Annotated in this window: 45 protein-coding genes, 2 tRNA genes and 1 other RNA gene (2 of these 48 cut by a window edge); 29 read left to right on the plus strand and 19 right to left on the minus strand. The window is 55.5% G+C overall.

The features are described 5' to 3' along the window. Positions 1–6,377, minus strand: the 5' portion of a protein-coding gene (locus HMPREF0576_RS01805; RefSeq protein ID WP_004010475.1) for a DUF5979 domain-containing protein. It extends 718 nt beyond the left edge of the window; the window shows 6,377 of its 7,095 coding nt (coding positions 1–6,377); the start codon lies at positions 6,375–6,377; its stop codon lies off the left edge, out of view. Between the two features lie 346 nt (positions 6,378–6,723). Here HMPREF0576_RS01805 and HMPREF0576_RS01810 point away from each other — a divergent pair, with 346 nt between their 5' ends. Genes HMPREF0576_RS01810 through HMPREF0576_RS01820 form a run of 3 tightly spaced genes read left to right on the plus strand, consistent with a single transcriptional unit; the run spans position 6,724 to position 9,974 of the window. Continuing rightward, a complete protein-coding gene (locus HMPREF0576_RS01810) occupies positions 6,724–8,127 on the plus strand; it encodes an ABC transporter permease (protein WP_004008110.1) in 1,404 nt (467 codons plus the stop codon). Then, positions 8,124–9,332, plus strand: a complete 1,209-nt coding sequence (locus HMPREF0576_RS01815; RefSeq protein WP_245527304.1) for an ABC transporter permease — start codon at positions 8,124–8,126, stop codon at positions 9,330–9,332. The genes HMPREF0576_RS01810 and HMPREF0576_RS01815 overlap by 4 nt, the downstream gene beginning before the upstream one ends. 9 nt (positions 9,333–9,341) lie before the next feature. After that, positions 9,342–9,974: an ABC transporter ATP-binding protein gene (locus HMPREF0576_RS01820; RefSeq protein WP_004008108.1), complete on the plus strand. Its 633-nt coding sequence runs from the start codon at positions 9,342–9,344 to the stop codon at positions 9,972–9,974. Positions 9,975–10,018: 44 nt separating this feature from the next. Here HMPREF0576_RS01820 and HMPREF0576_RS01825 read toward each other — a convergent pair whose 3' ends face one another. Next, positions 10,019–11,458, minus strand: coding sequence for a sodium-dependent transporter (locus tag HMPREF0576_RS01825; protein WP_004010478.1), 1,440 nt, complete (start codon positions 11,456–11,458; stop codon positions 10,019–10,021). Positions 11,459–11,878: 420 nt separating this feature from the next. Here HMPREF0576_RS01825 and HMPREF0576_RS01830 point away from each other — a divergent pair, with 420 nt between their 5' ends. Both HMPREF0576_RS01830 and HMPREF0576_RS01835 read left to right on the plus strand, forming a co-directional pair. Beyond that, entirely contained in the window at positions 11,879–12,163 is a 285-nt protein-coding gene (locus HMPREF0576_RS01830) for an HU family DNA-binding protein (RefSeq protein ID WP_004008105.1), read from the plus strand. A gap of 128 nt (positions 12,164–12,291) precedes the next feature. Then, entirely contained in the window at positions 12,292–12,600 is a 309-nt protein-coding gene (locus tag HMPREF0576_RS01835; RefSeq protein ID WP_004008104.1) for a DUF3039 domain-containing protein, read from the plus strand. Here HMPREF0576_RS01835 and HMPREF0576_RS01840 read toward each other — a convergent pair. Next, the gene (locus HMPREF0576_RS01840) at positions 12,597–13,934 is read right to left on the minus strand and encodes a nicotinate phosphoribosyltransferase (protein ID WP_004010481.1); all 1,338 of its coding nucleotides are present in this window, start codon (positions 13,932–13,934) and stop codon (positions 12,597–12,599) included. The genes HMPREF0576_RS01835 and HMPREF0576_RS01840 overlap by 4 nt on opposite strands. Before the next feature lie 154 nt (positions 13,935–14,088). Between HMPREF0576_RS01840 and HMPREF0576_RS09365 the strand changes: the two genes are divergently transcribed. The 4 genes from HMPREF0576_RS09365 to murI all read left to right on the plus strand — a co-directional run bounded on the left by HMPREF0576_RS09365 (position 14,089) and on the right by murI (position 16,282). Next, on the plus strand, positions 14,089–14,238 hold the full coding sequence (locus HMPREF0576_RS09365) for a hypothetical protein (RefSeq protein WP_004008102.1): 150 nt from the start codon (positions 14,089–14,091) through the stop codon (positions 14,236–14,238). A gap of 73 nt (positions 14,239–14,311) precedes the next feature. Then, complete coding sequence (gene clpS, locus HMPREF0576_RS01845; protein WP_004008101.1) at positions 14,312–14,614, plus strand: ATP-dependent Clp protease adapter ClpS; 303 nt, start codon at positions 14,312–14,314, stop codon at positions 14,612–14,614. A gap of 15 nt (positions 14,615–14,629) precedes the next feature. Then, complete coding sequence (locus HMPREF0576_RS01850; RefSeq protein ID WP_004010482.1) at positions 14,630–15,454, plus strand: DUF2017 family protein; 825 nt, start codon at positions 14,630–14,632, stop codon at positions 15,452–15,454. An 18-nt stretch (positions 15,455–15,472) separates the two neighbouring features. Next, entirely contained in the window at positions 15,473–16,282 is an 810-nt protein-coding gene (gene murI / locus HMPREF0576_RS01855; protein WP_036324154.1) for a glutamate racemase, read from the plus strand. 18 nt (positions 16,283–16,300) lie between these two features. Here murI and HMPREF0576_RS09370 read toward each other — a convergent pair whose 3' ends face one another. From HMPREF0576_RS09370 to HMPREF0576_RS01875, 5 genes are all read right to left on the minus strand, one after another. Beyond that, positions 16,301–16,465, minus strand: a complete 165-nt coding sequence (locus tag HMPREF0576_RS09370) for a hypothetical protein (RefSeq protein WP_004008098.1) — start codon at positions 16,463–16,465, stop codon at positions 16,301–16,303. 34 nt (positions 16,466–16,499) lie between these two features. Beyond that, positions 16,500–16,769: a hypothetical protein gene (locus HMPREF0576_RS01860; protein WP_231294218.1), complete on the minus strand. Its 270-nt coding sequence runs from the start codon at positions 16,767–16,769 to the stop codon at positions 16,500–16,502. A gap of 223 nt (positions 16,770–16,992) precedes the next feature. Further along, on the minus strand, positions 16,993–17,688 hold the full coding sequence (rdgB, locus tag HMPREF0576_RS01865; protein ID WP_004010484.1) for an RdgB/HAM1 family non-canonical purine NTP pyrophosphatase: 696 nt from the start codon (positions 17,686–17,688) through the stop codon (positions 16,993–16,995). Continuing rightward, the gene (rph, locus tag HMPREF0576_RS01870) at positions 17,685–18,458 is read right to left on the minus strand and encodes a ribonuclease PH (protein ID WP_036324476.1); all 774 of its coding nucleotides are present in this window, start codon (positions 18,456–18,458) and stop codon (positions 17,685–17,687) included. Before rph ends, rdgB begins: the two co-directional genes overlap by 4 nt. A gap of 12 nt (positions 18,459–18,470) precedes the next feature. Next, positions 18,471–19,688, minus strand: a complete 1,218-nt coding sequence (locus HMPREF0576_RS01875; RefSeq protein WP_004010486.1) for a YlbL family protein — start codon at positions 19,686–19,688, stop codon at positions 18,471–18,473. A gap of 18 nt (positions 19,689–19,706) precedes the next feature. On the opposite strand from HMPREF0576_RS01875, the gene HMPREF0576_RS01880 reads away from it, so the two are divergent. After that, complete coding sequence (locus HMPREF0576_RS01880) at positions 19,707–21,221, plus strand: zinc-dependent metalloprotease (protein ID WP_004010487.1); 1,515 nt, start codon at positions 19,707–19,709, stop codon at positions 21,219–21,221. Here HMPREF0576_RS01880 and HMPREF0576_RS01885 read toward each other — a convergent pair whose 3' ends face one another. Next, on the minus strand, positions 21,222–22,238 hold the full coding sequence (locus HMPREF0576_RS01885; protein WP_004010488.1) for a hypothetical protein: 1,017 nt from the start codon (positions 22,236–22,238) through the stop codon (positions 21,222–21,224). A gap of 174 nt (positions 22,239–22,412) precedes the next feature. Between HMPREF0576_RS01885 and HMPREF0576_RS01890 the strand changes: the two genes are divergently transcribed. Then, on the plus strand, positions 22,413–23,972 hold the full coding sequence (locus tag HMPREF0576_RS01890; protein WP_004010489.1) for an ATP-dependent helicase: 1,560 nt from the start codon (positions 22,413–22,415) through the stop codon (positions 23,970–23,972). 27 nt (positions 23,973–23,999) lie between these two features. On the opposite strand, the gene HMPREF0576_RS01895 is transcribed toward HMPREF0576_RS01890, so the two are convergent. Then, positions 24,000–24,701 carry a hypothetical protein gene (locus HMPREF0576_RS01895; protein WP_236589574.1) on the minus strand — a complete coding sequence of 234 codons (702 nt, stop codon included), beginning with the start codon at positions 24,699–24,701 and terminating at the stop codon, positions 24,000–24,002. A gap of 312 nt (positions 24,702–25,013) precedes the next feature. Here HMPREF0576_RS01895 and HMPREF0576_RS01900 point away from each other — a divergent pair, with 312 nt between their 5' ends. Together HMPREF0576_RS01900 and HMPREF0576_RS01905 are read left to right on the plus strand one after the other, a co-directional pair. Next, positions 25,014–28,352 carry a UPF0182 family membrane protein gene (locus HMPREF0576_RS01900; RefSeq protein ID WP_004010491.1) on the plus strand — a complete coding sequence of 1,113 codons (3,339 nt, stop codon included), beginning with the start codon at positions 25,014–25,016 and terminating at the stop codon, positions 28,350–28,352. A gap of 96 nt (positions 28,353–28,448) precedes the next feature. Then, positions 28,449–28,522 (plus strand) — tRNA-Met (locus tag HMPREF0576_RS01905). A gap of 175 nt (positions 28,523–28,697) precedes the next feature. Here the strand turns inward: HMPREF0576_RS01905 and HMPREF0576_RS01910 are convergent. Then, the gene (locus tag HMPREF0576_RS01910; RefSeq protein WP_004010492.1) at positions 28,698–29,945 is read right to left on the minus strand and encodes a YibE/F family protein; all 1,248 of its coding nucleotides are present in this window, start codon (positions 29,943–29,945) and stop codon (positions 28,698–28,700) included. Positions 29,946–30,683: 738 nt separating this feature from the next. On the opposite strand from HMPREF0576_RS01910, the gene HMPREF0576_RS01920 reads away from it, so the two are divergent. Then, a tRNA-Val gene (locus HMPREF0576_RS01920) sits at positions 30,684–30,757 on the plus strand. A gap of 521 nt (positions 30,758–31,278) precedes the next feature. Here HMPREF0576_RS01920 and HMPREF0576_RS01930 read toward each other — a convergent pair. Both HMPREF0576_RS01930 and HMPREF0576_RS01935 read right to left on the minus strand, forming a co-directional pair. After that, complete coding sequence (locus tag HMPREF0576_RS01930; RefSeq protein WP_004010494.1) at positions 31,279–31,953, minus strand: response regulator transcription factor; 675 nt, start codon at positions 31,951–31,953, stop codon at positions 31,279–31,281. Between the two features lie 2 nt (positions 31,954–31,955). Beyond that, a complete protein-coding gene (locus HMPREF0576_RS01935) occupies positions 31,956–33,128 on the minus strand; it encodes a sensor histidine kinase (protein ID WP_004010495.1) in 1,173 nt (390 codons plus the stop codon). A gap of 254 nt (positions 33,129–33,382) precedes the next feature. Here HMPREF0576_RS01935 and HMPREF0576_RS01940 point away from each other — a divergent pair, with 254 nt between their 5' ends. The 5 genes from HMPREF0576_RS01940 to lipA all read left to right on the plus strand — a co-directional run bounded on the left by HMPREF0576_RS01940 (position 33,383) and on the right by lipA (position 40,173). Continuing rightward, complete coding sequence (locus HMPREF0576_RS01940) at positions 33,383–34,105, plus strand: ABC transporter ATP-binding protein (RefSeq protein ID WP_004010498.1); 723 nt, start codon at positions 33,383–33,385, stop codon at positions 34,103–34,105. Then, positions 34,098–35,969, plus strand: coding sequence for an FtsX-like permease family protein (locus tag HMPREF0576_RS01945; protein WP_004010499.1), 1,872 nt, complete (start codon positions 34,098–34,100; stop codon positions 35,967–35,969). Before HMPREF0576_RS01940 ends, HMPREF0576_RS01945 begins: the two co-directional genes overlap by 8 nt. Positions 35,970–36,432: 463 nt before the next feature. Further along, on the plus strand, positions 36,433–37,119 hold the full coding sequence (gene lipB / locus HMPREF0576_RS01950) for a lipoyl(octanoyl) transferase LipB (protein ID WP_004010500.1): 687 nt from the start codon (positions 36,433–36,435) through the stop codon (positions 37,117–37,119). A gap of 49 nt (positions 37,120–37,168) precedes the next feature. Then, the gene (locus HMPREF0576_RS01955; protein ID WP_004010501.1) at positions 37,169–38,977 is read left to right on the plus strand and encodes an FAD-dependent oxidoreductase; all 1,809 of its coding nucleotides are present in this window, start codon (positions 37,169–37,171) and stop codon (positions 38,975–38,977) included. Between the two features lie 161 nt (positions 38,978–39,138). Then, entirely contained in the window at positions 39,139–40,173 is a 1,035-nt protein-coding gene (gene lipA, locus HMPREF0576_RS01960) for a lipoyl synthase (protein WP_004008079.1), read from the plus strand. A 24-nt stretch (positions 40,174–40,197) separates the two neighbouring features. Here the strand turns inward: lipA and HMPREF0576_RS01965 are convergent, their stop codons facing one another. After that, positions 40,198–41,817 carry a class I adenylate-forming enzyme family protein gene (locus tag HMPREF0576_RS01965; protein WP_236585905.1) on the minus strand — a complete coding sequence of 540 codons (1,620 nt, stop codon included), beginning with the start codon at positions 41,815–41,817 and terminating at the stop codon, positions 40,198–40,200. A gap of 143 nt (positions 41,818–41,960) precedes the next feature. Between HMPREF0576_RS01965 and HMPREF0576_RS01970 the strand changes: the two genes are divergently transcribed. The 5 genes from HMPREF0576_RS01970 (at position 41,961) to rnpB (ending at position 45,795) form a co-directional block, all read left to right on the plus strand. Then, the gene (locus HMPREF0576_RS01970; RefSeq protein WP_245527306.1) at positions 41,961–42,698 is read left to right on the plus strand and encodes a S1 family peptidase; all 738 of its coding nucleotides are present in this window, start codon (positions 41,961–41,963) and stop codon (positions 42,696–42,698) included. 442 nt (positions 42,699–43,140) lie between these two features. After that, the gene (locus HMPREF0576_RS01975) at positions 43,141–43,665 is read left to right on the plus strand and encodes a hypothetical protein (RefSeq protein WP_236585903.1); all 525 of its coding nucleotides are present in this window, start codon (positions 43,141–43,143) and stop codon (positions 43,663–43,665) included. A gap of 64 nt (positions 43,666–43,729) precedes the next feature. Further along, complete coding sequence (locus HMPREF0576_RS01980; protein WP_004008075.1) at positions 43,730–44,620, plus strand: Nif3-like dinuclear metal center hexameric protein; 891 nt, start codon at positions 43,730–43,732, stop codon at positions 44,618–44,620. 54 nt (positions 44,621–44,674) lie between these two features. Then, positions 44,675–45,400 carry a zinc ribbon domain-containing protein gene (locus HMPREF0576_RS01985; protein WP_004008074.1) on the plus strand — a complete coding sequence of 242 codons (726 nt, stop codon included), beginning with the start codon at positions 44,675–44,677 and terminating at the stop codon, positions 45,398–45,400. Positions 45,401–45,417: 17 nt separating this feature from the next. Beyond that, an RNA gene (rnpB, locus tag HMPREF0576_RS09010) (RNase P RNA component class A) lies at positions 45,418–45,795 on the plus strand. 148 nt (positions 45,796–45,943) lie between these two features. On the opposite strand, the gene ppgK is transcribed toward rnpB, so the two are convergent. The 3 genes from ppgK to panB all read right to left on the minus strand — a co-directional run bounded on the left by ppgK (position 45,944) and on the right by panB (position 48,608). Then, entirely contained in the window at positions 45,944–46,687 is a 744-nt protein-coding gene (gene ppgK / locus HMPREF0576_RS01990) for a polyphosphate--glucose phosphotransferase (protein ID WP_004008073.1), read from the minus strand. A gap of 127 nt (positions 46,688–46,814) precedes the next feature. Next, the gene (gene map / locus HMPREF0576_RS01995) at positions 46,815–47,726 is read right to left on the minus strand and encodes a type I methionyl aminopeptidase (RefSeq protein WP_004008072.1); all 912 of its coding nucleotides are present in this window, start codon (positions 47,724–47,726) and stop codon (positions 46,815–46,817) included. A gap of 51 nt (positions 47,727–47,777) precedes the next feature. Then, positions 47,778–48,608, minus strand: a complete 831-nt coding sequence (panB, locus tag HMPREF0576_RS02000; RefSeq protein WP_004010504.1) for a 3-methyl-2-oxobutanoate hydroxymethyltransferase — start codon at positions 48,606–48,608, stop codon at positions 47,778–47,780. A gap of 163 nt (positions 48,609–48,771) precedes the next feature. On the opposite strand from panB, the gene HMPREF0576_RS02005 reads away from it, so the two are divergent. Together HMPREF0576_RS02005 and HMPREF0576_RS02010 are read left to right on the plus strand one after the other, a co-directional pair. Continuing rightward, on the plus strand, positions 48,772–50,325 hold the full coding sequence (locus HMPREF0576_RS02005; RefSeq protein WP_004010505.1) for a C69 family dipeptidase: 1,554 nt from the start codon (positions 48,772–48,774) through the stop codon (positions 50,323–50,325). 32 nt (positions 50,326–50,357) lie between these two features. After that, positions 50,358–51,287 carry a diacylglycerol/lipid kinase family protein gene (locus tag HMPREF0576_RS02010; RefSeq protein WP_004010506.1) on the plus strand — a complete coding sequence of 310 codons (930 nt, stop codon included), beginning with the start codon at positions 50,358–50,360 and terminating at the stop codon, positions 51,285–51,287. A 62-nt stretch (positions 51,288–51,349) separates the two neighbouring features. Here the strand turns inward: HMPREF0576_RS02010 and HMPREF0576_RS02015 are convergent, their stop codons facing one another. Next, positions 51,350–52,222: a YwiC-like family protein gene (locus tag HMPREF0576_RS02015; protein WP_004010507.1), complete on the minus strand. Its 873-nt coding sequence runs from the start codon at positions 52,220–52,222 to the stop codon at positions 51,350–51,352. A 54-nt stretch (positions 52,223–52,276) separates the two neighbouring features. Next, positions 52,277–53,335, minus strand: coding sequence for a methyl-accepting chemotaxis protein (locus HMPREF0576_RS02020; protein ID WP_004010508.1), 1,059 nt, complete (start codon positions 53,333–53,335; stop codon positions 52,277–52,279). Positions 53,336–53,575: 240 nt separating this feature from the next. On the opposite strand from HMPREF0576_RS02020, the gene pheS reads away from it, so the two are divergent. From pheS to HMPREF0576_RS02035, 3 genes are all read left to right on the plus strand, one after another. Continuing rightward, positions 53,576–54,655 carry a phenylalanine--tRNA ligase subunit alpha gene (pheS, locus tag HMPREF0576_RS02025; RefSeq protein WP_004010509.1) on the plus strand — a complete coding sequence of 360 codons (1,080 nt, stop codon included), beginning with the start codon at positions 53,576–53,578 and terminating at the stop codon, positions 54,653–54,655. 2 nt (positions 54,656–54,657) lie between these two features. Continuing rightward, entirely contained in the window at positions 54,658–57,276 is a 2,619-nt protein-coding gene (gene pheT, locus HMPREF0576_RS02030; RefSeq protein WP_004010510.1) for a phenylalanine--tRNA ligase subunit beta, read from the plus strand. 66 nt (positions 57,277–57,342) lie between these two features. After that, positions 57,343–57,671 carry the start of a DUF1287 domain-containing protein gene (locus HMPREF0576_RS02035; RefSeq protein WP_004010511.1) on the plus strand. It continues 376 nt past the right edge of the window, so the window shows 329 of its 705 coding nt (coding positions 1–329); the start codon lies at positions 57,343–57,345; its stop codon lies off the right edge, out of view.

The following is a 57,671-nucleotide window of genomic DNA, read 5'->3' on the forward strand; positions in this document are numbered from 1 at the left end:
TCTAGCAGCTGTTCCCGTGGCGGTGTCATCAGCGAGGTCAGGTGTGTCAGACCCTTATTTGTCAGGCTGCTCAAATCTGCCGAGGGCGGTTGGGGGACAATGGTGCATTTGGTGTCTACTGGCACGATTGCGCGAGCCAACTGGGCAGCCTTGGCGTCGCCTACCGCGACGGGGGAGGCGCTGGTGTATTCATACTGCAGACTTCCCGTTTCTGGATACGTGACCGGCAGCGTCGGATAGGTACAGCGGTAGGTATAGGGGTACTTTGTCGTGTCCTTTGCCAGCAGCCGCTCAGCGCGGTCGCCTTGCGGATACGCCACGACCCCAATATCGGCCTTTTGCACCAGGTAGGTGTTCGTAAAAGTGATGGTGGTCTGATTCTTGCCCGTCGGATCGAGGGTCACGCCTTTCGCGTGCTGATACTGGGTCAAATCAGATTTCTGGGTCGAGCATTGCTGATCCGGGTCAGTTTCAGTTGGGCAGGGGTATTTATCGTCCATGTATTCGGACTGGAATTGTTCCGCCGAGACTTTCTTCGTGCTGGGTGTCGGGTCACTGGTCACAGTGTCTTCGCGCCAGTCTGCGCCCAGCCGGTGACGTAAAGTCGGGTAGTTGGCTATCGGGTCGGTAGTGTCGGCGTTTTTCAGCGTGAAAGCGCAGGTAGCCGTGGCGGGCAGAATCCCCTCTGTCTCAGCATTCCGCTGGACCTGAACAGCGTGACCGGAACTGTCCACGTTCACGGTGCCGGTGTATGTCACCGGGGTGTCCTCGGTGGCGGGCGGCTGAGCCGGATTCCGCAGGTAAGCATCGGTGCAGGTGTAGTTGACCTGGTATCCCGCAATGGTGAGCTTCGAACCGACGTTTTCTTGGTACGTGGTGCTTGGCGTCGTCGTGTCCACCAGGGCACTGACCCTCAGGTTTGCTTCGGGACGGATGTAGGTGTTGGTGAGGTCGAAAACCGTGTACTTTTGCTCGCCTCCCTGTGCCGAAACGTAGTCGGGATGTACCCGGAAGCCCTTGAGAATGCCTTCGTTTTGTGCCGGCACCAGGTTTTCATCCGCCGCGTATGTTACGCCGTCTGCGGTACCACCGTTGACATCAATGTCCCCAAATAGGGTCGCTAAATGATCTTTCAGGGTCGTCAGGGGGTCGGTGGCATCAGCGGGAATATCATCGGTCAAACTGGTGGAGGTATCCGAACTCACTCGGTGCAGCTGGTAGTCCACCGTAGCGTCATAGGACTCCGGTCGGATTTCTGCCAGCACACAGTTATAGTCCACCGGCACGAACACGTCCGACACGGCGGTAGCCGTGTAGGGGTCAGCCTTACTGGGGGTTAGTTTCAGCGTGGTGTTATAGATAGCGGCAGCGTTACCGGCGTTTGGAATCGTGACTCCGTTCGCCACCAGGGTGGGTGGTTTGCAGTACAAACGCAAGGAGACTGCTTTGCCCTCGCCCAGGCGTTTCCCGTTACCGTCTATCTTTAGATTTACCTTTACGCGGGTCTTTTCAAACGTGTAGTTGTTCCACGGCACCATCGTGCCCGCAAAGTTTTCCGGCAGTATCTTGGGCACGATCGGGTTGGTGGAACCGCTGGGGTTGTCTTTCTTTGACCAGAAGGTGTTTTCTTTGGCTTTCGCGTCGCGTGGCAGTTTCACCAGGGCGATGGCTTTCGAAGTGGCAGTCTGGTAGCTGCACAGGTCAGTGCCTTTCGTTTCGCAGTTGGACACAATCGGTTCGCGGGAACGGAACCCGGCGTTCAGCTCCCAATAGTTGTCCCACTTGGAGTGCGGACGCTCGGCTACGGTCGAATCTTCGGATACCGCGCAGACGGCACCGGCGGGCAGGGCGTCAATCGGGTGCCATTCACCTTGCTCGAACCGTCCCATCTTGATGCTCTGCTGGTCTGCCAAATCCGCGAGTCGGTCGTTGAGGTCGTTGCCTAACGTGGCAGTAACGTCCTGCTTACCCTTGATAGTGCGGGCAGCGGGTATCGGAATCTTTACCCCGTTTAGCGTGCAGGAATAATCGACCTTGAACTGGTGATTTCCCGGAATCATCGACGTGCCTTCGCCGCCGACCTTTTTCTTAAGGTTAAACGAACCCAGCTGCATCCGGTAGGGGATATGCAGTGTCAGGCTGTTGGCATCAGCAGCACTTCCAGCTCGGGTGACCACCTTGCCGGTTAAACCGCTCTGGGTGGCATCTGTTCCGGAACCGCCCACGGCGTTCCACGTAAAGTTGGCTCCCGAGGGGGCATCGGCGTTGAGTGCCTTGCCGTCAGCACCCACCAGGTCAGCGCCGGGAATCTTAAACCGTGGCTGTTTGAGGTCAATCTGGCAGCTCCAGCCCACCGGCACTGTCAGCGGGTTGGGCAGTCGCCAGCCGTCCTCATTCACCGTAAAGTCGCCGGCGATGGTGTATTTGTCCGACCCGCTGGTACACACCAGTTTGGCACGAGCCTTGTAGTCGCCCGTGGTGGCTCCGGTATCCGTTTTGTGGATGAACAGGGCTTTCTTCCACTTCGCAGGTACGTTAATGTTGGCTGCTGAGTCGGTATCGGCAGAAGTTTTCACGTCCGTGGTGGTCGAGAGCATCAGCTGTGTATATGCCACCGCATAGTTGTTGACAATGTTGATACTCAAGCTACCGCTCGCAGTGGGGGAAGTAAACGTGAGTACGGGATTGCCGGTATCGCTCGACGTATGCTTGACGGTGTAGCCGTTAGAGGGGGTCATTTTGGTAATCCGGGTCAGTCTCGGGTCATCGTTCGTGATCTGGGTCAGGGTGCACCGGGCGTTTGCGGGAATCTGCGTGTTCCCGGATAGTTCTTTGACGCCACCGTCGCGAGTCAAGGTCACATTTATTTCGCCATTCCCGCAGTTAATGGTGTAGTTGTAGTTTCCGGGCAGTCCGGACTTGAGGGAGGCGTAGGGCAGGGTGTCCCCGGATTCGGTGTGCAAGGTGATATTGCCAGCAGTTTGCAGCTTATAAGTGGTGGTAATTTTTGCGGGAGCCCCGTCCAAAGTCACGTTAGGGGATTCCACCGTGGTAGAGACGATGACCCGATTGGCGTCAGGATAGCGTGGGGCTCCGTTTGCGCCGGTCGCTTTCGTCAAATCTGGTAATCCCGGTATCTCCGTGGCATAGGTACAGGTCGTGCCTATGGGAAGGGTTCCCAAATCGACCGTGCCGTCACCGTTAATACTCGTTTCAATAACCTCAGGCTTTGCGACTCCCGGCTTCGTGCAGGTAGCAGTAACCTTCTTGGTCAGACTCTGCAAAGCATCTTGCAGGTCCTGGTCAGAGACAGTGGTATCAAAGCTGGAAACGTGCTGTATCTGTTTCTTGACAGTTTTATACGTGAATTTGGTATCGGTCGTAACCGGAACCGGAGTGGTTGTATCCGTAATCGGACCGAAAGTCTTTTGCCCCGGTTTAGTGACGGTGATGGCATTCGGCACACCGGTCAAATTCTCTTCGGTAACGCTACATTTGGCAGCTGCCGGAACCGTGACCGTGACGGGCACGTCCGCTTGTGCGATAAAGCTCGCGGTACCGGTGTGGATGTTCGCGCCATTATGCGTACAGCTGAGGTTTTCCTTAAATGTTTGTTCACTCCCCACCAATTCTGCGTCCCCGCTCACGGTCTTGGTGAAGGTTATCTGCGCATTCTTCCGTACTAGGTCCTGCTGGAGCGTAATGGATTTCTGTCCCCCGGAATGAACCCAGAAATAGTTATTGGTACACTTTTTCTCCGCAGTGCCCTTATCCTTCCAATCACTGGCGCACACGTTGGAGGAGTAGCTGTCGATGATGTTAAAGCCCTCTACGCTCCACGGGTGGGTTGTTGCGGTTCCGGGTGCGCCTTTCGGGGGCAGGGAAGTGAACAGGCAGTGGGTGCCGACCGGCCAGGTCGGAATGGTGTGACCGGCTTTATCCAATATCGGCTCATGGGTAGTGGGGTCACGTTTAATCCCCAGCTCGTAGTAATCAGTACCGTTGGTAGGCACATCTACCGCGCCGAGTTCCACATAACCGGGCATCGCGGCAGCGCCGGATTCGGGAATCTCCGGCGGGCGAGTCGGGTCACCCATATAGCGGCAGTTGTAGTAAACCGGCACTTTCCCTGGCTTAGTTAGGCTCGAAAATGCGGGATCGTTACTTTTGTTGGTGAGCTCGACCTTTAACTTCACCGAGGCTTTCTTCGAGGTGAAAGTGGTTAGTGACTCCAAGATGGATTTCTCGGTAGGAGCCGCGAACTCCGGCTTGGTCAAATGCTCCCCGGAGGCGGTAAAGCTGTAGTCGTAGCCGTTGGCGGCTGGGGCAACAGGTTTGGTTTCTTTGACCTCAAAGTATTGCGAGTGATCCAGGGTATCCTGGACGGTCATCAGGTTGTCCCAGTCGGCTTTTTTCCACGGCTCGGGGCAACTAGCGGACTGATCCCTGCCGTAACAGCGATGCGGATACTTCACGGAGCTGTCCACCTGGCACGTGGCGCCAACCGGCAGACGGTGCACGTCATCCCGACCCTTAGTGCCGATGGGTATATCGGGGAAGGTATATTCAGTGTTCAGGGTGACGTCGGGACCGCTGGTATTTTGTTTTGCCAACACCAATTCTCTGGAATCTTTTACAAAGGGCTGCTGGGGGTCTGTAACAGTGTAGGGATCCTTACAACTCCACGCCACTTTAAACTTGGATTTCAGCACGTCAAAGCGGATTTGCTCATTGCTGACTTTCACGGATTTACGCAGCACGGATTCTTGCAGGAGGCGGTGATAGAACCCACATTTAATATAGGTGTACTTATCGAAGTCGGCTTGCGCGAGGGAAATCCCGCCGCGGGTATTTGTACCCGTGGCATCTGCCGGGGCAAAAGTAAACGGATCTTTGCGGCTGGAGAAACCTACGCACCGGGCGTTAGCCTCTCGGGGCAGTTTTTCCGGGGAGTATTTGTCATTCGGCAGCCGGAGGCGGGTCAGGGCGTACTTTTCCTGATTTGGTCGAGGCACAATTTGCAGGCTGCGCTCACCCCTGGTGGGTTTTTCAACGATGCCGTCCGTGCCGGTAGACAGTTTCCTGCCACCGATGATTTCAAAGTCGGTGTTCGCAATGGGGTGTTGGAACACCAAGTTTTCATCCACCGCATCCGCAGTAATCTCCAGACCTTTGTCTCTAAACAGGTAGTCCTCGACGGTTTCAGCAAACTTTCCATCCCGCACGTGATTGCAGCGTTGTTCAGCTAAGTCGTACGGATTGCCCGTCGGTTCCGGACCGGTAGAGGGGTCAAATTGGTTACAGGCTTTTCGGATTGCTTCCCGCTGGGCAGCATCTTTCTTATTGGTCGGTTTGTTGTACCAGTCAGAGTCCATATTCCGGGGGTCCTGGAAGTGATACCAGTCGTAGTTCAGCAGGGTATTCGAGGTTTTAGTTCCGTAGCCGTTCAGATTATGTTTGATGACGGTGATATTGCCGCCGGCTTTCCCAGCTAATTTGGTGAGGAAGTCTTTCCGTCGGCCATCATTGTAATAGGACGGTCCCATAGCTAAAAAGTTCACGTGGGCGCCCTTGTCGGCAATCGCTTTGGCTTCATCGTACGCGGCGTTTTCGGCATTTAACCTGTCCAACACCGGTCGGCATTTCTCATTGCTGGGATCGCCGTAGCAATATCCCAGTCCGGTGGTGAACACGATGATGTTGTTATACAGGGGCTGGGAGGGCGCAGTTCCGTGCTTGGCTTGATATTCCTGCGCATAGGCATCCATATCGTTGCGGATTTGCTTTAGTCCCCACTCGAAGTTCGAGCCGTCCTCAGCCTTCATCCGATAGCCTTCCCCATCGGTGGCGTCCAAGGTACGCAACTTGGCGACGACCTTGTCAAAACCGTCTTTGTTCTCCAGGGAAGTCGCTTTCAAGTTCGGGGTGTTATTGGGGGATACCCCGTTAGCAGAACGAGCCCGGTGGAAAGTGTAGACCCCGACCGAGACCGGAGCGCCCCGCAGGTGGCTGAGCATCTGAATGATTTGATTGGACTGATCAAAGTTGCGGTAGGGTTTGCCGTCTTTGTAACTGAAATAGGCTCCGCCCATGGTTTCCCAGGCGTAGCTCGGCTCGAAGTTAAACACCAAAGCAACGCGGTTATTAGTCAATTCGGGGGCATGTTCGACATTGTCGGGGCGTGGGAAGTTCGTGGTCCAGGGATCATTTTCGGCGTCGCCGAGGGGACCGTAGTCCGGCGGAATGTTCTGGGTGTTTGTAGATGCATCGGCCGGTGTGGGTCGCACCATCATGGAAACTAGCTGTACTGTACCTATCAGCAAGGCGAAAGTGGCGATTATCGCCAGAGCTTTTTGCACTATTACCCGGTTTATCATTGTCCCCACCCTGATTCCGTAGCGGCTTTCAAGCCTTTATTCTTCATCCATACCGTCAGGACGCGCTATTTCTCTATTCACACCATACATCGGGTATTTACCTGGGCTTTTAGCCTTCCCGGCAATTTCCCCTGATATTTTGAGGAAATCTACAGGAAAATAGATCTTTTTGCGTGTTATGATGATTGTTTCGGAATAAAACGACCCTCAGACAATATGGATACTCAGCTCGGCAAAGTGGTGCCCTGGTCTGAGGACGAATCGACGGGTTAATACCCTGGTATGAGGCTCCACGAGGGCGGGTGCCGCCGCAGTTGCTTATGCTTACTGAGCAAAGAAAATCACTATGCTTACGCTAAACACCACGACAGGAGGGAATCTATTGTCGTTCGTAGGAAGGTCCTGGCGTTACGTCGCCCGGAAACGAATTAAAACCATCATCATTTTCGCTATATTTCTGGCGATGTCTACGGTGCTGATGTCCGCTAATGCCGTGTCCCGCGCTACTGACGCCACCGCGGCGGAAATCGATGCAAAAACTGGACAGGGATTTGTGCTGGGAAACAATCCCCAGTTCAACACCGGCACGCCGCGAGGCGCCGGAAACGTGAAGCCCGCCGACATTAAAAAACTCGCCTCGCTGGACGGAGTGCAGAACTACGTCGCCCGCCAGAACGTCACCGCTGACCTGGTGGACGCCACAGCCCAAAAGCTCGACCGTCAAGACTATGACGAAACGAAAGAAGCCCAGTTCGGCAACGCCGTGAACGTGTGGGGAGTCAACGACACCAAGATGGATAATAACTTCCGCTCCGGGGCGTTAAAACTGGTGGCAGGTCGCCACCTGAATGCCCAGGACAAAAATAAATCCATCATCAACCAGGACTTGGCAAAAGCCAATCACCTGACCATCGGCAGCAAACTGACACTCAAGGGCAACCCTTATGACGCCGATAACCAAAACCACTCGACTAATGAAGTCACCACCGAAATCGTCGGACTCGTGTCTGGCTCAAACGCAGACCGGGCGGTATCGCGCAACGAACTGTTTTCTAACACCGTGTTTACCGACTTGGACACCACCCGGACGCTGTACAACGTCACACCTGCCACCGAAATCTATCAAGATGCGAACTTCTTTGTGAAAAAGGGCGCCAACTTTGACGATGTGGTGAAAGCTGCCGCTGCCAAAGACATCGACTGGCGCAGCTATCAGTTGAGCCGCTCGACCCAATACCTCGCCGGTATCACCGGCGCGATTGACGGGGTTCGTAGTGTCATGACCACCACCACGATTGCTACCTTTGTGTTGGCAGGAGCCATTTTGGCGCTGGTGCTGTGTCTGTGGCTCAACGAACGCAAGAAAGAGACGGGAACCCTGCTGTCGATGGGGGTGACCAAAGCGAGCATTATGGCGCAGTACGCCCTGGAGCTAATCTTTATTGCCGTTCCTGCTTTCGTCCTGTCCTATTTCGGGGCGGGAATGCTGGCGCAGGGGATGGGCACTTCCGTGCTGTCCTCGGTCAATCACCAAGCTGCTCAAGAAATGGCGAAAGCCGGTCAGTTTGGGGCGGATATGGAATCTTCGGCGTCTATGAAGACGCTAGAGAAACTCACCGTCGACCTGAGCCTGGCATCCGCTGGTCAGATTGCAATCACGGTGCTGGTGCTGATTGCGATAGTCGTGGTCATTGCCTCCGTGCCGATGCTGCGAAAAAGCCCGCGTGCCCTGTTGGTGGATAACAAATGAACGGGGTATGGTCACGTTCTTGGCGTTCGGTCATTCGCCGACCGCGTCGCAGCCTGCTGATGGTGGCGATTATTACCCTGGTGTTTACCGCCCTGGTCGCCCAGTCCGGGGTAAAGTCCACCATGTTGAGTGTGCGCGATGCCATCAGCTCTAACGTTTTGGCGGGGTTCACCGCCACCAGCCAAACCGGTCAGCTCCCGGACCAGACCTTGAAACAACTCGCTGACCTGCCGGGAGTCAAACGCCACGCCTATGAAGGCGAAGCTGCAGCAAAACCGGAAAATGCCAGCCTGGTCAGCGCCGCCAGCGGAATCCAGCTGGACCCCGAGTTTGGCGGGGATTTGCTGGGAATCAAAGGCACCAGCGATTCGTCGCTAAACCCAGAGTTCTTGGGGAAGATTTATACCTTGGAACAGGGCTCTCACATCGGTAAACCTGGTGTTGAGGCGATGATTCACCGCGACTTCGCGCGGAAAAATTCCCTGCACTTGGGAGACACCCTGGAACTGCGCCACGAAAACACCGTGGTGCGGCTGAAAATCGGGGGGATTTATTCCGGGAAAGCCGAAAACCGTACCGGGCTGCCCTCGGGGAACTCCGAAAACCAAGTGTTTACGAACCTCGACGCCCTGCAAAAGCTCGGCGGTCAGGTCAGTACCGCACGTTACTTTACCGAGCGAGCTGACCAACTGCCCCAGGTCCTGAAAGCCGCTCAGACCACGGCCCCCAAGCTGAGCCTGGAAAACAATTCGGCGCAGTTCGCCGATGTGCTCCAAGCCATTTCCGGCGTCGACCAGATGCTAGGAATGCTGCTGTGGGGATTCTGCCTGGCAGGAGCGCTGGTATTGGCACTGGTGGCGACATTCTGGGTGCGCTCGCGATTGCCCGAGATTGGTATCTTGCTGTCCCTGGGCAAGACGAAACTGGAGGTCGGGCTGCAGTTCCTCCTGGAGGCAGTCATATTTGGGGCGCTGGGCGCCGTGCTGGCAGTCATCCTGGGACGGCTGCTGTCAAACAGCTTGGGTCAGCTGGTGCTGTCCAAAGCCGGGAATGAGACGTTAGCGGCGCTAGAGCCTGCCAACGGAATCGCGGGGAATGCGATGTCCCTGGGACTGGGCTTCCTGGTCATCATCATCGCGCTGGGGCTGGCGCTGTTCCCCATCATGCGTCAAACCCCGAAATCTATTCTTTCCAAGTTGAGTTAAGGAGAAAAAATGAGCATTTTACAGTTGGATCACATCGATTACACCTACAAAGGTGCCGGGGCAAAAGTCCTGGACGACGTCAACTACGAGTTTCAGAAAGGTAAGTTCTATGCCATTCTGGGAGCCTCCGGGGCAGGCAAATCCACGATGCTGAGTCTGCTGGCAGGACTCGATGCCCCGACCGCGGGTACGGTCCTATTTGACGGGGCAGACATCGCGAAAAAGGGTTATTCCTACCATCGCAAGCACCAAATTTCCCTGGTGTTTCAAAACTACAACCTCATCGACTACCTGACTCCGCTGGAGAACCTGCGCTTGGTCAACGCGAAAGCCAGCACAGAAATGTTGGAAAAGTTGGGCTTGGACGCGAAAGAAGCGAAACGCAACGTCCTGTTGCTGTCCGGCGGGCAACAGCAGCGGGTCGCCATCGGACGCGCCCTGGTGTCCGCAGCGCCGGTCATTTTGGCAGACGAACCGACCGGCAACCTGGATGAAGCGACCGCCGCGGGAGTGACAGAAATCCTGCAAAAGGCTGCCCACGAGGAAGGCAAATGCGTCATTGTGGTGACTCACTCCAAAGAGCTCGCCCGCAACGCCGACGTGACCCTGCGACTACAGCGACGCAAACTTGTGGAACTGTAAAGTTTTGCCTCCGGTCGATTTACTCGCCGGAGGCAAAACTCTTTTTAGAAGCTGATAATGCCGAACGTTTTCAACACGCTGGTGATAAAGATTGCCACCAGCAGGATGGGGGCGACGTATTTAATCATCACACCCCACAGCCCGGCTCTTTTGAACTCCCCAGAGAGACGCACTTCGTCAATGAGTACTGCTGGCTTCTTTCGCCACCCAAAGAACAGACACATCAACAAACCACCCAGTGGCATCATCACCGAGCTGGTCATAAAGTCCAGGAAGTCAAGTATGGTCGACCCCTCACCGAGAGGCTGAATAAACGACAGGGAGCTGTAGCCCAAGGTCACGATGATTCCCGCAGAGCTGAGCACCACGACAGTGACCAACAGGGCTTGGCGTCGTTTCCATGCCAGAGTGTCCTGCAAGATGGACACGCAGGCCTCCACCAGGGAAATCATGCTGGTCAGAGCGGCAAACATGACCAGCAGGAAAAACACGAAACCGATACCGGTAGCGATTCTGCCAAACTTATCAAACACCTCCGGGATAACCAGGAACATCAGGGACGGTCCGGAATTCTTTGCCACGGCGTTGGCAGAACCCAAGGTCGCGAACGTGGCGGGAATAATCATCAATCCCGCCAGCAGGCTAATCCCCAGCGTGGTGCCGGTCGTTTGGAGGGCTGAGGACGCCACCGAGACATCCTTTTTCATGTAAGACCCGTAGGTGACCATCGTCGCCGCACCCAGCGACAGACCAAAGAACGTCTGCCCCAGAGCGGCGATGAGCAACTCTAGTGAAAACTTGGAAAAATCGGGAACCAAGAAATATCGCAAACCGTCCAAAGCGCCGGGCTGGGTCAAAGTAAAGATCCCAATCAACAGCGAAACCAGAATCAGCGCCGGCATCATAATCAGGTTAGCGCGTTCCACCCCACCGTTGACCCCCAGTGCCACGATGATGAACGTAATCGCCCCGAACAGCAGCATGAACGCCACAGATTGCGGACCGTCAGAGATGAATGCCCCGAAATTATCGCCTCCGTCAGCCAGTTCTTTCGTCATGCCGGCGGCGTAGGCGAACATGTAGCGGGTCACCCAGCCGCCCACCACGCCATAATACGAAGCAATGATGAAGGGGACCGCGGCGGTGAGCATTCCCACAAACCGATATTGCTTACCGAAAGATGCAAACGCCATGATGATGGATTTGCCCGTGTTCCGCCCTAGTGCAATTTCCAACACCAGCAGCGCAACACCCAAGGTCAGCATAAAGAGAAAGAACACAAAGATAAACGTGCCCCCACCGTAGTGCGCCGCCAGGTAAGGGAAACGCCAGATAGTGCCCAATCCGACCGCTGAACCGGCTGCCGCGAGGACGAAACCGAGTTTTCCTGACCACGAGGCTCGCTGCTCGGGGACCACACTGACATCTACCAAAATAATCTTCCTTTGTCTTTTCGATTTTGCAGTGGGGACAGCCGACGGCATTTTGGGTTGTGAAACCAGCCGGGGCTCTCTCCGCAGAAATCTTACATTCCCAACCCAAAAAGACCGTATTTTGGATGCGTTGGGGGATAGTCGGGGCGGTCGGGGCAACGTTTGTGGCGCACCAGCCCGGTGGAGCGAGTGACGTGACCCGCATCGGTTAGTTCCGTTCGTGACCCCGACCAGCCGCGCCACGAAATGTCGCTAGGGAAGTGCGCGGTACCGACCCGTCGGGATGCCCCGCAGCAAGGCTAAAATATGAGGCTTTTGTGGTCGTTGTGAAACGAGTGCATCCAGAGGGTGGAAAACCGCGGAAAAATCGAGATTTGTTTGCTAACTCGCTGACAAATGCGCTAAATTTGCGTAGTCTCTAATGGAGGATTTCACCAAAGTGAAATCGACGATCTATCCGAAAGGAATCACATGTCTGTGAATCGTACTGAACTTGTTGCCGAGATCGCCAAGAAAGCCGGTCTGTCCAAGACCGAAGCTGACGGCGCTCTGTCTGCTTTCCAGGAAATCTTGATTGACTCCCTCAAAAAGGGCGAAACCGTGAAGGTAACCGGTCTGATGAATGTGGAGCGCGTTTCTCGTGCCGCTCGTACCGGTCGCAACCCCCGCACCGGCGAAGAAATCAAGATTCCCGCTGGCTACGGCGTTAAGATTTCTGCCGGCTCCACCCTGAAGAAGGCTGTGTCCAACAAGTAATCGAAGCATCTCGTACGAAGCGGTCGCCCCCGTGGCGACCGGCTTTGTTTTTAGGGGTGTCGCTCGGACCGAGTCTGCCACCATCACAGCCCAGGCTGACCCGGGCGGTTACAGGTTACAATGGTGGCATGAGCGAAACAACTGCGGGTCAGCCCCTGACTCAAGGTGGCACGGCGGTGCTGGAACGCACCGAAACCGAACTGAAACGTAATCCTGGTGACAACGAGCGTTATGCCCACTACGTGCGCAAAGACCGAATTACCGCCTCGGCTGTGACCGGTCAAGCTGTCATCGCCCTGTGCGGCAAAGTCTGGGTGCCGATGCGCGACCCTAAGAATTTTCCGATTTGCCCGGCGTGCAAAGAAATCATGAAATCTATGAACGGGGACCATAACGGTCAACCCGGCTGGCCCTTTTTCGGTGGCTCTGAGAGCTAAAGGTCCACGTATTCTGTGGGGATAGCCACTTCGCCTTCGCTCAAGCGCCACGCCTGATAAGGCAGTTCGTTACGGACCTCGATGTGGTGCTGCTGAGCGCGCTGCAGGGCATCGGGACCAATCCAAGATTTGTCAATAGTCCCGTCGATTACGAAATCCCGCTGCAACGGGCGAGCCTCGTGACTCGCGAAGTATTCCGTAGCAGCCTCCCGGTTCGGGGCAGTCACCAGCAGCTCGGTCATGGCAGTGTGATCCTCAATAGCGCGTCCCGCCCATTTCAATCCGCCCCGAGTCGACTTCTCAACCGAGCGTTTCGCCACCGATTCCAGATTCCCGTTTGCGTCCTCACGAGCGACCAGCTTGTAGACCAGGGCAGCGGTCGGAATCCCCGAACCGGTCACCAATCGGGTGCCCACCCCGTAGGAATCCACTGGCGCGGCGCCCAAACCGGCAATAGCGTATTCATCCAGATCATTGGTCACCGTAATCTTGGTGGAAGTCGCCCCCAAATCATCGAGCTGTTGGCGAACTTTAAACGCGCCTGCCACCAGGTCACCCGAATCCAAACGAACCGCACCCAGTTCCCCCCCGGCAGCTCTGGCAATTCGCACCGCTTTCTCGACGGCAGCAGTCACGTCGTAGGTATCTACCAGCAGTGTAGTGTCCGGACCCATCGACTCAATCTGAGCGGTGAAAGCGGCTTCTTCATCCTCAAACAGCAGGGTAAAGGCGTGGGCAGCAGTGCCGATAGCGCGAATCCCGTATCGTTTCCCGGCCTCTAAGTCAGACGTACCCTGAAAACCGCCAATTTGTGCGGCGCGAGCAGCGGAAACAGCCGCCCGCTCATGTACCCGGCGCGCCCCCATATCCAGACAGGGCCTGCCGTGAGCGGCAATGGTCATCCGGGATGCCGCCGACGCCACCGCACAGTCGAAGTTCAAAATCGACAGCAGGTAGGTTTCCAACAGGCAAGTCTCGGCAAACGTCCCGCGAACCGTCAAAATTGGCGAATTCACCATGAATACTTCGCCTTCGGGATAGCCGAAAATGTCGCCGGAAAACTGGTAATCCTCCAGAAACTTAATCGTTTTCTGTCCGACGATTTTGTGATCCGAGAGGTATTTCAGCTGAGAATCATCGAACTGGAAACGCTTGAGTCCCTCCAAAATCCGCGCCACCCCAGCCATCACCAGGAAACGCCGCGAAGCGGGAAATCGTCGGGTAAAAATCTCAAACACGCATTGGCGCTGTCCCATCCCGTGCTCCAAAGCGGAGTCCACCATGGTCAGCTCGTACATATCAGTCAGTAAGGCAGTCGATTCGCGCGTGTTCATAGGTATAACTATAGTCGCGTCCGGCGGGTTTTCCGTTTCAACTTGGAGACGCCGGCATCCCGCTCGCGCGTTTACCTGTCACCAGGACGGGGATAAAGCCGGCATCTGTTCATTCCCGTCTCGGTGGCGTGACGGGAGCCGGTAGCATAAAGCTATGCGCAAGGATGATGCTGATTCCCGTAAAAACCTAGTTCCCCACGTGTCAAATGCCCACAAGCTCGGCAGCGGCAGAGTGACCAGGGCTGTCGTCGCCCTCCTGGTGGTGCTGCTCCTGGCAGGTTTGGTCGGTTTACTGGTGCTCTAAGATGCTGGTGGAGCTTTTTGCTTCGAGGCGCGGTAATCCTGCGCGCCTGGTCAAAAACCTTTAACCTTAAAGCGTGAGTATTGTCGAACCCGGTACCGAATATGCTCCGTCTGCGGTCGCCCAGCTGGACCGGGTCCTTCCCGGTCAGTGGAACACAGTGGTGTGGAACGACGCCGTGAACCTGATGAGCTATGTGACCTGGGTGTTTAAGACCTATTTCGGGTACTCGCACGAGCGCGCGGAGCACCTGATGAAAGAAGTCCATTTTAAAGGTCGCGCAGTGGTGAGTGCGGGAACCCGTGAACAGATGGAAGCTGACGTGTTGGCGATGAGTGAATACGGGCTGTGGGCGACGCTCGAACAGGAAGCTGATTGAGGGGGACCGGACACGATGCGTGCATTTGCAGCGCTGAACGCGCCTTCAGAAGGGTGGTTCAGCAGGGTTGAGCCGCACGAGGCGGTCTTGCTGGCGGGGATTTTCGAGGAACTGGCTGACGCGATGGAAGCCGAAGAACAGCGCGACGTCCTGGACATGATGGGGGTGGACCTCGAGCCGAATTCCCCGAAAGAACACACTCTCATGTTTGAGAAACTGTTGGGAGTAGATACGGTGTCTTCCATCACCTCGCGTCCCGAACTGCACAGCGCCAGCGAGGAAACAGAGACGGAAACGGACCTCAATCAGCCCCACGAACAGCCTGGTGAATCCGCCACCCCACGCCGCGGAAACACCGGCTTTGAACCGAACTCACGGGGCATGACCGACGATCAAACCTTAGCGGCGCTAGACTTCGACCCCCTGGGTCCGCGTCCATGCCCAGCGAACCCCTACATTGCGGCAATCTTGCGCCCCATGAGCCAGGACCCGGAAGAAGCTGCGGAACTGCGCGCCTTGACCACCCCCGATTTGGCAGCGAAAAAAACTGCTGCCATGCGAACGGTCGCTGAAAGCCTGCGGTGGGCTGCCCACAGCAACGGTGCCGTGATGGTGAAGCCGGAAGCCTTGAAAGTGTGGGTCACCGCTATCAACGATGCACGGTTGGCTTTGGGGTGGTCCTTGGGCATTGATAACGACACCAGAGCGGAAGAAGTCGAGCTGATGGCGGAGTCCGACCCGGAGACCGGGGTCTACACAGCTTACGAAATCACCATCGCCAGCATTTATAATGCTTTGTCGTGGTGGTTGGAAACGTTAATGTATGCCGTTGATGGTTAGAACGCAAAGGATTTGATAGTGAATAACGCACCCATTGGGATTTTTGATTCCGGGCTGGGCGGGCTGACAGTGGCTCGTTCTATCATCGACCAGCTGCCGGGTGAATCGGTGACTTATATCGGAGACACTGCCAATAGCCCCTACGGCACCAAACCGGTGGAACGAGTCAAAGAACTGTCCCTGAGCGTCATGGACAAGCTGGTGGATCGCGGGGTAAAGATGCTGGTCATCGCCTGTAACACGGCTTCGGCTACGGCAGTATTTGCGGCGCGGTCAAAGTATGATGAGTTGGGGATTCCCGTCCTGGAAGTCATTTCACCAGCCGTGCATCGTGCCGTGTCCGCTACCCGAAATGGGCATATCGGGGTCATCGCTACCCACACCACTATTGAAACGGAAACCTATCAACGCGCCCTGCACGCTTACCAGCAAGTGCAGGTCAGCGCGAAAGCTTGCCCGGCATTCGTGGACTTCGTGGAACGCGGCATTACTTCGGGTCCGGAATTGCTAGCGGTAGCGCGAGAATACTTGGAACCAATCCGTGATGCCGGGGTGGACACCCTGGTGTTGGGCTGCACTCATTATCCGTTGCTTTCCGGTATCATCAGCTACGTTATGGGACCGGAAGTGACTTTGGTTTCTTCTGCCGAGGAGACTGCTCACGATGTCTATCGTCAACTGTTGGACAAGGACTGGTTGAACACAGATGACGGCGCAGATACGGTAAACCCCCGTTACCAGTTCTTGGCAACGGGGGATACGCAAACCTTTACACGGCTGGCACGCAGATTCTTGGGACCGGAGGTCACTGCGGTCGAGCGCGTGTGAAAATCAGATTACTGAACCTTAGGCGTAAACGTCGAGCCCGCCTTGCGGGTTCATGACCTTTAGCGCTGCGGCTGCCGTAGCAGCTTTAGTCGCGGTGGCTGTCTGTGCAGCGACAGCCGTTACCATCAGGGCTTTCATCGTTTCTGCGTCCATAATCGGCGCAGCGCCAGAAATTGGGTTCATGACTCCGTCCTTTCCTCAGTACCTCGGATAACCGTCACAGCATGACATCGAGGTGCGAATTCGATGACTTGTAGGTGTGCGGCAAATCCGCATGGGTCGGTTGTGAAGGACCAACGACAGGCTTGAATTCAGCAACGTTACCGTTCAAGGCACTGTGACCGCCGGTAGCCGCAGCCTCGGTTTTCGAGGTGTTCGAAATGGGCTCGGGCTTGTCTGCTTTCCCACTGGGCTCCGGAGCCGGGCGGGTGAAAGCCTGATTTGTCAACGCGGGGTTTATCGCCCCAACTACATCTGTTGAAAGCATAATTTCCTCCTGAAACTCTGGCGAAGTTAAACGACTCCGCGAGGGCAATCCTTTGCTCTCACCGTCCATTGTGCCATTTTGACCCGTGAAAGGCTAGACTGCGGGGAAAAATCAAAGAAAAATTCTCCCTCCTTACAGGCGACTCACAGATTTTGTCAGGACAATTGGGTAGCGTCGGTTGCGCCCCAGCGCGATGAGGGCAGTCCGGAGGGGGACGCCGCCGTTACCGGGTGAGACGAGTGCGAACCCCCAGCATTGCCTCGAGCTGCGGAGCAATCTGGCTAAAGGCTTTGGCGCGGTGTGAAATAGCGTTCTTGGCGTCCTTGCTGAGCTCACCATTGGTGGCCTCCTGACCGTCTGCCAGGAAAATTGGGTCGTATCCGAAGCCATTTTTTCCCTTCGGCTCGCGCACCAATCGTCCGCCCATAACCCCGTTTCCCAGGTATGTTCCGCCTCCCGGAATCAGCAGCACCGCGGCACAGATAAAAGCTGCCGTGCGATAGCCATCGTCAATGTCTTGCAGCTGGTTCAACAAAAGTTCCAGGTTGGCGCGGTCGTCGCCGTGATGCCCGCACCACCGAGCGGAGAAAATTCCTGGGGAGCCACCCAAAATATCCACGCTCAAACCGGAGTCATCTGCCAAAATCGGCACATCCACCACGCTGGCCAAGGCCCGTGCCTTAATCAGAGCGTTGGCAGAGAATGATGTACCGTCCTCGCGCGGTTCTGGCGCTCCCAACGTGCCGGCGGCGACAATCCCCCCAGGGCGCAGACTGGGCACCAAAGGACGCAAAATTTCTTCAACTTCCCGAACTTTGTGGGTATTACCCGTAGCCATCACCACCTGAGCCTCCGGTGGCAGTTTCAGTTTCTGAGCGTTCTTATCCCGCAAATCCGGTACAGAAGTCAAAATACTCACGCGATTACTCCATCTGTTAGCGTCAGCACCGCTCCGGGTGCGCTGTCTACTGCCGCGCGCTGCAGCCGGGTTAAGTCACGGCAACCAGCCTGTGCTAAATCCAGCAAAGCGTCCAGCTCGGCACGGCTAAACGGGGCGCCTTCTGCGGTTCCCTGTACTTCCACCAGGGATCCGGAGCCGGTCATCACCACGTTCATATCAGTTTCGGCACGAGAATCTTCCTCGTAAGGCAGGTCCAGGCGGGGGATGGAATCAATGATACCCACCGAAATAGCACAGACCGAGTCACGGGTGGGATTGCCGGGGATAAAACCACTGTCCCGCCCCACGGCAATGGCGCACTGCAGGGCAATCCAAGCCCCGGTAATCGAGGCGGTACGGGTGCCCCCATCGGCTTGCAAAACGTCGCAGTCTATCGCAATAGTGTTTTCCCCCAGCGCGGCGTAATCCACCGCAGCGCGCAACGCCCGTCCGATGAGTCGGGAAATCTCTGAGGTGCGCCCGCTGATTTTCCCTTTGACTGACTCGCGGGTGTTACGGGTGTCGGTAGCACGGGGGAGCATGGCATACTCGGCGGTGACCCAGCCCAAGCCAGAATCTTTGCGCCACCGGGGGACCCCCTCCGTTAAGCTGGCGGAACACAGCACCCTGGTGTTCCCGCAAGACACCAACACGCAGCCCTCCGGGGCGCTGACCCAATCCATGTGCAAAGTCACCTCGCGGAGCTGGTCCATCCGACGACCGTCTGCGCGCTCAATTCTCTCAGTCATATCCACAGTCTATTATTTCTGGGCGGGAACCGTGCATTGAGGCAGGTCAGAGGTCTTTCCGTCGCGGATTTTTTGCACCGCGTCCAGTGCTTCGGAAAACGTGCCGATTTTTGTCACCGTCAGCCCTTTCGGGATATGACCCACGACTTCGTCACAGTTCTGGGTCGGAGCCAGGAAAAACTTAGCTCCGTCAGCTTTTGCCCCCGCCATCTTTTGGGCAATTCCGCTGATAGGACCGACTTTTCCAGCCAGGTCGATAGTCCCGGTTCCGGCAATCACCGATTTCCCCGTCAGGTGTTCGGGTGTGAGCTGCTCCACTATTCCCAAGGCAAACATGGTCCCTGCGGAAGGTCCGCCCACGTCTTGCAGATGGAAAGTGATGTCGAGGGGAATCTTTACATCCGAAGCCAAATAGATGCTGAGTTGCGAACCTTTCCCGATTTTGCCTTTTGGTAATTTTGCCGGAGCAGTTTTCATACGCACCGTCTGGGCTTGTCCATCGCGGACGATGCCGAGTTCTATAGTGTCGCCGCCCGGCACTCCTTCCAGGAATTTTCGCAAGTCCTCGACCGTGTGGACAGTCACCGGGGTTTGACCAGGTCGGGCTATGGTCCGTACCACGTCTTTGCGATGCAAGACTCCGAACGCGGGGGATTTCTTGGCAACTTCAGCCACAGACCAGGTGATTTTCACGTTATATCCCAAGGTTTCCAATGCCACCGCCTCGGCAGAAAGCTGGGATTGGTCCATCTGTTGCACGCCGAGTTTCTTAATATCTTTGCTAGAGACGTTGCGGGGATAGACCACATCCACCGGCAAGATGGTGGCATTCGGGTTAAATGCTGCCATAATCAGGTCCCAACCACTGACCATGGAACCGGGCCCGCCCAGGGAAGAAACCGTGGTCATGCGGAGTTGTCCGTTGTGATTCGGATAGGTTTTCGCGCCTTTTACCTCGATGAGGGGAGTCTGCTTAGAATCCTTACCCAGTACGTCAAAAGTCGGTCCGGGATAGTTGATGACCACCGGGTAGGAATAGAGGAACAGAAAATACCCGCCCAGGACGATGAGGACGAGACCCCAGACCCAACGACTCAAAGACCAGCGGGAGCGGGTCGGTTTGGGCGCGTCAGCAGGGTCTTCTGGTGGCGCATCAGTTCCGGATGCAAGCGTCAGTGAATCTTTGGGTACGGGCGTGTCCGCCCCCTTATCCAGCGCATCGGTGTTCATCACGGATACTATAGTCTCATGGATGAAAGTGAGATGCCTGACTGGGCTCAAATGCTGCGCCAGGTTTTTGGCGAGGAAAAAGCCCGCGAGATGGAAGAAAAGCTCCGTTCCGGCACCCCGTTTTCGGCGTTTTCTGGTGGAGAAGGTATTTTTGCTTTCCCGTTACAGTCGCTGCTGTCCAGTTCCGATGAACCGGTGAACTGGGACTTGGCGCGCATGACCGCCTTGGGGCGCCTGGGCGGGGCAACCCAAGTGGTGACTTCCGCGGATGCCGACCGAGTGCGTCAAGCTCTGTCAGAAGCGAATTTGCGTCTCGACCCGGTCACTTCGCTCACGCCACCCCCCGCCAGCTATGCTGCCCTGTCCGTACCAAAGTGGCTGGATGCCTCGTCTGAAGTCTGGAAAATCTTGGTTACCCCGGTGGCTGCGAAGACGTCTGATTCTATGAAACAGGCATTGTCTGCGCACATTGCGGACGGGGATTTACACGTTGAGATTTCTTCCGGACCACCCGAGCTGCATCAGCTGATGGGGCTGTTTTCCAAGGACGGTGACCCGGCGTCGCTGAATCTGGATTCCCTGCTGGGGGTGTTGAGCTCAAATCTGTTTGGGCTGCAGTTTGGTCAGGCCTGGGGGACTTTAGCGGCGGAGAGTTTCGGCTCGACCGACATCGGGCTGCCGGTTGGAGAGGTGAATCAAGCGGCAATAGTGCTGGAAAACGTGGAAAAGTTCGCTGCCGACATCAGCCTGGAAGTCGAGCCGGTGTTGACCTTCCTGGCGACTCGTGAAGCTGCCTACGTGCGGCTTTATCACGCGGTGCCGTGGTTGCGGATGCACGTCATTAAAGCGATTGAGGACTATGCGAGGGACATCAACTTCGATTTGCAGGCGATGGAGTCTGCCCTGCAAGGGCTGGACCCGATGGATCAAGATGCCCTGCATAGACTTATTGCCCAAGGCGTGCTGACTCCCAGCCAGACGAACAACCAAACCGCGGCGAAACAAAGTCTGGAAACCCTGCTGGCAATCATGGAGGGCTGGGTCGACATGGTGACCACGCGCTGCTTGGCAGGGGCGTTACCCCAGATAGGCGCTTTGCGAGAGATGATGAATCGGCGCCGCGCCACCGGTGGACCGGCAGAAAAAGCGTTCGCCGCCCTCATCGGCTTGGAACTGCGACCCAAACGATTGCGCGAAGCCAGCGCCTTGTGGTCCAAGCTGGTGGCAAAGCTCGGAGAAGCCGGGGCAGAAGGCTTGTGGGACCACCCGGACCTGCTGCCGGAGGAAAGCGACTTCGACGCCCCCGACCAGTTCGTGGCGCGTTTGGCAGGAGAAGGTCCGAAAGACCCTCTGGAAGCCGATTTAGAGGCCATGCTGCAAGGGACTTTGGGATACGCCAAAGGGTTGGAACCCGGTATCGACTCGGAGGGTGACGCGGAGGTGTCACAAGACCGTTTTGGTACCGATTCTCCCGATGGTTCCGGTGACGGGACGGGCCCGGATAGCCCGCAAAATCCCGCTTCTGACGCTTAGTCAGGCAGCGGGAACTGTCCGTGCCCGCTTCGCAAATGCCGGTTCTGGAGGGACGTCAAGTTCCATCGGGAGGTAACTACAATCGCATTCCGGGTGAGACTCAAAGTGCCGCGTGGTGACGGCGCCATCCACCGAGATACGTGTGACATCGCCGGGATGCAGAGCACGGCAATCTAGGAACGCCAGAGCCTGCGCTGCCGCAATCGCTGCCCCCACTCCTGCCAACGCGGTTTCTACCCGTGGAAATGCTGCCCAGTGCAGGTTCGCGGCGCGTTCTGCCAGGTGCGTCACCGCTGTGGCTTGGTGCAGGGCGAGACAGGATGTACACGGTGTCAGTCCGGGCACGACCAACGGTCCGACCTCAACAAAATCGTGGCCTGCCACCACTGCCAGGAAAGGTTGATTGGTCTGCATCGCTTTTTGTGCCGCTACCGGATCGGGGATGCCCCAGCTGAACTGCACCGCCAAGTCCGCCACGATTCGCTGCGTCGTCACCGTGGCGTGCCGTCGACGCTGTTCCACCAGGTCTTTCGTGGTGAGCCGCGGATGGGGGGCAGTTTCCAAGTCCGGTTCGGGACTGCGGGTGGAGGTGGGGACCTGAATCTTGCCGATGCCGGCGGCGCCCAGTTCCACCGCCAGCAGTTGTGCCATGCGGTCGGCTCGATTGAGGGAGACGCTCAGTTTTTGGCGAAGCCGATAGGTGCGGCGCATCTTGGCGCCCCCCACTCGTGACCAAAAACCGTCATCGGGACCGCCGTACAGGCGGGGATTGCGCAGTTGCAGCAGTTCCGCATCAGCCAAGGTCCGCAGCATTTCCGAGACTCTGGTCAAGGGGATGCGGCAGGCTTTGGCAAAATCGGACAAATCCGGGCGGGTACAGCCTGCCACCAGGCGTTGCAGTAGCTGGAACTCTTTTTCGGAACATTGCGGAAAGTGAAACATGGTTTCCAACCCGGCGCACAGCTCGGCGGAGCCATCAGGTAGCCGAACCAAGTGAATACCCTCATTTAGTTTCATAATATATCACCTCTATTCAAAGCATCTCAAAACATATATAATAAACTCAAATGACAATTTAGAGCTTGTGGATAACTCAGCGTCCAGGCTGGACAGACCCCCGGTTTCGTGCCGTGTCGACCGGCGTGGGACACTTGAGGAAACCCGGAAACGCGGGATTGAGAGGAGGTAACCGTGGACCGTAAGCGTCAGGACGCGCTGCCCAGCCCGGAAGTGAGCGCCGCCCAACTGCTCGATGACCTAGATGAACAGCAACGCGAGGTCGCCCAGCACCAGCACGGAGCACTGTGCGTGCTAGCGGGGGCGGGTACCGGAAAAACCAGGGCAATTACCTACCGCATCGCCTACGGGGTGCGCAGCGGTCAGGTCAATCCCGAAAACGTGTTGGCGCTGACATTCACCCAAAAAGCCGCGGCAGAGATGAAAACCCGCCTGGAAGGTCTGGGGGTGGGACAGGTCTGGGCGCGCACATTCCACTCCGCGGCGCTGGCGCAAGTCAGGCATTTTTGGCCACAGGTTATGGGGGGGACCGTGCCCACCGTGACCGGGCTGAAAGCGACCCTGGTGACGGCAGCGGGAGTACGTTTGGGGCTGAACCTCGGAAAAGCGCAGGTGCGCGCGCTGGCGGGGGAAATTGAGTGGGCGAAAGTTTCACTAATAGACCCGTCGCATTATGCCCTGGCAGCGCGAGCGGCAGGGCGCGAAGCCGTAGCCGATTTTAGCACCGAGCGAGTGGCAGAACTGCTGGACGCCTATGAGGACGCGAAAATAGCGGCAGAAATGCTGGATTTTGAAGATATTTTGCTGCTCTGCGCGGGCATGATGGATGAACGCGAGGATGTGGCGCGGACCATCCGCAACCAGTACCGCTACTTCGTGGTGGACGAATATCAGGACGTCTCACCCCTGCAAAACTACCTGTTGATGAGCTGGTTGGGTCGCCGCCGTGATCTGGCAGTAGTGGGGGACGCGGCACAAACCATCTACTCTTTTGCCGGCGCCACTCCGGAATACTTGACCGAGTTCACCCAGACCTATCCCGAAGCGAAGGTTGTGGAACTCATCCGGGACTACCGCTCCACTCCTCAGATTGTGAACTTGGCGAATCAGGTTCTCGCCCAGGCAAAAGGCACGGACGGTAGACCTCTGGGGGGTACTGTCCGTTTGGTATCCCAACGTGAAACCGGTCCGGAAGTGTCATGGTTCGTGGCGCCGGATGATGAAACTGAAGCCAAGGAAATTGCCCGCCGCATTCAAGACCTGCTGGCGGAAGGTCTGTCGCCCCGCCAAATTGCGGTGCTATTCCGCACCAACGCCCAAGCTGCCCTGTTCGCGGTGGCGTTGGGGGCGAAACGAATTCCTTTCGTAATCAAGGACCAGGTCACGAAACTAGCGGGAGGAACCGCGAACAGCGGGACAGACACGGAGGACGACGAACCCGGCGGCGTAACGTTAGCTTCCCTGCATTCTGCAAAGGGACTCGAGTGGGAAGTCGTGTTTCTGGCAGGAGCCAGTGAAGGGCTACTGCCCATCAGCCTCGCCCAAACCGCTGCGACCATCGAAGAAGAACGTCGCTTGTGCTATGTCGGGGTGACGCGGGCGCGCAGCCGACTTATCGTGTCTTTTGCCAAAGCCCGCCGTGACGGTTCCTCTCAAGAGCGTGAGGCGTGCCGTTTCCTGGCTCCGTTTTGGCCTCACCGCAGTGCCACGCTGCGGCGTTCCGGCAGGCACTAGACTCGGTTCGGTCGGCGCTAGCGCAGGTCAAGAAGCCGTGTTTGAACCACCGTTGATGCCGTTGGTAATCAGCTGCAGCAAATCCGCGACTAACGCCGGGCCCTGTTCAATATGCTCCGGGTCAGTGTCGAAGCGCGGGTGCACGACCGACCAGGCTTCAGTGCGGGTGGCTGCCACAACGAAGCGGGATCGTTCTTGACCGGCAGTCTTTTTCTCCAGGTAGGCTTGCCGTTCCTGGGGGTCAGCGGGGGCGTCTGCCATGTCCGCGGCGGTCAACATGGCGTTCGTTTCATAGAGCACCGCCACGCCTTCGATTTCGTCGCTCCATACCACGCGCCCCAGCTGTTTTAAGAAATCTAAACCGTCATCGTTGGGCAGCTGGAAAGGCAATGCAGTCAACGATTCCGGATCTGACTCGGCGGTATCACGCATCGCGTTGACCAGCTCATCCGGAGCATGTCCGGTCAGCATTTGGGCGGCATCCCCGGTCTTGTGCAGAGTAAAGAGCTGACCGGTTTGCAGGTCTGTCAGTGGTTCGGCATGGGCGTCAATCTCCCACACTACCCGCACAATAGCGGGAATCTCAGCCGGGACGGGAACCTGTTCAGACGCGGGGGGTACGGATTCTTCTCCGGTCGGGGTCGGGCGGGAGTCCCCATCGGGAGTAAATGACATCCCCATTACGGTCCCGCCGGGAAAATTCGTTAAAGGATTGCTTGACTCACTCATGATTTCCATTATCCCATCAAAAGTTGAAACTTCGGGGAATCACTCAGGTGAGCGGTCACAGTGGACGAAAAATGTCCCGAATGGAAGAACACCGAGGTTTTGTGGAAAGATGGCACTTGAGTACCCGATTTGAAACTGAGGTGTTAAGTGAGTACAGGGCATCCCTCCAACGGTTCATTCTTTGGCAACATTTTTGCCGGTCCTCCGGGGGGTGTTTCGCGTGGTCCGGGCGGGATGCAGCCGCCCCGTATGCCACGTCCCGCTGCCGGGGGAACGAATTCCGCTCCGCAGGGTGGAAACAAGACATTGGGCATGGTCGTCGCGATTATCGCGGTGCTTATCGCCGTGGTAGGTGTCATGTCCAAAGTTTGGGCAGAACTGGCTTGGTATCAGCAGCTGGGTCGCATTTCCGTGGTGTTGACAGCCTGGGGGTGGCGCATTGGTCTGGTGGTCGTGGCAATGTTGTTGGCGGCCGCGGTGACATGGGTGAACTTGATGATTGCGGCACAGGCGAGTCCCGATGCTTCGCAACGCGGCAAAGCTAAGAAACGTCGCAACGCGGAACGCAAGATGGACGCGGCGAAACGCCAAGCGCAGCGTAACGGTAAAAAAACTAACCCAGATACCGGTAAGCAGGAAAAGCCAGACTCGCAGAGTGATGAAACTCTCTACCCAGGCGAACAGTCAACGGACCGTAAAGGTGCCGACAAGCCTGCTGACTCGGAAAAAATTATTGACTTGGATGCTGAGTTTGAAACGGTCTTTGACACGGCTGATTTGGAGGAGGAATTCCGGCGTGCTACCCGCCGCTCCGAGCGTCCCGCGGTGGCAGCCCTGCACGATACTCTGCAGCCGTGGCGTAAATTCCTGATTGTGGTTCTGCCGCTGGTGGTGGGTCTGATGGTCGCCACCCCGTTGATTTCGCAGTGGGAGTTGTTCGCGGCATGGTTCCACCGGAGTAACTTTGGGGTCAAGGATCCCATCTTCGCACGTGATTCGTCATTCTTTGTGTTCTCTCTGCCAGTATTTTCCGAGTTGACCACCCTGCTGTTCTATGTGGTGGTGGCTGCCGGAATGTTTACCCTGGGTCGCTACTATCTGCAAGGTAACTTGTCCACGAAGATTGCTGAAATCCCCAACCGCACCCGGATTCATATTTCGGTGTTGCTGGCTATCCTGGCTGCCATCATCGGCCTGCGCTACTACCTGGATCGGTTCGTGCTGCTGCTGGGCACGCACGACAAATTCTCCGGGGCGTCCTATACCGATATTCATGCCGTCCTGCCAGCCAAGAACATCTTGGTAGGGATTTCCTTGGTCATCGCGGTATTGTTCATCATCGGTGCATTTCGGAAGTCTTGGGTCATTCCCGCCACCGGGGTCGGTGTCATGGTGCTGTCATCAGTGCTGGTGGGTGGGCTATACCCGTGGCTGGTGCAGCGGTTCCAGGTCGATCCTTCCGCGCAGGAACTTGAAGCGCCCTACATCTCGAACAACATCAAAGCGACTCGTGACGCCTTTGGAATCGCTGACGTAAAGGAAGAAACCTATAAAGCAACCACGGAGGCGACTGCCGGTCAGCTCCGGTCGGACAGCGAGTCTACCGCCTCGATTCGTCTGTTGGACCCTTCAGTAGTGTCCCGCACTTTTGGTCAGATGGAACAGAACCGGCAGTACTATCGTTTTGCCTCCAACCTGGCGGTAGATCGCTACACGATTGACGGCAAGGCACAAGACACCGTGATTGCGGTTCGCGAGCTGGATACGAACCAGCTGGGCGATTCTCAAAAGTCCTGGGTCAACCAGCATACGGTGTTCACTCACGGTTTCGGGGTCGTTACTGCCTACGGTTCCAAGGTTGAAGGGGACGGTTCTCCGGCGTTTTGGGAAAAAGGTATCCCTTCCCAAGGCGAGTTGGGTGAGTATGAACCGCGGATTTACTTTGGTCAGTTCTCGCCGGATTATTCCATCGTGGGGGCGCCAAAGGGCGCGCCGAAACGCGAGTTTGATTACCCTTCGGATGTAACTCAGGACAAGGGCGTGAACAACACCTTTACGGGTAAAGGCGGACCCAGCGTGGGTAACCTGTGGGAGAGGCTGATGTATGCCCTCAAGTTCCGTTCGTCTGAAATCTTCTTTTCTCAACAGGTCAATAAATCATCCCAAATCCTGTTTTATCGTTCTCCCGAAGAACGCGTGGCGAAAGTCGCCCCATACCTGACATTGGATTCGCGGGCTTATCCCGCGGTCGTGGACATGGACGGCGACCCGAAAACCCCGAAACGGGTGGTATGGATTGTTGACGGTTACACGACCTCGAACTCCTACCCGTATTCAAACCACATGGATTTGAACACTTCTATCTCTGATTCGCGCAACATTGGCTACGGCTACCAAGTCATGAATAACGTGAACTATATGCGCAACTCGGTGAAAGCCGTGGTTGATGCCTACGACGGTTCGGTCCATCTGTACCAGTGGGACGCGAAAGACCCCATCGTCAACGCTTGGAGTAACGTGTTCCCCGGTCAGATTGAGCCGCTGAGTTCGGTTTCTGGCGATTTGATGGCGCACTTTAAGTATCCTGAGGACCTGTTCAAAGTGCAGCGAAACCTCATTGCGCGCTACCACACGACCGACCCGCGTTCGTTCTATTCCGGTTCGGACTTCTGGAAGCTGCCTGATGACCCGACTCACGAGGGTTCCCAAACCGTCTCGTCAGCGCTGCAGCCTCCCTACTATCTGACTATGAAAGCCCCCGGTCAGGAATCGACCGAGTTCTCACTGTACTCGACCTATATTCCTTACGGACAATCGGACCGAAACGTGTTGACCGGGTATTTGACGGTGGACTCGGAAACGGGATCAGAGCCCGGCAAGATTCGTGACGGGTATGGCAAGCTACGGCTGCTGTCCTTGCCCTCGGACCTGGCAGTTCCCGGTCCGGGTCAGGTGTCCAACAAGTTCAAGACCACCGATACGGTCTCGCAGACCTTGAACCTGCTGTCCCAGCAATCTACCGAAGTTGTTCGTGGTAACCTGCTGACTTTGCCAGTCGGCGGGGGGCTGCTGTATGTCCAGCCGGTGTATGTGCAGGGTAATTCGGGTACGTCCTATCCGCTGCTGCGTTTCGTGCTGACATCTTTCGGTGACAAGATTGGTTTCGCCCCGACGCTGCAGGCTTCCCTGGATCAGCTATTTGGCGGTGACGCCGGGGTACAGACTTCTGAAAATGACGTGCCGGGAGCTTCCGGTGCGGATGGTGAGCAGAGCCCTGCCGAACCGAATTTGACGCCGCAACAGCAGCTCCACGCGGCTCTGAACGGCGCATGGAAGGCAATGGATGATGCGGACGCGGCTATGAAGGCAGGCGATTGGGAAGCCTACGGTAAGGCTCAAACCGAGCTAAAGCAACAGCTGCAGCTGGCTTTGACCTTCGATGGCGGGGCGCCGTTGCCTTCGGACGCGACGCAGCCGGCAAATCCCGCCGACACGCCCGGTGCTCAGCCGAGCGTCCAGCCAACTACCCAGCCCAGCGGCGCAGCGACCCCGGCGGATAGCCCCAAGGTGAAAGCCTCTGCGGCCAGTCCCAAGGCGAAATCCACCGAGGCAGCCAGCGCCCGTCCACAACCCCGGAAATCCGCTAGCTGACACGGAAAGTGCCGCAACGGGCTTGTGACCCCGACCCGTGGCGCCCGCCAAGTTGAGGTAAAACCTCAGAACTGGTAAAGTGTACGGGTCGCTTGACGCGGGGTGGAGCAGCTCGGTAGCTCGCCGGGCTCATAACCCGGAGGTCGTCGGTTCAAATCCGGCCCCCGCTACTAAATAAATACCCCCTGAACTGCCTCTTTGCTTGGTTCAGGGGGTTTCTTTTTGTCTGTAACGAGGGCTCGAATACGGGGGATTTTCGCGTGTCTGCTGTCTGGCGTGTCGAGAGCTGTCGGGTGAGGGAGCGAGAAATCGGGGGACTATACCTTAGACCACCCCAACCCCGATTTAATCGCAAATTTCAGTCACCGGCGGGGTGGGTTTGCGTACCGCCAAGGTAGAGATAGCGGTGGTGATGGGGACGCTGGCAATGAGGGCAGAACCGGAAGCCAATATTTGCAAGGCTTGGGCGGCGAGAGCCTCCGTCGTGAAGAGGTCGCTGAGTGAGCGTTCAAAGAACAAAACTATCAGCATCACCGTAGAGAGTGCCGCGCCGGTGTAGGCAAAGACAATGGTGTAAATCGTCGACGCGATGTGGTCGCGTCCGATGCGCATAGCGCTTTGATAGATTTCGCGACGAGTATAGGTGGGGGCTGCCAATCGCAGCTCCCACACCGCCGAAGCTTGAGTGATGGTCACGTCGTTAAGCACCCCCAGTCCCGCCAGGATAGTGGCAGCAACGAACAGTTGGCTCATGTTGAGGTGCGGGATAGCGGCGGACAGGTCAAAGGATGTTTCGTCAATGTAACCCGAAATGTGCGCGCTTTTCACCGCGATGGTGCCCAGCAAAGCCGAAAGCCCCAAACCGCACACGGTGCCCAGCAGGGCAGACGCGGTCCGCATAGATATGCCGTGGGCGATGTGAATGACGATGAGCATGATGGCGCACGATCCGACCACTCCGACCCAGATGCCGGGTCGACCGCTGGCCAGGGACGGCAGCATGAAGTACACAATCACCACGGTCGCGAACGCTAGTCCCACCAGCGAAAGCGCTCCTTTGACGCGGGCGACTGCCAAAACTACCACGGCGAACAGGATGGCAAAGAGGATAATGGGCAGGTCGTGGGGGACGCCGGTGAAGGTGTAGGTGTCGGCGCCGGGTTTTTCCCCTGGTGAGCGCATGACTTGGATAGTGTCACCGGGTTTCAAGTCCGAATGTGCGCCGGGTCCGACTGCCTCCAGGGTGGTGACCTGGTTGGAATCGGGTCCACTGGTCAGACGCGCGGTCAGGCGGACGCAGTCGTCTAGGTGGCTTTGCGCGCCAGAAGAGGAAATGTCGGTGTCTCGACACTTTGGCTCGAGTTTCACGATGTTGGCGCGTTCATAGGAAACTCCCGGTGCGGTCGCGAAACTGAAGTTCAGCTGGCGGACTTCTTGCAGATGGTGCCAATCGGGCCAGAGCCAAACCACCCCCGCCAAGGTCAAGACCGTAATCAAGCCCAAGGAAATCATCATCGCCAGGCGCGAAGCGGGCGAAGTCGTCGAAGCCTCTTGAGTCCGAGAAATCCGAGAAATCGAGTGAGAATGAGACACAGACAGCAAGTATATCCGTGCCAGTCACGGTTGTGCAGGGCGAATAGCTCGTCTTTTACAGTGATTTCGGTGCGGAAACTGACATGGGGCATGGTTCTGGTTTCCCAGCGACAGTGCCTATTGAGAGTGCCGAAGGCAACAGGTCCGTAGGGGGAGTGGGAACACCCACTCTGTCGACCGGTCTGCCACAACGCTGCAATCCGGTCACCAAGCGCGGCGCACACGGAGCGGTTGGCGGGGGGGGGATTAATGATGCGGGCTGCCTCAAAAGTTTGGGATTCACGACCAAAGGATCAGACCTGGGAAACCCGTGGTCTTAAAGTGCTGACCTGATTCTAAGGCTGCGGAAAATCGTCTTCCTGACTATAGCGGGAGTTTTAAATATGAAAAGTACGCGATTCTGGTCTTTGATGGACCACAAACAGTGGCTGGCACGAGCGGGGATGGAACCGGCATGCAAACCGGTTCAGCGAAGCTGCTCTGTGTGGGCGCATATTATGCGGGCGTAGATGGCGTTGATACCACCCCAGGGTGGGTTCCGTACAACGGTAAAAGAGTAGTTGTTGCGGCAACTGCAGGAGACGTGGGCTGGCCTTCGGATACAAGCCTGCCGGTGGGGGAGCCTAGAGGTGGTGGAGAGATTATTTTTGCGGAGTGATTCGGGCTGGTCAGTTCGCAACTTGCCGTGGCAAATGTTATCCTCAATAGTCTCGTGTTTGCGTTTCGCGCAAACCCTTAGGACCTATAGCTCAGTTGGCTAGAGCGCCACGTTTACACCGTGGATGTCGGGGGTTCGAGTCCCTCTGGGTCCACAAATATTTTCGGGCGGGTTTATCCCGTCCGAAAATATTTAAAGGGGTTGGGGACTCGAACCCGTGAGGGGCAGCGCCGTCCGAAAACGCGACAGCGTTTTCAGGCGCTGGCGTGAGAAATCGAAGATTTCGAGCGGGTGGTGATTTTGCGTAGCAAAATCACTGAGTCCTTCTGGGTCCACTTTTTTGTCGGGCGGGTTTATCCCGTCCGAAAATATTTAAAGGGGTTGGGGACTCGAACCCGTGAGGGGCAGCGCCGGGTAAATCTTGACTTGCTAGATATACGTAAGGGGTACCGCACCGGCGACAAAGCCGGAAAGGGATGGGAAAACCCAAACAAAAAACACACAATTAATCCTAAAATTCTATCCTTCATACAGAAACTTTTTGGCAGTGTGCGATTTTTCGAGGATTTTTTCGGTTGATAGGTAACTTTTCTCGCCCACTTTTGCGTGGTGGGAGTGGGCAGTCGCGCACTATGGCTAGGTTAGGATGCGCGGGTATGAGGTGTCTGGATTGACTTATTCGCGAATAGCTCCGTTTTTGGCACTGAAAACCAGGAGTTCGGCGCGGGAGCGTACCGAGAATTTTTGCATGATAGCGCTCATGTGGGTTTTAATGGTGCTTTCCTTGCTTTGCATGACTTTGGCGATTTGCGCGTTGCTTTTTCCCTTCAGGGCTTCCTGCCAGACTTGCCGCTCGGTAGCGGTGAGAGCTTTTTCTCCGGCACGGAACCTGGGGTCGGGGGTGAAATTGGGATCCTCGTAGTTGGCTATCAGCATATTGAGGGGTTTGGTAGACATGAACCTGCCACCATGGGCGACACGTTTAACCGCAGCGGACAGGTCGGCGCGGGGCGTGTCCTTGGTCAGGAATCCGTCCGCCCCGGCATCTAGGGCTTCTTTCAGCCAAGTATCATGGCGGAAGTTTGTTAACATGATTACTCCCAGGTTAGGGTATCGGGATTTGAGTTGTCGGGTGGCGGCGATGCCGTCCACTTTGGGCATTTCTACGTCCATCAGAACCACGTCGGGATGGTGGGTTTGCACTAAGTCCAGGACGTAGCTCCCATCAAAGCCGATGCCAGCCACACTGATTTCGGGATCTGTTTCGATGACTAGGCGCAAATCTTCAAGAATTTCGTGGTCATCGTCTATCAGAATGACCTGGTAGTGATGGTGGGTGTCTGTGGTCATGATTATCCTTTCAATAGTTTTTCCAAGTCTGGAATCAGGGGGATTTGGGCCTCTGTGAGCCACATTGCGCCGATGGTGCTGGTTTCGAGGTTTCCTCCGAGGTTGTCCAGCCGGTAGGCCAAGCGTTGCAGTCCGGTTCCCCCGGAAACGTCGGGGGGTTTGGGGGATTGCCCGATGCGGTTGCTTTGGAAAAGCGTCACCGTCTGTCCTTCCAGGTTCAGGCTCAGTTCGACTTCACTTAGTGGAGCGGCGTATTTTTCCGCATTAGCGAGCAGTTCCGCTACGGTTTCGGTTACTATCAGGGTGTTTTCCACGGGTAGATTGTAAAGCCGTGGGTCAATGTCTGTGGTGAGGCTGATATTGGCGTGAGTCAGGTGCTTGTGGGCTTGCTCTAGGGTTTCTTTCAGGGTGAGTGCTTCCTGGTCGATGCCTAGTTGTACCCCTTCGAGAACCCGAATCAGGTGTCGCAGCCGACTGAGGGACTCGGCGGCTTCTTGCTGCAGTTCTTGTTGAATAATTTGGCGGTCGCAAGTGTTGGACTCTTCCCAATGTTGTAGGCGCAGCACCAGACGGGTGAGGTCTCGGGCGGTGGTGTCGTGGATGGCAGCGGCGATGCGTTGTTCGGTTTCTTCCTGGATGCGTCGGACGTTTTCTTTTGCGGTTTCGCGTTCCTCCACAATCACGCGTGCTGCCCAAGATAAACCAACAGTTATTAGGCTCAGGATTAACTGGCTGATGAGGGACTCAACCTGGTAATCGAAATGTTGGAATGATGCAAAACTGGAGAGCACAGTGGCTATGACTAGCCAGCGTTGCCGATGCACTGTCCCCTCGGCGCATAGCACTAGCGAAGCCATGCTTTGAAGCAATATCGGGGTTTGTACTGGCAAGAAGATATAGAGGACACACACAGCTAACAGAATCCAGCGTCCCGGCACGGGACGGAAAACCATCAAAATCCAGGCGGTAACTATAGGCAGTATCAACAGCCACAACCAAAGGGAGTGCGGTGGGGTTTTTATCCAAGTCCAGACCTGCCACAGGGCAAAAACAGCAAGGCTGGTCGACAAGAGCAGTCCACGCAGGGTCAGAGTGGTCATGAGCCATTGCAGTCCGGCTCTGGCGGCCACATCGAGGTGTAAGAGTCGGCTTAGTTGAGACCGAGGGATATCCATGTTTTTTATAATAAACCAGATTCCCTCTAAAGAATACAGTCATAAGAAAATGTAGTGATTTAAAAAATAATTGTGAAAAATATTCGACTTTGGTGCTAGTTGTTCTCCTACTTTAGTAGGAGAAGTTATGCGATGAAAGTTGGACAGGAATTGTTAGTAATCTCCTAGAACTCGCTTCTAGTGGTGGTAGATTGGAAACATGCACAGACCAGCATCTATTAAAAGAGTATCTCGAATTGGAAAGGAAGGTTTAAATGGCTTTGTTTGATATTAATAATATTTCTTTTCGTTATCATTCTAAGCAGAGTGATATTTTGAAGGGGGTAAGTTATACGGTGGAGTCGGGTGATTATTTGGCGATTATGGGGCCGTCTGGGTCGGGGAAGACTACGTTGCTGAAATGTATTGCGGGATTATTGTCTCCGACGGGTGGTGAGGTTCTTTATAAGGGGAAGGATACAACACGAGTGAAGCAGTCTGTGCTTAATCGGTTGCGCCGGACGGACTGGGGATTTGTGTTTCAGGAGTATAATCTGGTGGATGCGATTAATGTGGTGGATAATGTGCGTTTGCCGGCGTATTTTAATCATCAGCGTTTGAGTAGGGACGCGGTGATGGCTGCTTTGGAGAGTGTTAATCTGGGGTCTTTTGCGTCGCGTTTTCCTGATGAGCTTTCAGGCGGTCAGCAGCAGCGTGTTGCTATTGCGCGGGCGATTGCGAGTAAGCGGGAGGTAGTGTTTGCTGATGAGCCGACGGGTGCTTTGGATAGTAAATCCAGTAAAGAGGTTATCTCGAATCTGACGGAGCTAAATAAAACCGGGGCGACCGTGTTGATGGTGACGCATGATCCGATGGTGGCGGCAGCGGCGGCGAAGGTGTTGTTCCTCTATGACGGTAGGATAGTACAGCAAGGGAACTATCAGTCGGCGCAAGAAATATCCAATATCCTGCTAGATATGGAGAACGCAAATGCTTGAGCTCGCAAAATTAGCCACTAGACTATTAAAAGGTCATAAATCCCTATACCTCAGCTGTGCCGTAACGATTAGCATCGTCACCATACTTTCTTCAGCACAAGTTGCCTTAGGTATGAATCTGTCAAATCCTGCACTAGTTCATGTTGATGGTGTCTCCTCGGAAGAAGTAAGCCTGGAATTGATTCCTTTAAGAGGGGTATTGTTTTTCTTGGGGATTATTCTGTTAGTACTGAGTTCTTTTCTTATATTCTCCGCTATAGTGCAGGTGGTACAACTTCGTAGTGAAGAAATTCAATTATTAAAGCTGTCCGGAGCTTCCAAAACGCAATTAAACTCGCTAATTGCTTTTGAGGCTTTCGCGCTTGGCTTGTTTGTGGGTATCCCGTCCGCCGTAATTGGTAGCTTTTTCTCTATACCGCAGTTACACTTTTTAAGTGCTATTGGATTTTTTGGAAAGAGCCTACACGTAACATATGAATTCAATTTTATGCAGGTCTTATTTGTGGTAGGGCTAGTCATATTTGAGTGTGCTGTTGCTGGATATTTTGCGACAATAAAGGTGGGGAGTGAAAAAGAAACAAAAAGCGCTATAAAGAGGATTTCTCCGGTTACGGTTGTGTGGAGGGTTTTGCTGGCTTTAGCTATTGGGATTTTTCTTTTTGCAGTGAATCTAGATGCTTTTGGTGGTTTGTACATATTACTTGTACCACTGATGATAGTTATAGCTATTTTGTTAGTTGCACCATTGTTTATCCCGATTGTATCTAAACTGATAGGTAACGCTATTGGACTGTTGAGACCCGGCATTGGTTTATTAGTATCTCAAGTAAGTCAAAAGAATGTATTTAGGTTTTCACATTACGCGGCACCGCCTATTATATGTCTTGGGATTGTTGGCACTTTTATGGCCCTGGACTTTCCGACGTCAGAGATGCTGTATCAAGATTTTTACAACAGTTCAAAGGCTTCTTCGGTATTCATTACAGAAGGGTCAGCGGATGCTAATAAAATCTATGATCTAGTATCAGCGAAATCTGCGGATGTATCACGCATACGTGAAAGGCTAATAACGGATAAGCGAGGATATTATAGCCTTTACTATGTTGATTTTAAGGAAAACTTTAATCTTTTAAATCAAAAACTTATTCAAGGACAATTAGATAACGTTGGAAATACAAATGTGGCCAGCAGTATATCTGGTAGTGTTATTGGGGATAAGGTTACTATATATAATGAAAATGGTGAATCTTTTGAATTAACTGTGACTGCTCTTCTCCACGACTCCGTACATGAAGGTTACTTTATAGATTGGTCGATGCTTTCTCATTTCCCGAAATTTGCGAAGTCCAAGAATACAGAAACAATGGTATTTGCCCGCGGAATTACCCCTCAGATGTCACAAGATATTGCAAAGTCTGTCAACTCTGAAGTTAAAGTACTTACTAGGTATGGCTATGCTAAGTACTTGCAAAATATGCGGCACGTACTTGCTTTCAGAGGTAATGTCGGCATGTTCGGTGTCATACTTATCATGACTTTGATAGCCTTATTGCAATTAACGATAAGTGAGGAAATCGCTCGTAGAAAGCAATGTCAACAACTACATGCCCTGGGAGTAGATAATAAGGATATCCTTAGCTTTGGATTAGCTACGGTTTTATCTACTCAACTGGTTTCTTTATTATTGACTTTGCTCAGTCTACTATTTACAGCATATCGATGCTCTTCTGTGGCGAAAACCTCAACTATAGCGGATTTTATGTATGTAATGCCGCTAATCCTTATTTGTTGGGTATCAATTTTGCTCTTTACCTTAGTGATACAAACGCTGGCAACGCACCATTCACTACGTGCGGTACTGTAAAATGTTTAATAAAGCCTCAATCAGATTGTATACTAATCTAGTTGCTATCATTAAGCACTTGTTTATCGCACGCTTGTGGCCCGTTTTGTCACGCCTTTGGTGAATACGGTTCAACCACTTCTCCGGAATTCCTTTTTGATAACATTAACACAATTAGTGCATATCAGATATCGGTTATTTTGGATCTTTTTCTATTATTCCCTTTTTTGTCGGCATTGCAAGGATTGCTACAGAATACCTTTGTTAATAATATTATCGCCAATGGTAGGAGGCAAATCACCAGGCAGATTCAATACATTGATCATGAAAGTTTAATTATTGACTATAGGCGAGTTATTTCCAGATTTGTCTTAACCCCCTTTGTGATGGCTTTTAGCCGTAATTTCCTGCCAGATTGCGGGCAAAACCCTGCCCAGATGTCCGGTTCGCGCTCGAACACCCCCGACGCGATAGAGTAAACCCCGTGCGAGTGGAAAATTTGCTGCCCAGAGGGCTGGTGTCTTATCAGGAAGCGGATCGGATTCAGCGTGAGACTTGGGCGCGGGTACGTGATGGGGAACTGGACCACACCCTAATCTTGGGACAGTTCGAACCGACCTATACCGCCGGACGCAACACCCACGACAGTGACCTCATCAACAAAGACTTGCCGGTCATTCGCACCGACCGGGCCGGGTCGCTCACCTGGCACGGTCCGGGTCAGCTGGTGATCTATCCGGTGGTGAGGCTACGTGAGCCGGTGGACCTGATTGCCTACATTCGCGCGGTGGAGGGAGCGGTCATTGACGCGGTTCGCGGCACTTGGGGTCTGGACGTTGAGATTGTGCAGGGTCGCGCGGGAGTGTGGCTGCGTTACCGTGACGCCGCGGGGCGCACCGCAGCTGAGCAGGGGACGGGACGCGACCGCAAACTGTGTGCCATCGGGTTGAAAGTCGTGCAAAACGCGACCCTGCACGGGTTGGCGCTCAACATTCACCCGGATTTCAGCCACGCGTTTACGGGGATTATTCCTTGCGGTCTCAACGATGCCGGGGTCACCTCCCTGTTTGAGGAGGGGATCGAGACGGACTTCGACACCGCCGCAAAAGTCGTGGTGGACCAGCTCGCCGTGAAACTCACCCCCTTGCTGGCTCCGTTTTCAGAAATTTAGGGACCGAAGACCCTGACGCGAACCAACGAAGTGGTCTAGCATTTAGCTTATGAACACAAAGAAGTCTTCAGCTCTTAAGCCCTTTGGCCGTCCCAGCAAAGATACTTATGACGTCATCGTCGTTGGTTCCGGAGCTGCCGGTCTGTCCGCTTCTCTGACTGCCGCGAGGCGTGGTCTGAAAGTTTTGATGGTCGAAAAAAGCGATCAGTGGGGAGGTTCGACCTCCAAATCTGCCGGCATGGTGTGGGTACCCGGTAATAACGTTTTCGCTCGACTCGGGGGCTCGGATTCCACTGACCTGGGTCGCCAGTATATGAAAGCGACCGTGGGGGACTGCACCAGCGATGAAATGATTGACACCTTCCTGGAGGAAGGCAAGAAGTGCATGGACTTCCTCACCGCTTCGTGCCCCCACCTGGAGTTTAGGCGGATGGAAGGCTACCCCGACTATTGGTTGGATGCACCGGGCGCGGCAAAAACCGGGCGTGGCGTTGAAGCAGGCGCTTTCGATTCTCGCCTGTTGGGGCCGTGGGAGAAAACGCACGTCAAGGCGTACTTCCGCCCGATGTCTCCGGTGGACATGAACTCTTATGATTCGGCCGATTTGCTGCTGGCAATGACCGACCCTCGTCCCTGGATACGTGGCATGAAACTGTTGTGGCGCAACCTGAAACATTACGCCAAAGGCACCCGCCCGCTCACTATGGGCGCGGGCTTGACCGCTGCCATTATGTACTCCGTCCTACGTGAGGGAGTGGAAGTGAAACTGCAAAACGCCCTGGTCGACTTCCTCATCGGAGACGGCGACGCGGGCAAGAAAGGCAAAGGTGAGCAGCGCGTGACCGGTGTCGTGCTGGAACACAATGGCACCCGGTACCCAATCAACGCGACCCACGGCGTCATCCTGGCTTGTGGTGGCTTTGAACGCAACGAAGTCATGCGGCAAAAGTACCAGCGTCATCCCATCACCGGCACCTGGACCGTAGGCGTGGAAGGCAACACGGGCGACGGCATCGAACTGGGCATGAAGCATGGCGCAGCCATCGACAACATGGCTGACGCCATCTGGTCGCCGGTCATTAAGCTGCCGCGCACCGAAGGGTTCCGGCCCATCGTGATTGAGGACGAGGAACGCTTCATCATTCCCGACCGCTCCCTGCCGCACACCCTGATGGTCAACGGCAAGGGTAAGCGGTTCATGAACGAAGCCCTGCCCTATTGCGCGGCTGGTCAAGGTCTGTATGGTGGTGTCTTTGGGAAAGGCGAGGGCGACGCTGAGAACATGCCGGCATGGCTGATTTTCGATCAGCAGTTCCGTGACAAATACTTCTTTGCCTACGGTCATATGCCACGGGTGGAGCTGCCTGACGTTTATTACGAATCCGGTGCCCTGGTACGTCGCGACACCCTGGATGAGCTGGCTGAAGCCATCGACGTGCCATCAGCAGTCCTGGCGGAGACGATTGAGCGGTTCAACGGTTTCGCCGACCGCGGCATCGACGAGGACTTCCACCGCGGCGAAAACGAACACGACAAGTTCTATGCCAATCGTTACCATCACCCGAACCCCTCGCTGGGACGCTTGGAAAAGGGTCCGTTCTATGCCACCCAGGTCTATCCCGGCGACATTGGCACGGCAGGCGGTCTGGTCATCGACACCAAAGCCCGCGTCACTCGTGAAGACGGCAGTGTTATCCCCGGTCTGATGGCGGCCGGCAACACGACCAAGTCGGTCATCGGTCACACCTACACGGCCGGAGGCACCTCCATCGGGGCGGCGCTGGTCTTTGGTTACATCGCTGCCAACACCGCTGCTGACGAGGCTTTCGCTGACAATCCGGTGTTCGTAGCGCACTAGCCCGATCGGGTCAACAGACTTTCCGGGAGCTTCACCGCGTGGTGAGGTTCCCGGATTGTTTTTGTCGCGTGTGTCCTATCGCAGGAACGGGCGTGAGGCAGGCAGAAAACGTGGGTAAAATGGACAGAGAGTGTCCCCAAACCGACTGAGAGAGAGCCGCCATGTCCACGCTGGAGTCCGCGCAGCACCGAAAACCGCTGCGCCTGGAAGTGGCGAACGCGCGCAAACCCCGTGAAGATCATCCGCGTTGGCTGCGGGTGGTGGCAAAAGCTGGGACGGAATACCAGGAAATGCGTTCCCTCATGCAGGGAGCGGGACTGCACACGGTTTGCGCCGAGGCGGGATGCCCCAACATTTTTGAATGCTGGGAGGACCGGGAGGCGACTTTCCTGATTGGCGGGGCAGTGTGTACCCGGCGGTGCGGGTTTTGCGATGTGGCTTCGGGTAAACCGGAGGGGTATGACCGCGACGAACCGCGTCGTCTCGCGGAAACTGTCAAGCATCTGGGGCTGAAGTACGTGACGGTCACCGGGGTGTCTCGTGATGACCTGGAAAACGGGGCGTCGTGGCTCTATGCAGAGTCGGTGCGCCAGCTTCGCGCGCTGTGCCCCGAAACCGGAGTGGAACTGCTGGTCGATGATTTTCAAGGTAAATCGGTCGCGCTGGAGGAAATTTTTGCCAGCGACCCCCAAGTCTTTGGTCATAACTTGGAAACGGTGGCGCGCCTGATGCATACGGTGCGTCCCGCCTTCACCTACGCGCGTTCCCTGGACGTCATCACCCAAGCCAAACAGTTCGGGCTAATCACGAAGTCGAACCTGATGCTGGGGCTGGGCGAAGAACCCGAGGAAATCGAAGCGACCATGCGCGATATGCTGAACGCGGGGGTAGACATCTTAACCCTGACCCAATACCTGCGCCCCTCCGAGCGGTACCTGCCGGTGGTGCGCTGGGTCAAGCCTGAAGAATTTGTGCGACTCAAGGAGCTGGCGTTGGACATGGGGTTCGCCGCCTGCATGTCAGGACCGCTGGTGCGCTCCTCGTACCGTGCCGGCAAGCTGTGGGCACAGGCGATGCGGCACTACGAACGTTGCATTCCGCCCCAGTTCGCGCATCTGGAACAGGACCGTCCCCCGGCTCGTCAGGAAGCCGAAGCGGTTGTGGAACGGGAAAAACAGCGGCAATCGTGCGCTTGAGTGCGCGGGCGGTCGCTTTGGGGGTTATTGGAACAGTGCCAAAAGTCCTTGCCGGTCAGGTTTGCCGTTTGAGTTCAGTGGGATGCGGCTCACGAGGCGCAAGGCTCGGGGGAGTTCCGCTTTCGTCAGGTAAGGGCGGGCGAAGTCTTGGAGTTGTTCCAAACTGAGCGGTTCCGCGTTTTCGTGAGTGTCGGGGGTTTGTACCACCACCGCTGCCACGATTTCACCCCAAGTCGGGTCGGGAACCCCAACGACCCGCGCTTCTGACACCCCCGGATGACGCGAGAGCACCGCGGCGACCCGCTGGGAAAAGACCTTTTCCCCGCCGGAGTTAATCGTGTCAGTCAGGCGTCCCACCAGGTGAAGGAAACTGTCTGCATCAAAAAATCCCAAATCCCCGGTCCGTAACCAGCCCGTTTGCGGGTCAATCAGGGCGGCGTTCAGTTCCGGATTTCGGAAGTATTCCCGCGTCACGCTGGGGCCGCGGCATTCCAGCTGGCCAATCACTCCAGGTTTGACCGGATTTCCCGCACCGTCAACAGCGCGCAGCTCAATATGCGGAAACGCCCGACCCACTACCAGTTCGCGCCCCGCCATGACATCCGTGGTCAAGGCGGCTCCTGAAGCGCTTTGCTCGGTCATGCCCCAAATGTTGATGGGGTTCCACCCTAAGCCAATCATGTCAGCGGCCAGCTGCTCATCCCACGGCGCGCCGCCCACCAGGGCTTTTGTAAACCGAGAGGTGTCCACTGGGCGCCCGGATTGCGCCGCCTGCCGGACCTCGCGCACCAGCATCCGGTACATGGTCGGCACCGCGAACATCATCTGGACCCGATACTTCTCGATAGCGGCGAGGATAGCGGCCGCATCGAACTTCTCAAAAATAACGACCGTACCGCCGTGGGAAAAAATATCCGTCGTCGTGCCGTTGAACCCGCCGATATGTGACAGGGGAGCCGTGACCGCCTCGACGGTGGCAGCAGAATACTCGAAAACTTCGCGGAAATTCGTGCAGCCCCACCATAGGTTTTTGTACGTCAGCAGGGTGCCTTTCGGGTGAGCGGAGGTGCCGGAGGTATAGATAATCGCGCCGGGTACATCGTCCCCGCATTCGGGCAGGTCGTCCAGCATTTTGGTGGCCGCGAGCGCCAACGTCACGGGTGGGGTCGAGTCGTCGCGTGGATCTAGGCAATCCTCCAGGTCAGAGTACGTCACCAGGCGGGGGCGAGGAGTCGCGGTGGGGTCGCAGTCCGCCAGTTTTTCGTTCTGGGTGGGGTCACAAATAATGATTTTCGGTTCACAATGCGCCAGGATTTTCGCTAACTCCGGGGCGGGGAGGTTTTGATCCAAGGGCACTGTAATCGCCGGAATGGCGGCGGCAGCCACGAAAGTCAGCAAATGCCACGGGGAGTTTTTCCCGATGACAACCACGCGCTCGCCGGGAACGACGCCCCAAGACCGAAACTGGGCTGCCAGCCTGGTGGCGCGTGCCAGCGTCTGTGCCACGTTCCAAGTCGGCGGGGCAAAACTGGGTTCAGCGATGGTCTCGGCGCTGATTCCCTGGGCAATCCAAATCATCGAAGTGCGCCCAGGGTGTCGCAAAGCGGCTGCTTGCAGGAATTTCATCGGTGAATAATCGACCACTGTTGAATCATACCAAGATTGCTGGATTTGTAAGATGAGCATAAGTCGCTCAATGCAATGCTAGGGGATTATAAAAGCATTGACGGAATGTGTGACATAACTGTAACATTTTAAATGTGTTTCCTAAAGCTGAGGAGGATACGATGTATTACAAAATAATACCTATTTTGGTAATAGGATTTTCTCTGGTTTGTCTTGGGAATGCTCCGGCATTGGGTGTAGGCGATACTTCACTGGTAAAGGATTCAATCAATTCACAGGATTTTATGACCAGATTCGAGCAAAAGTATCCTGAAATATTTTCTTTTGGTAAGTGGGATCAAGAAACGAATAAATTCGTTATGGGAGTGAAAGGTGGGATGCCCCTAGAAGCAGAACTCGCTGCCAAAAAGTTTGCGACTGACTTCAAAGTTGATGAGAATACTGGTTATTCACAAAAAGAATTATTCGATGCAGCGCCCTTTCTGGTTCGGCATGTTGAAAGCGCTGTCGGGGTAATAGATTCGGATTCCGTATTTACGACCATTGATCCGACTACCCCTAGTATAGGTTTACAAATTGATAACTCTGTGCAGCAAAAACTCAAATCAGATTTGATTTTTGGTCTAGAGTCTATTTCTGACGATTTACAGGATAGAAGCGCCACAAACCTTGGCTCAAAATTGTTAAACACAGATAATCCTAAACTCCTCGCAAAGCTCAAAATCGACATGAATATAGGCAATGTTAGCCGCGAAGAGCAGGCGCTTTACGGTGGCGGTCGTATCTCTGGTAGTGATATTGGATATTGCACCACAGGTTTCACTGCTTCAAAATCAGGATATTCTAGTGGAATTCTTACAGCTGGTCATTGTTTGGTCGGAACCTCACCGATAGTTTAAGGGATGGAAAATTCGAACATTTCCTTGAAAAGGGTTACCAGAGTAAAAAATCATACAGCTGATGCCGGGTTTCTCTCTGCCGCGGGATATGTGACTTCACCTATATTCTGGAGCCTCCCCAACGGGGGGTTAACCACTGTAACGTGGAAGTTTACACCTTCTATAGGGCAAAAGCTTGCCTTTAAGGGAGAAACATCCTCGCGAAGGATTTACGACTTTGTATCAGGGTACGTTTGTGGAGGTACTGCAGGATGTGGAATGATGTACACGAAGAGAGGCGTTACGTTGGGTGGAGATTCCGGTGGTCCATGGTTTAGCAGCGGTGGGGCGGCAGGTATACACGGAGGACTCGTTACAATGTCGGATGGAACTTCTCACTCTTACTTTACAACGATATCTAAAGCAGAACAGGTAACAGGCGCAACTGTGAAACTAGGATAAAGTGTTTGATGTAAAACTCCCATCTTATGCATTCGTTGGCTTTATTCTAGTTGTGTTTTTGTCATTGACGGCTTGTTCCGTGGAGGTAAACGATACCGCTGCTCATCCCGAAACTGAAAATAGAAATTCCGATACCGGTCATATTATGGATTTTGGAATCGAAAAACACGATACGGACGGAATGATTTATTACGCATGGAGTAAACAACTCTCTCAATTTACGGATCTTGGTCATGGGGAGTTAAAAATGATTGAATCAGGTAATGCAATCTGCTTAACCGATTCCCAGAGTGGACAAAATTACGGTATAGTATTACCTGAAGAAGCAAATTTTACGAATGATCTGTTCTCTTTTGAAAACGGAGCCTCTTGGAGTGTTGGAGAGACTGCTGAACAGCATAACTTCTTTGTCAAAGAACCGAGGTTATATAATATAAGCGAGAGCATGAAGAAATCCCAGCAGGAAATTATCAAGGCCTGTAAAATGGATAATCAGAGAATCTTTTTCTTAATTCCAGGATTATAGTTTCAGCTTTTTCTTTTCGTAACTTTCATATGTAATTAATGCCACCACCCGGTATGATGGACGCATGAGCAATGAGGCATTGACTGTTTGTGACCTATGTGAGTGGATGGACGCGCATTTTGCGCCCGAGCTGCAGGAAGATTGGGACCGGGTCGGGCTGATTTGCGGGGATCGGGGCGACCCGGTGACGCGAATTCTGCTCGCGGTGGATCCTGTCGAGCCGGTCGTGGACGAGGCCCTCGAGTGGGGTGCCCAGCTGGTCATTACGCACCACCCCCTGTTCCTGCGTGGCACTTCTTTCGTGTCCACGGATACTGCCAAAGGTCGGGTGGTGCATCGCCTGATTCGTGGCGGGGCTGCCCTGTTTAACGCCCACACCAACGCGGACTCGGCACACGATGGGGTCGCGGAAGCCCTGGCCCAAGCAGCGGGGCTGGACCCGCAGACCTGGCGGCCGCTGCAGCCCGCCCCCGCCGACACGTCCTTGGGCATCGGACGAGTTGGTCCGGTCACGCCCACCACTGTGGGGGAGGTCGCCAGCCGCCTAGCGAACCTATTGCCCAGTTCGCCAGCAGGTTTACTGGTGGCAGGGGAGTCTGACCGCCCAGTCAAGACGGTGGCGGTCAGCGGCGGATCGGGTCAATCCCTGTTGCCCGCAGCCTTAGATGCCGGCGCAGATGTGTTCGTGACCGCCGATTTGCGCCACCACCCAGCGCTGGATTTCCTGGAGATGGACGGGGCTCCCGCCCTCATCATGCCGTCGCATTGGGCCAGTGAATGGATGTGGCTGCCCCGTTTAGAAACAGCGTTGAACCTGTGGGCAGGTGAAATCGGCAAACCCCTGGAAACTAAAATCAGCACGGTTATTTCCGAACCCTGGGACGCCTATATCCCCACCGTTGCCGACGAGGAGACTACGCCGGACGATGCCGGTTGCAGTTCGGTAAACTATTAGCTGTAATCGCGTTAAGATTTACTAAAAGACCACATAGACCCAAGGAAGAAGTCAATGAAAGCTGCGCCCGAAGACCAAGAAAAACTTTTGGACCTGCAGGTCCTGGATCGAAAGATTGCCGGTTTGAAACACTCTCTGGCCAGCATTCCGGCAGCGGTGCGCGCCGAACAAATCAAGGTTGAGCAAGATGAACTGCGTACCAAGTTGGCTTTGGCTACTTCCGCCCGCAACGACTTGAACCGGGCTTTGAAGCAAGCCGAAGGAGAGGTCAGCAAGGTCCAGGAGCGGGCGAAAACTCAACGTGAACGCTTGGATTCGGGTCAGATGAGCCCCAAAGAAATGGAACGCATCCAAGCCGAACTCGCTCAGCTGGCGACTCGTCAGGGGGAACTGGAAGATAGTGCCCTGGACGCATTGGATGCGTTAGAACGTGCCAGCAAAAAAGTAAAACTGGTGGAAAACCGTCGCGCGGAGCTGGCTGTTGAGCTCGACGAAGCGCAAACCGAAGCGGGCAGCGTTGCCGGTGAACTGCAGCAGGAACTGGTCGGACAGCAAACCGAGCGAGACGAACTGGTCGCCACGATACCCGCGGATTTGCTGCGGGAATACGAAACTTGCAAGCGGGCGACCGGCGGAATCGGGGTCGTAGCGGTTAGTGGCAACCAGTCAGTCGGGATGGATTTGGAATTTTCGATGGCAGAAATTTCGCGTTTAAACGTCGCCGCTCCCGATGATGTCATCGTCAGCGAGGACCACGAAGTCATTTTGGTGCGTAAGTAGTACAATAATCGGGCGGAAAAGCCGGGCAGGTAGTCGCGGGCGAGTCATTCGATAAGCTCGAGGAAAGTCCGGACTCCACAGGGCAGGGTGATGGCTAACGGCCACCAGGGGCGACCCTCGGGACAGTGCCACAGAAAGCGAAACCGCCCCACCGGGCTTATGCACGGTGAGGTAAGGGTGAAAAGGTGAGGTAAGAGCTCACCGCGCGGCTGGTGACAGTCGTGGCAGGGTAAACCCCACCCGGAGCAAGGCCAAGCAGCAGGCTGGGCGGCCCGTTCAAAGCCTGCGGGTAGGCTGCTAGAGAGGTCGGGTAACTGGCCTTCCAGAGAAATGGCTACCGGCGCGCGGCGGCAACAAAGCGCGTTACAGAATCCGGCTTACGCCCGGCTTTTCCGCTCAAATCAACCGGTTCGCAACTGCGGGGGCACAAGTGGGGGAGACGGCCTCTCCGGGCAACGGAAGTTCCTGGTTCGGCGGCAATGCCAAATGCAAAACGCTCCGGGACGCCGCAGCATCCCGGAGCGAAACATTAGTAAGCTCGGCTCAGACTCCAGCCGCCAGCGCGGCAGCCCCCGCGATGCCAGCTTGGTTACGTAGCTGGGCAGGGATAATCGGGGTTTTCAAATCCAGCAGCGGCAAGAACTTGTTGTGCTGACGAGAGACTCCACCGCCAACCACGAACAGGTCCGGGCTGAATAGCATCTCCATCGTTGAATAATATTTTTGCAGACGCTTCGACCACTGCTTAAAGGACAGTTTCTTGGCTGCTTTCACGCCGGAAGAAGCGCGACTCTCCGCGTCTTTGCCATCAATCTCGATATGTCCCAGTTCGCTGTTAGGAACCAGAATCCCGTTATAAATGAGAGCGGTGCCAATTCCAGTGCCCAAGGTGGTGACGATGACCAGACCGGGCACATCGCGCGCCGCGCCGTAACGAACTTCTGCGTAACCCGCAGCATCTGCGTCATTCACGCACTTGACCATGTGACCGGTGTACTTGCGCAACAGGACACGGACATCAATGCCAGCCCATCCCTGGTCGAGATTAGCAATAAACGGAACCAAATCATTCTTAACCGGAGCCGGAATTGTCAGCCCCAAAGGCATGTCCTCAGGAACGCCCTTTTCCTCAATGATTTGACGGCATACTTCCGCCACGGCCTGTGGGGTCGAATGTGCGGGAGTTTTAATTCTCAGGCGATCGCCAATAAAATCGCCGGTTTCCAAATCTACATAGGCACCTTTAATACCGGAGCCACCAACATCAATCCCAAATCCAGTTGCCACAAAAGTCCCTTTCGCGTGGGGGATGAACTTGGCAAATACTCTATGGTAAAGGCTGTGATTTCACCAAATTACAGCCCGAATCCAGAGCCATGGGGAGTGGTCAATCCACCCCGGCGATAACAAACTATCAATCCTGGTGGTTGCTGGGCCAGGTGAGAATTTCTCCGCCGTCCTCGCGCACCACGAGGGTGTGTTCAAACTGGGCAGTGCGTCCCCGGTCGCGGGTCACCACGGTCCAGCCGTCCCGCCACTGTTCCCAAGCGATAGAACCCATAGTTAGCATCGGTTCAATGGTGAAAACCATGCCTTCTTCCATGATTGTGTCATAGCGGGGGGAATCGTAGTGCGGAATAACCAGCCCGCTGTGGAAAGCCTCGCCGACGCCGTGACCGGTGAAATCCTGCACCACTCCGTATTCAAAACGGCTGGCATAGGACTCGATAATTCGCCCGATAACGTTGATGGAGCGTCCCGGTTTGCAGACTTTAATGGCGCGCATCATGGCTTCTTTGGTGCAGTCGATGAGCTGCTGGGACTCGGGGTCAATCTCACCGACCGGGAACATGGCACAAGTATCGCCGTGGACTCCGTCCTTATAAGCGGTAATGTCCAGGTTAATGATGTCGCCCTCCTCAAGCGGTCGGTCATCCGGAATGCCGTGGCAGATACACTCATTGACCGAGGTACAGATAGATTTGCGGAATCCCATATAGCCCAGGCAAGACGGGTAGGCGCCGTGATCACAAATAAACTCGTGCGCCACACGATCCAAAGCATCGGTAGTCACCCCAGGAGCGATATGCTTGGCAGTTTCCACGATGGCGTCAGCGGCGATACGTCCGGCTTGGCGGATTTTTTCAATTGTTTCCTCGCTTTTCACATCGGAGGCGGTGACCCGTTCCGGTCCGTCATGGAACATGTATTCCGGGCGGTCGATGTGAGAGGGAACCGGTAACGTAGCGGAAATGCGTCCTGGTTTCAGGTTTCCCAAGGGCGCGCGGCGGGCGAGTTCATCAGTTCGAGTTTTCTTGTGTAACACGGTAGTAATTCTTTCGATTCAATAGTTCGGAAGTCGCCTCTGCGGGACGACCTAATTCTCATGGTAGTTTTCGGGAGCCGGGAAAGTCCGGTTCACCACGGCATCACGGTAGTTTTGGGCAGCGTGTTTCAGTTCCGCCCCCACCTGACCAAACACTTGGGCGAATGAAGGCTTCCAGTCTTGCATACCTGCCATATCAGTCCACACCAGGACCTGCCCAGCGGCATCCGGACCAGCGCCGATACCGATGATGGGAATGTTGAGCTGGTTGACTGCAGCGCGTGTGGTCGCGGCGGGAACCATCTCAAAGACAATCGAGAACGCTCCCGCGTCTTGCAAGGCCAGTGCGTCCGCTATCAGCTCTGGAGCAGCATCGGCGCGCCCCTGCAGACGTTTGCCACCCAGGTGGTTTTCGGACTGGGGAGTGAAACCGAGATGTCCCATCACGTTGATACCGGCATTCACGATGGCTTTGACCTGGGGCAGGATGCGCCTTCCGCCTTCCAGCTTCACCGCGGCGGCCCCGGCGCGTACCAGCGCGACGGCGGTATCCACGGCTTGGGCAGGGCTGGACTCGTAAGTCCCGAAAGGCATATCCGCCACAACCAGAGCTCGTGAAGCCCCTGCGGCGACCGCGGCAGTGGCACGAACCATGTCGTCTAAGGTCACCCCCACGGTGGAGGACATTCCTAACATAGTGGTGCCGTAGGAATCACCGACCAGAATCATGTCAATTTCTGCCGAATCAATAATCCTCGCGGTAATCGCATCATAGGCAGTCAGCATCGTCAGCGGACGTCCGGCTGTGAAGTACTGCTGGACGTGCTGGACGCGAAAAGGTTTTCCAGGCTTGGGGCCAATGTCTGGATGGTCTTTGTGCATAGTCACTCCTTGATTCTGTCCCTATGTCCCTATACATCCTATGACTTTGTCGCGGGCAATAGTTCCTCAGGTAGACTTTTCCTCAGCATCAGATGCCTAAACGTTTTAAGATATTGGCAGACTGGGTACAGTCCGGCAGCAATTTTGAGAAAGGCGAAAACACATGGGTTGCACGACTATTTTGGTGGGAAAGCGCGCTTCGGCGGATGGTTCGACAATTATGGCGCGGACCGACGACTCGGGACACGGGTCTTTTGAAGCGAAACGATTTGAGGTCATTGCCCCGGAGGATTTGCCAAAAACCTACCGTTCTGTCCTGTCCCACGTCGAAATCCCCCTACCGGAGACTGGTTTGCGCTACACCCGTTTCCCTGACGCTAGCCCCCATAAGGGTCTGTGGGCAGGTGCGGGAATCAACTCGGCTCGCGTCTCGATGACTGCCACCGAGACGCTGACCTCGAATGAGCGCGTGTTGGGTGTCGACCCGCTGGTTGAGTTGCGTGAAGCCCAAGGGGTTGAGGGCCAGGACGGCTACGTTCCGGAACAGCCCGGTGGCATCGGAGAAGAAGACATGGTGGTGTTGGTGCTGCCCTACATTAAGACAGCTCGTGAAGGTGTGCTGCGGTTAGGGGAATTGCTGCAAAAATATGGCACTTACGAGATGAATGGCATTGGTTTCGCCGATAATGACGACGTGTGGTGGCTCGAGACAGTAGGGGGGCATCACTGGCTGGCGCGGCGTTTGCCCGAGGAATGCTATGCGGTTATCGCGAACCAGTTCAGCCTCGATGACTTTGACTTTGAAGATGCTCTAGGGGAGGGGCGCGATTACCTGTGCTCGCCGGATTTGCGAGAATTTGTGGCAGACAATCATCTGGACACTGCACAAACCGACGGTCAGCCGGTCCAGCGGTTCAATCCGCGCCTGGCTTTTGGGTCACGTTCGGATTCGGATCACACCTATAACACGCCACGAGTGTGGGCATTGCAACGATTCCTCAACCCCACGGACGCATCTCGGTTTGGTTTCCAAGGAGATTCCCGCCCAGATTCAGATGACTTGGATTGGTGCCTGATTCCAGAGCGTCTCATCACTATGGAGGACGTGAAATACACTCAGTCCTACCACTATCAGGGCACTCCGTTTAATCCTTACGCGAGGGCGGAACAAGCTCGGATTGGTGGGGCTGATCAGCGCGGTATGTATCGCCCGATTGGGATTAACCGCACTAATTTCGTGGCAGCACTCCAGATTCGCCCCGACAAACCTGCCACCACCACCGGACTGAACTGGATAGCCTACGGAGCGATGCCGTTCAACGCCCTTGTGCCGTTCTATGCCAACGTGCGGCACACCCCGGAGTACCTGGAGGCGACAACCGAGCGAGTCACCACTGAAAATCACTATTGGGCGAATCGGATTATTGCGGCTCTGGTGGATGCTCACTATCATCAGACGATTCCGCACGTCGAGCGTTACCAGCAAAAGGTCGTGGCGGCGGCTTTACAGGTCGTGGCGCGGACCGACCGAGCAGTGGCTGAGCTGGGTGAGGACGCGGCAAATAACATGGAAGACTCTCGCGTCTACGAACTGCTAGAGGCTGCTAATGCTGAGATTGCTGACATGTTGAAACGGGAAACGGATGACTTGCTGGATAAAGTCCTGTTTGACGCCAGCCTCAATATGCACAATTCGTTCTCACGTGATGATGCCTGAGCCGGCAGGAAGTTTCAGATCAGGAGCTGAAATTGCGTCAAGTCGTAACCATCTATAACCCCGTGAAAGTCGGGGACGAAGACGAGTTTAAAACCAGTTTGAGCGCCGTGGCACAACAGCACGGTTTTGTGGTGAAATACCTCACCACCAGTGTCGATGACCCTGGCTTCGCGATGGCTGCGCAGGCTCGAAAGCTGCAGCCCGACCTGGTTATTGCCGCGGGCGGGGACGGTACCGTGCGTGTGGTCAGCACCGAGATGCGTCACAGCGAGATTCCGGTGGCGGTGCTACCGGCGGGCACGACGAATCTTTTGGCGCGAAACCTCAATGTGCCTTTGGACATGAAAGCTGCCATGGAGCTGGCGTTTACGGGGCAACAAGTCTCGATGGACATCGTCAAGGTGTATAACGAAAATTCTCGCAAACCTTGGTATTTCACTGGTATGGCAGGAATCGGGATAGACGCCGAAGTGATGCATCACGTGGATGAGGGTCTGAAAAAGGTGGTCGGTCCCGTGGCGTACGTCATGTCCTTTTTTAGGCAGGTCAACAATTCGGTGCAGCGGTGTCGGTTCCGCATCGACGGCAAGCAAGTATTGAAACGCAACGTGATTATTTTCATGGTCGGCAATACTTCTCAGCTGACCGGTGGCATCCAGCTGTTCCCTGAAGCCACGCCTTTTGATGGTTCCCTAGATTTGCTCATTGGAGCGCCGCAGGGGATTAGCGGCTGGTGGCGCGTGGTTAAGAACGTGGTTTTGAGACTGGGGCGGCGCAGCACGCTAGAGTTTTTCAGCGGCAAACGCTTCGAAGTCCTGTTGCACAAGCCGGCGGTGTGGGAGATGGACGGCGACCCCGAAGCCGCGGCGCGGCACTGGGTCTTTCAGGTCGTACCGCAAGCCATTACTGTTGTCGCCGGCGAGCCCGGTCCCCTAGCGCGGATACGGTCGAGAATTCGTTAGGCTGGTGCGGAAAAGCTCGTCATTGGGCGGAGAGCTGCCATCACGCTGGACTCCGGCGGCTATTACAGCGCTGCCGCCACAAAAATCATTACTGAAATTGCTACTTCGGTCAGTCCGATGACTCGCGGTCGCCAGGGCTTGCCGCGTCGGTGTGCCTGCCAGGGGAACCATATCGAGCGTGCTAATGTCACCAGCCAGGCGACTGCGACCAAAGGCGATACCCAAGACAGTGCGGCAGAAAGCAGCGCAGCGGTGAACCCCAGGGCGTGCGAGACGACCGAAATCGCCAAGAAACGCCGGTTCCCCCGCTGCCGAAAAATCGTCTTTACGTAGGGCACCGAAGCTGCGTAATAGGCTGTGAGTTGCACTGCTATCGCGGCGGCAGCTGTCCAACCCCGTAAAACAGTGGATAAAGCGTGTCCACCCAGAGCGGACGCCTCGCGAACCCCGTACATCGCGTCCTGACCCATCCGCAAAGCCGTTGCCATCAAGCCGCAGTGATAGGCGACCAAGGTCATCAGCCCCGCTGCCAGGATAATCGTCAGGCGCGCTCCCAAATCACGTTCCCGTCCGCGGTACACTTCACCAGCCCACACCCCGATGAGGAGAGCGAAAGCCGGAATCCAGCAGCAGAGCAGCGGCAGCGCTGCCAGAACGCCTAGACCCAGTAATCCCACCAGAATCCCGTATACCATAACAGGGTATCGCAAGGATTTTCTCCGCGGATTCTTAATCAGGCGTAGTGCCGAAAACACAAAGCAGAAACCAAACATCCACGCGGAGAGCAGCACTGCCTGTTGCCAAGCCCATCCGCCCAGCGTAGCTCCGAATAGCGCCGGAACGGTGACAATGAACCAAGCCCCATGCTGATTGGGTAGCCAATTCCGCAGCAGGGACCTGACCTTACGGTTTTCACGAGCGGGGGGCAGGGTCATGACCTAGTATTTTGGCTTAATCTGGGAAGCGTCACGAAAAAACTGACTGGCTGTCTAATTCGACATCAACTGATCGAGCAGAGCACCAACCTGGGCGGAGTTGTCCTCCATAGTCTGCAGATGTTTTTTCATGAGTTCGCTGTCGCCTGCCATGTAGGCTTCGACCGCGGCCTTGCCGGAGACATGGGTACCTTCGTGAACGCCCTCCAGTTTCTGGAAACAAGGCTGTCCCGAATAATCGAGGTGACCGCGCCCTTCGTAATACCACTTGCCCAAGCGACAGGTGTGGGAGGAGGAAATCCCCTCGGGGTTTGGCTCCGAAATTCCGGTAATTTGACGGTAAATACCCAACTTAAAGATGAAGTGATCGAGCTTCACCACCGAAACGAATGATTCCGTGGTTACCCGCGCAATCGAGTCCGCCATAGAGGAAACTTTTTCTCCCACCGCGGTCGCAGTCTGGCTGGATTTTTCTTCGAACTCTTTGGACTCGTCAATAGCTTGGGTGATGTTTTCCAAGGCCATAGAAGTGCCCTCGGTGATGGAACTGACCAAGGCGCCTATTTCTTGTGTGGCACTGGCAGTGCGTTCCGCTAGAGTGCGCACTTCCCCTGCAACCACGGCGAAACCGCGACCAGCTTCACCCGCGCGAGCCGCTTCAATAGTGGCGTTGAGAGCCAGCAAATTCGTTTGTGAAGCGATACCCTCGATTTGCTGTACAAAGTTATGGATGGACTCGGAAGCCTTGGAGAGCTCCTCCATATTACCGCCCATGTCTTGCAGCTTTTTCGAAATGTCTTGGGCGCCGTCAGCCATGTCGTGCAAATCGTGGGTCGATTCTGCCATAACCCGACGTGTCTCGGCGGTGTCAGCGGATCCCGCGTCCAATTCGGACACAATCTTGCCCAGGGAATCACGGACGTTTTCTGCCGATCCGAAACAACGAGCCAGGGGGTCATTAGTGCTCTGGGTGAAAGATTGCTTCTGGTTCAAATCATTGAGAGCTGTCTCCTGAGATTCTTTCTCAGCTTGAAGCTCGGCGAGTTCAGCGCGGAGACGCTCAATCTCTGCCTGTAATTGTTGCGTTTCTACAGCGGTCTTGGCTTTTCTCACTTTGGTTATCCTTGACTAAAGATTTTCCTCAAAACAATAGCTAATTTATCTCAATACGCTGCAATTCTGTAGCGCTTTCATCTGTTTTCTACTTTTTGTCCGCAGTTTTCATTCGATTAGTCTCGATCAGTTGCGGAACAAGCGAGTATCGTGGCACACCTTGATTACCGGACGGAGTGGCATTTCGACTAAAGTTGAAGGGGTTTTGAGCTGGCTAGGAGTCAAAGAAATCGAGGAAAAATGAGCGAAAACGTGTTGAGTCCGCTGGATACAGAGGGTTTGGAACGGGAAGTCGCCGCGGCGTTACAAGCTATCGCAGCGGCGGCTGACGTGGAGACACTAAAGGCGGTGCGTTCTCGCTACAACGGCGACAAAGCACCCTTGACCCAGGCAAAAAAACTTATCGGGAAGCTCGATTCTCAGGACAAAGCTACCGCGGGGCAGAACTTGGGAGCTGCCCAAGGTCGGGTTCGAGCAGCTTTGGATGCCAAACAGACTGAACTTCAGGAGGCTGCGCAAGAGGCGGCTTTGGCGGCGGAAACTGTGGACGTGAGTGTGTTGTCCGCGCGGCACCCGCTAGGGTCGCGCCACCCGCTGATGGTGCTGGAAGAGGAAGTTGCGGACTTTTTCGTGTCTTTAGGGTGGGATATTGCTGCTGGTCCTCAGGTAGAACACGAGTGGTTCAACTTTGATGCGTTGAACTTTGACGCCGATCATCCGGCGCGCCAGATGCAAGACACTCTTTACATCGATTCCGCCTCCGTGGGGGGCAGCGCGGAAAACCCTGCCAACCTGGTGCTGCGCACGCATACTTCACCGGTGCAAGCGCGTTTGTTGACCACCCGCGAGCTGCCGATTTACGTGGCTATTCCCGGTAAAGTCTTTCGTGCCGACGAGCTAGACCCCACCCACTCCCCAGTGTTTAACCAGGTAGAGGGCTTGGCAGTGGACCAGGGATTAACGATGGCGGATTTGAAAGGGACTTTGGATCACTTTGCCCGTGCCATGTTTGGTCCGGAGGCAAAAACCCGGTTCAGACCATCTTTCTTCCCTTTCACTGAGCCTTCCGCGGAGGTCGACCTGTGGTTCCCGCAAAAGAAAGGTGGGCCCGGCTGGATTGAGTGGGGTGGTTGTGGCATGGTGAATCCAAATGTGCTGCGGGCTTGTGGGATTGATACCGAGGTTTATCAAGGATTTGCTTTCGGAATGGGCATTGAGCGCACGCTGATGCTGCGCCACGGCATAGAGGATATGCACGATATCGTGGAAGGTGACGTGAGATTCTCAGACCAGTTCGGCGTGAATGGAAAGGGGCGCTAAAAATGGCTTTTGTTTCGATTGAATGGTTGCGTCGGTGGACGGCAGTTCCCGCGGACACGAGCGCGTCTCAACTCGCAAAAGACTTGGTAAAGGTCGGTCTGGAAGAGGAAGCCATCCACACTTCAGGAGTGACTGGTCCGTTGGTGTGCGGTCGGGTAGTCTCGATGGTTCCCGAAACAGCCTCTAACGGTAAAACTGTCAACTACTGCCGGGTAGATGTGGGCGAGGAATTTAACGATGCGCCTGGCACTGGCAAGGAGCCTTCCGATATTCCCAGCCGCAGCATCATTTGTGGGGCGCATAATTTCAAGGAAGGCAATCATGTGGTGGTCTCCCTGCCGGGAGCTGTGCTGCCTGGCGATTTCGCTATCGCGACCCGAAAGACTTACGGTCATATTTCAGACGGCATGATTTGTTCAGCTCGTGAGCTGGGGCTGGGTCAGGATTCCAATGGCATCATCGTCTTGGAGGAATACCTCGGTGAGCGCGGGATGGAAGTCCCTGCTCCCGGCACCGATATGCTGCCCATTCTGGGGCTGAACCAGGAACTGCTGGAAATCAATATCACTCCCGACCGCGGCTACTGTTTCTCGATGCGTGGGGTGGGGCGTGAATACAGCCACTCCACGGGCGCAAAGTTCACTGACTGGGGTTTGGCTGAAAATCTGAAAAATGGCTTGCCCGCGGTCAATGATTCCGGCTTCCCCGTCGAAATCGAGGACGCGGCTCCGATTCGCGGTCATGTGGGGTGCGACCGGTTTGTGGCACGGATAGTGCGCGGACTAAATCCGAACGCTGCCACTCCACAGTGGATGGTGGCGCGGCTGGAATCGGCGGGAATGCGTTCCATTTCCCTGCCAGTCGACGTGACGAACTATGTCATGTTGGACTTGGGACAGCCCATGCACGCTTATGACCTGGACAAGGTGACCGGTCCTTTGGTGGTGCGCCGAGCCCGCCAAGGAGAACAGCACACTACCTTGGACGACGTAGAACGCACCTTGGACGCTGAGGATCTGTTGATTACTGACTGCCAGGGCGGTCACGGCGCGCGCGTACTTGGCATCGCTGGAGTGATGGGGGGCGCGGACACTGAGATGACCGAGTCTTCCACGAATGTCCTGTTGGAAGCAGCGCATTTTGACGCGGTGTCCGTGGCTCGCTCGGCGCGCCGTCACAAGCTGCCGTCAGAGGCTTCAAAGCGTTTTGAGCGCGGTAGTGATCCGGAACTCCCCCCGGTGGCGGCGCAGTATGCGGCCGAGCTACTGGTGGAATACGGTGGTGGCACCATCGACCCCGGGGTTGCTGATGTCAACCACGTCAAACCCCAACCGACCGTTGCTTTACCTTTTACGGCCGCAACTCGGCTCATTGGGGTGGAGTATTCGCCCCAGCGTGTGGAGGAACTGTTGCGCGCTATAGGCTGTAACGTCACCAAGTCCGATGCTGATACGTTCTCGGTAGTACCTCCCTCATGGCGACCCGATTTGGCTGGTGGTCCTGCCCACCTGATTGAAGAAATTGCCCGCCTGGACGGCTACGAAAAGATTCCTTCCGTGGTGCCGGTCGGACCTGCCAAAATTGGTAACCCGGCGCCGCTGCGAACTCGTCGGGAAGTCAGCGACACGCTGGCAGAAGCCGGCTTGACCGAAGTCATGACTTACCCCTTCTTGGGCAATGAACACGATTTGATGGGGCTGCCGGTCGACGACCCGCGGCGCGACACCGTCAAGCTGGCGAACCCGCTGGCAGACGATTCCCCGGCATTGCGCAGTTCCCTGCTGGATACCTTGCTGGACACAGCCTCGCGAAATGTGTCCCGTGGCAATCCGCGAGTGGCAATTTTTGAACTGGATCAGGTCGTTAGCGCCCACGGGGTCATTCCGGCGCCCATCCCCGGAGTGGAGGAAAAGCCCAGTGATGAAGCCATGCAGGCGTTGCGGGCAGGAGTGCCGAAGCAGCCCTGGCACGTGGCGGCAGTGCTGGCAGGAAACGCCATCGAAGCCAGCCCTCACGATGCGGCGCGCGCTTGGGATTGGGCGGATGCTATCGAGCTAGCAATTCGCGTGGCAGTGTCGCAAGGGTTGGCAGTGCGCCCCGAAGCCTTGGGTGTTGGGGGGCAGGCCGCGATTGCGGCGCCTTTCCATCCCGGACGAGTTGCGCAAATCCGTGTGGGCGCGTTCACCGGTGGGAAAGTACTGGGGTACGCTGGTGAGCTACACCCCAAGGTATGCCAAAACTTCGGCTTGCCGCCCCGGACTTGTGCATTTGAACTGGATTTGGATGCGATTGAAAAGTCCCGCCCCAAGGACGCATTCCAGCTGTGTCCCGTCTCGACTTTCCCCGCCGCTAAGGAAGACTTGGCGTTCGTCGTGAAGCAAGACGTTCCCGCGCTGAAGGTTGCTAACGCGATTGCCAAAGCCGGCGAAGGTCTGGTCGAGGAGTTGCGCCTGTTCGACGTGTTTGAGAATGTGGAACAACTGGGGGAGGGTCGAAAATCCCTGGCGTTTGCGCTGCGGCTGCGTGCCGCTGACCGTACGCTGAGCCCGCAGGAAATCAAGGAAACTCGCAACCGCATCATCAAGAAGGTAGAGAAAACCTGCCAGGCAACACTGCGTTAGAGTCTCCGGACCAGACACGACCAGACTGCTGCGGGACGCGGTTGGTGGTGTAACTAAGGAGTTAGAGTGACTGCTCGCAGTTCACGAGGTCGAAAATGCTACGTTACTCTGGCGATTTTGCTGCTGGTTATCGTCGTGTTGGCAGGCGGTGTCGTGTTCCTGTTGTCGAACTGGAGGTCTAGTGGGCCGTGGCGCCTAGATGATGCTTGGGGCGGACAAAACCTGAACCATCCGGGACCGGTAGGGACAAAGATGCTGTCGGGCGCGGTTGCGTACCTTGGCACCGCGCCGAAATATGACGGTTCTAAAGTGTATCCCGGTGGGGTGCCTAACGACGGTACCGGGGTGTGTACCGACGTGGTGTGGTATGCCGCTAAAGCTGCGGGAATGGACTT

This window comes from Mobiluncus holmesii ATCC 35242, from assembly GCF_000185445.1.
Taxonomy (GTDB): domain Bacteria; phylum Actinomycetota; class Actinomycetes; order Actinomycetales; family Actinomycetaceae; genus Mobiluncus; species Mobiluncus curtisii.

Coding starts and splice junctions, on each gene's coding strand:
- HMPREF0576_RS01810 (WP_004008110.1), top strand. CDS start 6,724: ATGCTTACGCTAAACACCACGACAGGAGGGAATCTATTGTCGTTCGTA.
- HMPREF0576_RS01815 (WP_245527304.1), top strand. CDS start 8,124: ATGAACGGGGTATGGTCACGTTCTTGGCGTTCGGTCATTCGCCGACCG.
- HMPREF0576_RS01820 (WP_004008108.1), top strand. CDS start 9,342: ATGAGCATTTTACAGTTGGATCACATCGATTACACCTACAAAGGTGCC.
- HMPREF0576_RS01825 (WP_004010478.1), bottom strand. CDS start 11,458: ATGCCGTCGGCTGTCCCCACTGCAAAATCGAAAAGACAAAGGAAGATT.
- HMPREF0576_RS01830 (WP_004008105.1), top strand. CDS start 11,879: ATGTCTGTGAATCGTACTGAACTTGTTGCCGAGATCGCCAAGAAAGCC.
- HMPREF0576_RS01835 (WP_004008104.1), top strand. CDS start 12,292: ATGAGCGAAACAACTGCGGGTCAGCCCCTGACTCAAGGTGGCACGGCG.
- HMPREF0576_RS01840 (WP_004010481.1), bottom strand. CDS start 13,934: ATGAACACGCGCGAATCGACTGCCTTACTGACTGATATGTACGAGCTG.
- HMPREF0576_RS09365 (WP_004008102.1), top strand. CDS start 14,089: ATGCGCAAGGATGATGCTGATTCCCGTAAAAACCTAGTTCCCCACGTG.
- HMPREF0576_RS01850 (WP_004010482.1), top strand. CDS start 14,630: ATGCGTGCATTTGCAGCGCTGAACGCGCCTTCAGAAGGGTGGTTCAGC.
- HMPREF0576_RS09370 (WP_004008098.1), bottom strand. CDS start 16,465: ATGAACCCAATTTCTGGCGCTGCGCCGATTATGGACGCAGAAACGATG.
- HMPREF0576_RS01860 (WP_231294218.1), bottom strand. CDS start 16,769: ATGCTTTCAACAGATGTAGTTGGGGCGATAAACCCCGCGTTGACAAAT.
- rph (WP_036324476.1), bottom strand. CDS start 18,458: ATGACTGAGAGAATTGAGCGCGCAGACGGTCGTCGGATGGACCAGCTC.
- HMPREF0576_RS01875 (WP_004010486.1), bottom strand. CDS start 19,688: ATGAACACCGATGCGCTGGATAAGGGGGCGGACACGCCCGTACCCAAA.
- HMPREF0576_RS01880 (WP_004010487.1), top strand. CDS start 19,707: ATGGATGAAAGTGAGATGCCTGACTGGGCTCAAATGCTGCGCCAGGTT.
- HMPREF0576_RS01885 (WP_004010488.1), bottom strand. CDS start 22,238: ATGAAACTAAATGAGGGTATTCACTTGGTTCGGCTACCTGATGGCTCC.
- HMPREF0576_RS01895 (WP_236589574.1), bottom strand. CDS start 24,701: ATGAGTGAGTCAAGCAATCCTTTAACGAATTTTCCCGGCGGGACCGTA.
- HMPREF0576_RS01900 (WP_004010491.1), top strand. CDS start 25,014: ATGGTCGTCGCGATTATCGCGGTGCTTATCGCCGTGGTAGGTGTCATG.
- HMPREF0576_RS01930 (WP_004010494.1), bottom strand. CDS start 31,953: ATGACCACAGACACCCACCATCACTACCAGGTCATTCTGATAGACGAT.
- HMPREF0576_RS01935 (WP_004010495.1), bottom strand. CDS start 33,128: ATGGATATCCCTCGGTCTCAACTAAGCCGACTCTTACACCTCGATGTG.
- HMPREF0576_RS01940 (WP_004010498.1), top strand. CDS start 33,383: ATGGCTTTGTTTGATATTAATAATATTTCTTTTCGTTATCATTCTAAG.
- HMPREF0576_RS01945 (WP_004010499.1), top strand. CDS start 34,098: ATGCTTGAGCTCGCAAAATTAGCCACTAGACTATTAAAAGGTCATAAA.
- HMPREF0576_RS01955 (WP_004010501.1), top strand. CDS start 37,169: ATGAACACAAAGAAGTCTTCAGCTCTTAAGCCCTTTGGCCGTCCCAGC.
- lipA (WP_004008079.1), top strand. CDS start 39,139: ATGTCCACGCTGGAGTCCGCGCAGCACCGAAAACCGCTGCGCCTGGAA.
- HMPREF0576_RS01970 (WP_245527306.1), top strand. CDS start 41,961: ATGTATTACAAAATAATACCTATTTTGGTAATAGGATTTTCTCTGGTT.
- HMPREF0576_RS01980 (WP_004008075.1), top strand. CDS start 43,730: ATGAGCAATGAGGCATTGACTGTTTGTGACCTATGTGAGTGGATGGAC.
- HMPREF0576_RS01985 (WP_004008074.1), top strand. CDS start 44,675: ATGAAAGCTGCGCCCGAAGACCAAGAAAAACTTTTGGACCTGCAGGTC.
- panB (WP_004010504.1), bottom strand. CDS start 48,608: ATGCACAAAGACCATCCAGACATTGGCCCCAAGCCTGGAAAACCTTTT.
- HMPREF0576_RS02005 (WP_004010505.1), top strand. CDS start 48,772: ATGGGTTGCACGACTATTTTGGTGGGAAAGCGCGCTTCGGCGGATGGT.
- HMPREF0576_RS02015 (WP_004010507.1), bottom strand. CDS start 52,222: ATGACCCTGCCCCCCGCTCGTGAAAACCGTAAGGTCAGGTCCCTGCTG.
- pheS (WP_004010509.1), top strand. CDS start 53,576: ATGAGCGAAAACGTGTTGAGTCCGCTGGATACAGAGGGTTTGGAACGG.
- pheT (WP_004010510.1), top strand. CDS start 54,658: ATGGCTTTTGTTTCGATTGAATGGTTGCGTCGGTGGACGGCAGTTCCC.